The 48,846-nt window shown below is 42.6% G+C and carries 43 protein-coding genes and 4 pseudogenes; 5 read left to right on the top strand and 42 right to left on the bottom strand.

Going from position 1 to position 48,846, the window contains the following annotated elements:
* Positions 1-311 (top strand): annotated as a pseudogene (locus tag L5M18_RS16485) (IS4 family transposase); the annotation flags it as partial.
* A gap of 541 nt (positions 312-852) precedes the next feature.
* Here L5M18_RS16485 and L5M18_RS16480 read toward each other — a convergent pair.
* From L5M18_RS16480 to rfaH, 8 genes and pseudogenes are all read right to left on the bottom strand, one after another.
* Positions 853-2,130: a hypothetical protein gene (locus tag L5M18_RS16480; RefSeq protein WP_263197802.1), complete on the bottom strand. Its 1,278-nt coding sequence runs from the start codon at positions 2,128-2,130 to the stop codon at positions 853-855.
* Complete coding sequence (locus L5M18_RS16475) at positions 2,123-3,514, bottom strand: hypothetical protein (protein ID WP_263197800.1); 1,392 nt, start codon at positions 3,512-3,514, stop codon at positions 2,123-2,125. The genes L5M18_RS16480 and L5M18_RS16475 overlap by 8 nt, the downstream gene beginning before the upstream one ends.
* A 240-nt stretch (positions 3,515-3,754) precedes the next feature.
* Entirely contained in the window at positions 3,755-4,066 is a 312-nt protein-coding gene (locus L5M18_RS16470) for a hypothetical protein (protein WP_263197797.1), read from the bottom strand.
* 98 nt (positions 4,067-4,164) lie between these two features.
* Positions 4,165-4,536, bottom strand: a complete 372-nt coding sequence (locus L5M18_RS16465) for a hypothetical protein (protein ID WP_263197796.1) — start codon at positions 4,534-4,536, stop codon at positions 4,165-4,167.
* 107 nt (positions 4,537-4,643) lie between these two features.
* A pseudogene (locus L5M18_RS16460) lies at positions 4,644-5,047 on the bottom strand (ISAs1 family transposase); the annotation flags it as partial.
* 362 nt (positions 5,048-5,409) lie between these two features.
* Entirely contained in the window at positions 5,410-6,399 is a 990-nt protein-coding gene (locus L5M18_RS16455; RefSeq protein ID WP_263197795.1) for a Wzz/FepE/Etk N-terminal domain-containing protein, read from the bottom strand.
* 149 nt (positions 6,400-6,548) lie between these two features.
* The gene (locus tag L5M18_RS16450) at positions 6,549-9,035 is read right to left on the bottom strand and encodes an SLBB domain-containing protein (RefSeq protein WP_263197793.1); all 2,487 of its coding nucleotides are present in this window, start codon (positions 9,033-9,035) and stop codon (positions 6,549-6,551) included.
* A 1,077-nt stretch (positions 9,036-10,112) separates the two neighbouring features.
* Positions 10,113-10,619, bottom strand: coding sequence for a transcription/translation regulatory transformer protein RfaH (rfaH, locus tag L5M18_RS16445; protein WP_105251953.1), 507 nt, complete (start codon positions 10,617-10,619; stop codon positions 10,113-10,115).
* Positions 10,620-11,091: 472 nt separating this feature from the next.
* Here rfaH and L5M18_RS16440 point away from each other — a divergent pair, with 472 nt between their 5' ends.
* On the top strand, positions 11,092-12,597 hold the full coding sequence (locus tag L5M18_RS16440; protein WP_028761163.1) for a peptide MFS transporter: 1,506 nt from the start codon (positions 11,092-11,094) through the stop codon (positions 12,595-12,597).
* A 118-nt stretch (positions 12,598-12,715) separates the two neighbouring features.
* Here the strand turns inward: L5M18_RS16440 and L5M18_RS16435 are convergent, their stop codons facing one another.
* Together L5M18_RS16435 and L5M18_RS16430 are read right to left on the bottom strand one after the other, a co-directional pair.
* Positions 12,716-13,819: a response regulator gene (locus L5M18_RS16435; protein ID WP_263191051.1), complete on the bottom strand. Its 1,104-nt coding sequence runs from the start codon at positions 13,817-13,819 to the stop codon at positions 12,716-12,718.
* 121 nt (positions 13,820-13,940) lie between these two features.
* Positions 13,941-14,726, bottom strand: a complete 786-nt coding sequence (locus L5M18_RS16430) for a VacJ family lipoprotein (protein WP_263197791.1) — start codon at positions 14,724-14,726, stop codon at positions 13,941-13,943.
* 219 nt (positions 14,727-14,945) lie between these two features.
* Between L5M18_RS16430 and L5M18_RS16425 the strand changes: the two genes are divergently transcribed.
* The gene (locus tag L5M18_RS16425; protein WP_263197789.1) at positions 14,946-16,853 is read left to right on the top strand and encodes a hypothetical protein; all 1,908 of its coding nucleotides are present in this window, start codon (positions 14,946-14,948) and stop codon (positions 16,851-16,853) included.
* A 61-nt stretch (positions 16,854-16,914) separates the two neighbouring features.
* Positions 16,915-17,223 carry an EscU/YscU/HrcU family type III secretion system export apparatus switch protein gene (locus L5M18_RS16420; protein WP_263197788.1) on the top strand — a complete coding sequence of 103 codons (309 nt, stop codon included), beginning with the start codon at positions 16,915-16,917 and terminating at the stop codon, positions 17,221-17,223.
* A 53-nt stretch (positions 17,224-17,276) separates the two neighbouring features.
* Here the strand turns inward: L5M18_RS16420 and L5M18_RS16415 are convergent, their stop codons facing one another.
* The 22 genes and pseudogenes from L5M18_RS16415 to L5M18_RS23510 all read right to left on the bottom strand — a co-directional run.
* The gene (locus L5M18_RS16415) at positions 17,277-17,675 is read right to left on the bottom strand and encodes a DUF2802 domain-containing protein (RefSeq protein ID WP_173243810.1); all 399 of its coding nucleotides are present in this window, start codon (positions 17,673-17,675) and stop codon (positions 17,277-17,279) included.
* A gap of 230 nt (positions 17,676-17,905) precedes the next feature.
* On the bottom strand, positions 17,906-18,400 hold the full coding sequence (locus L5M18_RS16410) for a chemotaxis protein CheW (protein ID WP_006082380.1): 495 nt from the start codon (positions 18,398-18,400) through the stop codon (positions 17,906-17,908).
* Between the two features lie 7 nt (positions 18,401-18,407).
* Entirely contained in the window at positions 18,408-19,403 is a 996-nt protein-coding gene (locus L5M18_RS16405; protein WP_263197787.1) for a chemotaxis protein CheW, read from the bottom strand.
* Positions 19,387-20,178, bottom strand: a complete 792-nt coding sequence (locus tag L5M18_RS16400; RefSeq protein WP_028761170.1) for a ParA family protein — start codon at positions 20,176-20,178, stop codon at positions 19,387-19,389. The genes L5M18_RS16405 and L5M18_RS16400 overlap by 17 nt, the downstream gene beginning before the upstream one ends.
* Before the next feature lie 70 nt (positions 20,179-20,248).
* A complete protein-coding gene (locus L5M18_RS16395; protein WP_105253086.1) occupies positions 20,249-20,770 on the bottom strand; it encodes a membrane anchored protein in chemotaxis locus in 522 nt (173 codons plus the stop codon).
* A 13-nt stretch (positions 20,771-20,783) separates the two neighbouring features.
* Positions 20,784-21,911 (bottom strand): chemotaxis response regulator protein-glutamate methylesterase, encoded by a 1,128-nt coding sequence (locus L5M18_RS16390; RefSeq protein ID WP_263197785.1) that lies wholly within the window; start codon positions 21,909-21,911, stop codon positions 20,784-20,786.
* Between the two features lie 20 nt (positions 21,912-21,931).
* The gene (locus L5M18_RS16385) at positions 21,932-24,181 is read right to left on the bottom strand and encodes a chemotaxis protein CheA (protein WP_131523093.1); all 2,250 of its coding nucleotides are present in this window, start codon (positions 24,179-24,181) and stop codon (positions 21,932-21,934) included.
* A gap of 15 nt (positions 24,182-24,196) precedes the next feature.
* Positions 24,197-24,934, bottom strand: coding sequence for a protein phosphatase CheZ (locus L5M18_RS16380; RefSeq protein ID WP_263178815.1), 738 nt, complete (start codon positions 24,932-24,934; stop codon positions 24,197-24,199).
* Positions 24,935-24,947: 13 nt separating this feature from the next.
* Positions 24,948-25,331 (bottom strand): chemotaxis response regulator CheY, encoded by a 384-nt coding sequence (gene cheY / locus L5M18_RS16375; RefSeq protein WP_007649667.1) that lies wholly within the window; start codon positions 25,329-25,331, stop codon positions 24,948-24,950.
* A 47-nt stretch (positions 25,332-25,378) separates the two neighbouring features.
* Entirely contained in the window at positions 25,379-26,092 is a 714-nt protein-coding gene (locus L5M18_RS16370) for an RNA polymerase sigma factor FliA (protein ID WP_028761175.1), read from the bottom strand.
* Positions 26,085-26,966, bottom strand: a complete 882-nt coding sequence (locus tag L5M18_RS16365; protein WP_006082389.1) for a MinD/ParA family protein — start codon at positions 26,964-26,966, stop codon at positions 26,085-26,087. The genes L5M18_RS16370 and L5M18_RS16365 overlap by 8 nt, the downstream gene beginning before the upstream one ends.
* 4 nt (positions 26,967-26,970) lie before the next feature.
* Complete coding sequence (flhF, locus tag L5M18_RS16360; RefSeq protein WP_263178814.1) at positions 26,971-28,353, bottom strand: flagellar biosynthesis protein FlhF; 1,383 nt, start codon at positions 28,351-28,353, stop codon at positions 26,971-26,973.
* Positions 28,354-28,364: 11 nt separating this feature from the next.
* On the bottom strand, positions 28,365-30,464 hold the full coding sequence (flhA, locus tag L5M18_RS16355) for a flagellar biosynthesis protein FlhA (RefSeq protein WP_028761177.1): 2,100 nt from the start codon (positions 30,462-30,464) through the stop codon (positions 28,365-28,367).
* Between the two features lie 182 nt (positions 30,465-30,646).
* A complete protein-coding gene (gene flhB / locus L5M18_RS16350) occupies positions 30,647-31,777 on the bottom strand; it encodes a flagellar biosynthesis protein FlhB (protein ID WP_131523091.1) in 1,131 nt (376 codons plus the stop codon).
* Positions 31,778-31,795: 18 nt separating this feature from the next.
* The gene (fliR, locus tag L5M18_RS16345) at positions 31,796-32,593 is read right to left on the bottom strand and encodes a flagellar biosynthetic protein FliR (RefSeq protein ID WP_173497648.1); all 798 of its coding nucleotides are present in this window, start codon (positions 32,591-32,593) and stop codon (positions 31,796-31,798) included.
* A gap of 4 nt (positions 32,594-32,597) precedes the next feature.
* Positions 32,598-32,867 (bottom strand): flagellar biosynthesis protein FliQ, encoded by a 270-nt coding sequence (fliQ, locus tag L5M18_RS16340; RefSeq protein WP_263197782.1) that lies wholly within the window; start codon positions 32,865-32,867, stop codon positions 32,598-32,600.
* An 18-nt stretch (positions 32,868-32,885) separates the two neighbouring features.
* On the bottom strand, positions 32,886-33,632 hold the full coding sequence (gene fliP / locus L5M18_RS16335) for a flagellar type III secretion system pore protein FliP (RefSeq protein WP_263178808.1): 747 nt from the start codon (positions 33,630-33,632) through the stop codon (positions 32,886-32,888).
* Positions 33,629-34,057: a flagellar biosynthetic protein FliO gene (gene fliO, locus L5M18_RS16330; RefSeq protein ID WP_263178806.1), complete on the bottom strand. Its 429-nt coding sequence runs from the start codon at positions 34,055-34,057 to the stop codon at positions 33,629-33,631. The genes fliP and fliO overlap by 4 nt, the downstream gene beginning before the upstream one ends.
* Positions 34,058-34,087: 30 nt before the next feature.
* Positions 34,088-34,468, bottom strand: a complete 381-nt coding sequence (gene fliN / locus L5M18_RS16325) for a flagellar motor switch protein FliN (RefSeq protein ID WP_028761182.1) — start codon at positions 34,466-34,468, stop codon at positions 34,088-34,090.
* Between the two features lie 11 nt (positions 34,469-34,479).
* Positions 34,480-35,508: a flagellar motor switch protein FliM gene (fliM, locus tag L5M18_RS16320; protein ID WP_105251943.1), complete on the bottom strand. Its 1,029-nt coding sequence runs from the start codon at positions 35,506-35,508 to the stop codon at positions 34,480-34,482.
* A 39-nt stretch (positions 35,509-35,547) separates the two neighbouring features.
* A complete protein-coding gene (gene fliL / locus L5M18_RS16315) occupies positions 35,548-36,075 on the bottom strand; it encodes a flagellar basal body-associated protein FliL (protein WP_263168842.1) in 528 nt (175 codons plus the stop codon).
* A gap of 84 nt (positions 36,076-36,159) precedes the next feature.
* Positions 36,160-36,645: pseudogene (locus L5M18_RS23510) on the bottom strand (flagellar hook-length control protein FliK); the annotation flags it as partial.
* Positions 36,646-37,180: 535 nt separating this feature from the next.
* Here L5M18_RS23510 and L5M18_RS16305 point away from each other — a divergent pair.
* Positions 37,181-38,071 carry a hypothetical protein gene (locus L5M18_RS16305; RefSeq protein ID WP_263197781.1) on the top strand — a complete coding sequence of 297 codons (891 nt, stop codon included), beginning with the start codon at positions 37,181-37,183 and terminating at the stop codon, positions 38,069-38,071.
* 194 nt (positions 38,072-38,265) lie between these two features.
* Here L5M18_RS16305 and fliJ read toward each other — a convergent pair whose 3' ends face one another.
* From fliJ to L5M18_RS16255, 10 genes and pseudogenes are all read right to left on the bottom strand, one after another.
* The gene (gene fliJ / locus L5M18_RS16300; protein WP_028761186.1) at positions 38,266-38,712 is read right to left on the bottom strand and encodes a flagellar export protein FliJ; all 447 of its coding nucleotides are present in this window, start codon (positions 38,710-38,712) and stop codon (positions 38,266-38,268) included.
* Between the two features lie 29 nt (positions 38,713-38,741).
* Complete coding sequence (fliI, locus tag L5M18_RS16295; protein WP_028761187.1) at positions 38,742-40,079, bottom strand: flagellar protein export ATPase FliI; 1,338 nt, start codon at positions 40,077-40,079, stop codon at positions 38,742-38,744.
* Entirely contained in the window at positions 40,048-41,043 is a 996-nt protein-coding gene (gene fliH, locus L5M18_RS16290) for a flagellar assembly protein FliH (RefSeq protein WP_263197778.1), read from the bottom strand. The genes fliI and fliH overlap by 32 nt, the downstream gene beginning before the upstream one ends.
* Positions 41,030-42,082, bottom strand: coding sequence for a flagellar motor switch protein FliG (gene fliG, locus L5M18_RS16285; protein ID WP_028761189.1), 1,053 nt, complete (start codon positions 42,080-42,082; stop codon positions 41,030-41,032). The genes fliH and fliG overlap by 14 nt, the downstream gene beginning before the upstream one ends.
* Positions 42,075-43,763, bottom strand: coding sequence for a flagellar basal-body MS-ring/collar protein FliF (gene fliF, locus L5M18_RS16280; RefSeq protein ID WP_028761190.1), 1,689 nt, complete (start codon positions 43,761-43,763; stop codon positions 42,075-42,077). The genes fliG and fliF overlap by 8 nt, the downstream gene beginning before the upstream one ends.
* 45 nt (positions 43,764-43,808) lie before the next feature.
* Entirely contained in the window at positions 43,809-44,144 is a 336-nt protein-coding gene (fliE, locus tag L5M18_RS16275) for a flagellar hook-basal body complex protein FliE (RefSeq protein WP_028761191.1), read from the bottom strand.
* 231 nt (positions 44,145-44,375) lie between these two features.
* On the bottom strand, positions 44,376-45,719 hold the full coding sequence (locus L5M18_RS16270) for a sigma-54-dependent transcriptional regulator (protein ID WP_263197776.1): 1,344 nt from the start codon (positions 45,717-45,719) through the stop codon (positions 44,376-44,378).
* Positions 45,712-46,794, bottom strand: coding sequence for a sensor histidine kinase (locus L5M18_RS16265; RefSeq protein WP_113939465.1), 1,083 nt, complete (start codon positions 46,792-46,794; stop codon positions 45,712-45,714). The genes L5M18_RS16270 and L5M18_RS16265 overlap by 8 nt, the downstream gene beginning before the upstream one ends.
* Before the next feature lie 109 nt (positions 46,795-46,903).
* Positions 46,904-48,337: a sigma-54 dependent transcriptional regulator gene (locus L5M18_RS16260; protein ID WP_317629900.1), complete on the bottom strand. Its 1,434-nt coding sequence runs from the start codon at positions 48,335-48,337 to the stop codon at positions 46,904-46,906.
* A 274-nt stretch (positions 48,338-48,611) separates the two neighbouring features.
* Positions 48,612-48,846: pseudogene (locus tag L5M18_RS16255) on the bottom strand (IS4 family transposase); the annotation flags it as partial.

The raw sequence follows: 48,846 nt of genomic DNA, 5'->3' as shown, positions 1-48,846 counted from the left end.
GCCCGGCATACGGCTTTGGCTTACGCCAAAGTCGTACCAACAGTCCAGAGCGATTCGACATCATCCTACTGATAGCGTTGATGGTTCAATGCCTGTTGTGGCTAGTTGGTTTACACGCACAGCAACAGGGCTGGGATAAGCATTTTCAGGCCAATACCATTGGGCATCGAACGGTACTCTCAACGATTCGCTTGGGATTGGAGGTACTCAGGCGGCCTGATTATCAAATCACGGAGAAAGAATTGCTGGCGGCCTGGGTATTATTCGCCAATCAGTTGCTCAAATATGGCTATGCTATGGCTGATTTATGAGGGGATCCCTCAGACCTAAGTTTGTACTATTGAAGTGATTTTTCGCCCACTTATCCACATTAAAAATTGACATTGCCACACCCGAAATCAGATTGAATTACTAGATCAGATCATCAATCTTTATTAAAGTTCAACTTGATTCAGATTTGTGTAGAAGAGTCAGACGTAGGGGTTTTATACAACACTCAAATCGATCTACAAGTCGACTCCATTTTTATTTTCAGATTGCATTTTTTAACTTCATTATTTTATAGAACCAATTCACAAATAAGATAAAATCAGTGTGCTTTCATCCCTTTTAAAATGCAGGCTCTCATGAGCTTTCCTCTACAATACAAGCACTTATAAATAACTTTAACAACTTAGCTATTTGTTCTACAATTAAGTATTTTTTTGTCCACTCAATTATGTGCATCTGTTTACTGCAGGAATAAAACTTATAGAAGTATATTTAGTATGCCTATTTTTGCAAAGTCGTGGTCAATGTGTAAGTTAGGAGACCACTTCTACAGACGAAATTGGATTAATTGGAACATTCAACTTATCTTAACCTTTCGCCATATATAATATCAATCATTTTATCTACAGTATATTGTGGAGTTGCATCGAAAAACAAATTCTGAACGAAATCAAAAACCAATCTTTCTTTAGAGTATTTAATAAGGAAATTAGTTACTAGAATCGAATTACTTTCGAAATCATCCTCAATACATATAACCATTGCTAGTGGGTATTTTTTCAATAATTTACTTACTACACAATTTTTAGTAAAAGCAATGTGGATTAAAGGTTTACCTAATGACATATATTCAAATATCTTACTTGATATTTGCTTACCTTCGATCTCCCCTAAATTTACCAGTACATCACAATACGAATATGAACATATTATTTCATCACGCTGAACCTGACCATGAAAAAAAGAATATTTATGTTTAGCACTATATTTATTGGCTTCTTCAGATGCATTACCAAATGAATAGATATCGATTATAATAGGAACATTTACGTTAACCTTCTCTAACAATCTGAGCATATACGTTGGTTCACGAACATTCTTGAATAAACCGCCTGCATAAATAAGATGAATTTTATCATTAACTTTTATTGACTTATCTTGAAAATCAGACCTATCTAATAAAGGATGTTCTACATATGAAATTTTTTTAAGAAGTTCTGTTGGGAAATTGCATTGAAAATAGTCTTTCAAAGGGTGCATTGCGAATACGGCATTAGAAAGCTCAAGCATTTTTAACTCAAGTGATTTATTTGCTTCAAGTTTAAGTTTCCTATTCCAATTGAATCGATGCAAACTAGCACTATTAGCAAAATTATCAAAAAGATATGGTATTACCTGGACAGTTTGATCAATATGATCACTAAATTTTGATGCAGCAACTATAGATTCAAATGGAAAGCAAAGAGGAATAATTACATCAATTTTTTTCTTATCAGCTATTTTTTTTAGTTCAAAGTAATAAGAATTGACCAAATCCTTATCAATCGTTACATTGGAACACAATATTGTTAACAACCTCATGAATTTCATAAAAATCAATTTAAGTCTAATGATTAAACTTAGCGAGGACTGTTGTGCTGAGATTTTGAATCTCTTTCTATTGTAAGCAGTTGTAACTCTGACTAAATTGTAACCATTGTAAGTTTCATCATCTGGAAGGTCGCATCTATCTTTAATTGAAATTACAGTCACATCATTATAAATCTTAAATATATCGATTATTTTTTCCGCACACACACCTACAGCAGATGGATAAGGTCGATAACATCCCACTACAAAAACTAAATTTTTTCTATCCAAAAGAAATTATTCCTGATCTGTATTTCCTATAAACAATAAAAATAGAAAATAATGAAAGAAGCCCAAACAAATAAAAAGATAACAAAATAGGTAGTAACTCCGTGAGCAAATAGAAAGAAAGGACTAGGAAAATATCCAAGTTCATAAATTTCATTTTCAGACCCAACTCGCTCCTAAAATAAAAAGTCGAAGACGTCACGCGATAGAACATCGCAACAGCTATAGATAAAACAACAAAATAGACAGTGTCAAACACTCGACTACTAACCTCAAACAAAATAACTGTAATAATAACTGTAAAAATGTTGGCTTTAATCATTGCACGTTCTCGTCTCATACATTTATAAAAAGTATTCAAGACAATTTGCATTTTCCCTTCCAATGCACAAATGATAAAGAGTAAATTTAAAAAAGGAAGAACTTTAGTATACTCAATCATGTACTCTGAAACAAAATAGTATGTTGGATAAAAAAATAATAATGCAGAAAACAAAAGTGCACCAGTAAGCTGGTCCATACCATCAAATAAAATCTTGTATCTACTGAATTCTATACGTTTTATAGTTGGGTATAAAACAAGGCCAATAGAACCAATTGCTATTAAAAATAAATTTGTAATCGAAATGCCAAATGAATATACAGAAAAGTCTTCAATCGAAAAATTACTTTCAACATAAATTCGTCCTATTACAAGAATTATCATACCTGCCATATTTGCGATCATCAACTTAATTCCATCATTAATATTGCTTAGATACTCTCTAACTCCGGAATAAAAACTATCGACTGCGCCAAAAAAATAAACTTTAAAGTTAAATAACAAGAACAAAAGAAGGAGAAACCGACTAACTATATCGAGTACCATTAGGGATTGAAAAGAAAAATTTCCAAATAAAAATAATAATGGTAAGAATAGAATAAAAACTAGCTTATCGATAACGACATACTTACTATACGTAGCAATTTGATTAGTAACTTGAAGGACTATGTATATATACGAAGTAAGACCAATTAAAACAATATTTACCAAGGAGTAATAAAGAGCACTTTTCTTAGAATCATCAAAACCTAAAAAATCAATAAAAAAGTACAAAACTAGGGTTATTATTAGCATTACACCCACATAAATCAGTAATGAACTTCTGAGTCGCTTTAATGGGAGATCAGCCGCTGAAAAATTGCCATAATTTAAATAAATTCCATCTATATAACCTAAAGACAATATTCCAATTAATCCAACATAGAGCACATAAATTTGCCAATAGCCAAACTCTGTCACTCCAAGGTAGAAAGGGATTATCGTTGCTCTAATTAAACCAAGAGCAATACTAAGAAATTGAGAAATAACTGATACTCTCAAATTTCTAAAAAAAATATTCTTCAAATGTTCACCTTAAAAACAGCAAATAATACCGACAACAAATAGAAGAAATCATTTGTGAAAAAAGGTTTATTTAAACCAAAGAAATAATCAGTTAAAGCTAAATTCAGCATACCTGCTTCAGGATAGTCGCTGTCTCTTGATCAGATCTCTTACGCTCTCACAATCAGCCTACATGTTCTTCGCCATTCGGTAACCCACAACATGGGATTGTAGAGTATTCCAGCCTTCCCAAATCGCCCCTCAACTTACAATGCTCGTTTGTTTAGTATCGGTAAATCCACCCAATTTTGCTATCGACTGATAGGCCCATTTCAAACTCGGCGCACCGGTGTTTTTATGGCCTCTGGGTTTATAGATCCGCATCAATAGTCTCCACTCATCTTCTTCGAGTACCGCATCGCAGCATTGCTCTTCAATGCACTGAGCGGCTTCAATTAACCTTTTCTTACGTAAGTAATACGGGATAGTCATTGACTCTCTTAGTTGCAGTAACCTCACGCCGATAAATGCGAGCAGCGATACAGCTCTTTCTAAAATTTTTGGCTCTTTCATGCGTTGACCTTCCGCACCTGCTCCCATTTTCCACGCTTTATGAAAATCCTCAATTCACCATCCAGCCGTATAAATATCAATTATATGCAGTGCTGTAGTTAACAATAACCAGCGTAAAGGTTAACTTTCAGTTTTAGACGATGTTTCTTAGCGTATACGATATTGATGGGTTGAGCTTCTGCTTTAGTGTTTAATGTCACTTGTTCAACTTTAACGCTCAATTGCGCTTTTCTTGCTGCTAGATTAATCGGTTTCCCTTTATGGTCTTTTGTCCCTTTCTGTCCAATATCAATGGTGTATGTGCCTAGTTCAGGTTGCGACTCAAGGTGTTCAAATAAAGTGGCTTCTGACTCCATGATTTTTCTGGCATGCTTTGCTCGAATAACAAAATGTTCATGGAGTTTTCGTTTATCTTGGATATAACTCAGGATGCCATCCTCCCTGTCACAAACGGCAATAACCCTGGACATGGTGTCTCTTAAGTATTGGTGGCTAAAGTAAGCCGCAGCAGCCCACTTTCCACTATCTCATAAGTCTTCAGGTACACCTTAAATTGAGCGAGACACACACCATTTTAAGTAGCGATTGCGTTTACTATATGTATGGCTGATTGGCCACGAGATTTATTGTATGAACCTCGAACCGCCTTATCATCAATAGTTATCACTTCACTCTTAGTTAACTCGTGACAATCGTTCATCCAATCAATAAATGCTCTTTGCATTTCTTTGGGATTAATCTTGCCCATTACTCTGGCGATGACATCAGGTGAAGGGACACCATCGGTAAAATCACCATATGATTTTAGGAAATCTAAACGGCTATTGCCGAAGTAGCTTGTACCTTCACAAGAGTCTTGACCGGAAAAACACCACAAATAGTCAGTAAAATACTATCTGATAATTTATGATTTACTTTGCCTTTTTGGCAAAAGTCTTTGATAACTGAAAAGTGCATAAATGGATTTGTTAGTTTTGAAATTATCTTACTCCTAGAAAAGCGTAGAGGTATTAAACAACACTAAAACAATCTACAAGTCGATCCCATTTTTATTCTCAGATTGGACTTTTAAACTTCATTATTTTAAAGAACCAATTCACAAATAAGATATAATCAATCTGCTTTCAGCCCTTTAAAAATGCAGGATTTCATTTGGCTTTCTTGGCTTTTGAGTGCCAAAATTGAAGAATTACACTTTTGCATCTCAGACCTTCAAACCAAGATGAGACACATTTTTACCATTTTGAGACAGTCGATTTGTCGCTATCCCTTATAGAGCCTAGGTTTTATGTTTTTTCTTAAAACAGTCCCAATAGGCCCTCAAAAAAAGGGAAAAGTAGGCTCTAGGCTCTAGGCTCTAGGCTCTGCTCTTTTCTCATGAAGTGCCTAATTAAAACAAACATCACACCTAACATACCGCCAAGCATTGTGCCTAATACGCAAATTAATGCGCGTTTAGGTTTTGCCTTTTCTTCAGGGACTAGTGCTGGATCTATGGTTTTAAATACGTATTCGTCTCTTACTTCAGCGAACATAATGGTTTTAGCTTGTTCTTCAATTAGCTTGTAAAGAATCGTTTTAATATCGGCGACATTGGTTAGAGCAATCTGCTTATTTAAAAACTCGCTGCTGCGGTTTGCTTCCGCAACATCTCGCTCTTTCATGACTTTATTGATATCTTCGATTAACCAAGTAACCCATTGTTTTGCTACGCTTGGAGATACATGCTCAACCGCTAGAGTAACCATACCGGTTTCTTTAGCCGTATTAATAACTAATATTTTACTGAAAACTTTATACGCTTCCTGCATTGAAGGTTCTGGTTTAAGTGGAGGGTCAACTTCGCGTACCCAATGATTTGATTTATCATCATAAAGATCCGCATCGTATACGATTATATCTAAATCTCGATCCCACTTTTTTGCTGCCATTATATCAGCAAGAATATTATGCTTTTGAATGAAATCACTAGTAAATTGACGGGATTTTAATACTTCAATTGCCAGCTGAGTTTTGTCTGTCCCCCCTTTACTGCCTAAATTCACTCCAGCTAAGCTGGCTAAACCGCCAAATTGAGAGGCTAATGCACTTAACCCACCACCTTGCTCTTCTGCTGCCGGGGCCAGTAATGCCTCAGACTTATAGATATTGGGTTGCATTATCGCAAACACCACAGAACCAATGGCAAATACAGCCGTAATGGCAATGATTAACCATTTACCTTGCCAGATGACGGTGAACAACTCGCGGAGGTCAATTTCGTCATCTTGCACTTGAGGAAACCTTGCGTCGGATTGGTATGTGTTTGGATTTTGAGTAATTTGTGTGTTCATTTTTTTAGGTTCTAGGTCCTAGATCCTAGATGCTAGGCCCTAGGAAAGCTTAAAGATATTCAAAGAAGGTTCGAGAAAATAAAAGGTGCTAGGGCCAAGTGCGAGCTTGTGTCCTAGCAGTTGCGGAGCAACGCCCTCGAACTTTGCTTCTACAGTCCTGAGATTACAGACACTGCAACAGCAGTATTGTAGATAATGCCAGTGACTTGACTCCAAAGCGTTAAGTTGTCTTTATATTCAGTATCTAATGGTACAACTATGGTATCGCCTGGTTCCATGGCACTACCACCACTAAACCACATCGAAGATTCGGGCATTTGAACTGAGCCATCAGCCCTTAAAATATATGAGCGTGATTCATCGGCACGTTTACGTGCGCCACCAGATAATGCTAAATATTGGTCGAATGTTAAACCTTGTTTATATCTATGTGTGCTTGGGTGCTGTACTTGGCCCATGACTGACACGGTTTGATTAGTCGCAGGAATATACAACGCATCCTCATCTTCAAGCATTAGGTTAGCACTATCTATACCCAGTTGGATTGCATTGATATCAACAACTAATCGACCGACAGTTTTAACATTTTCAAGCTGATTTAACATCAGCTGCGCATCGTTATAGCCAATAGTTGGTGTATCTTTTGTCAACGCTTTAGCAGCAATTTCACGGCGTAATTCATCAGCAAGTTTTGATAACTCAAGCTGCTCTTTATCTTTTACTGACTTTCGTAAAAATACAGCACTGCGAGGAGCTGCATCGCTCGTCAAACCACCTGCGCGAGATATTACATCTTTCAAGCTTTCGCTACGCTGAATACTGTAAGTACCGGGAAACTTAACTTCACCCTTGATAGTCACCCAGCGAGTCTCCTGCCAATCAGGAAGCGTGCGAACGGTTAAGATGTCACGGCTTTGAAGTATAACGTTTGCAGTTGGTACATTTTGCATGACCTGATCTAAGCTCAGCTGCATATGTTCGACCGATACACCGTTTTGCTCAGAAACATTTTGACGAGTCAATTCAGCCGAAAGTGTATAGGCACCTTCTTCTAAACCACCAGCCGCAATGAGTAATTCTTTAACATCGCCATTAATAGTAATGGGGTATTGCCCAGGGAAACGCACATTTCCATTGATGCTGACTAACTTAGCAGCATCGCCGAAACGACTCTGCTCTCTCAGTTTTTTAACTATAGGTTTTAATAACTCTTCACGGTCTGCGTAATCAAAAACAATGATTGAATCACGCGGATTTAGCTTAGGATTATAATGTGATTTAGGTTCTGCAATCGCTCGTCCAAGCGCAATACGCTCCACTTGAATATCACCGCGTTGATTTATTTCACGGACAAGTAAGGAATAATCCAAATCAGCGGATATGGTTAAATCCCCCCAAACTGAAGGGAGTAAATCGGCAACAGTTAAACCTTTAGTCCATTGATATTTACCAGGACGAACAACAGCGCCTGCCAGAGTAATCGCATTATCAATACGGCTAGAGGCAGATCTTACATTTAAGAGGTCGCCATTTTTGACTAAAGTGTTTAGTCCTAAATTTTCTGTTAAATCAACACCCACTACAGTTTTAACTGATTCATTACTATAACGTTCAACTGTACTTGCTTTTGGATATGCGCCCGGATTTAGACCACTGGCCATGCGAATAACATCAGCCATGGTTTCATTATTTTTAAGCTCATATATAGCAGGACGACGAACTTCACCAATCACGCTAACTGAACCACCTGATGATGGAATAAAAACCACATCACCTGATTGTAAGCGAATATCACCTGATGCATCACCACGCAGAAGTAAATCATAGAGATCTAGGCGACCTACTGTTTTACCTGCTCGTTTAATTTGTATGTCACGCAAGCTACCAATTTGATTCACACCACCGGAAATAAATAATGCTTGAGTGATCGTCGATAAACTAGAAACAGTGTAGGAGCCTGGTTGAAAAGCATCACCAGCAACAAAGATACGAATTGACCGTAATTCGCCCATTGTGATATTTGACTCAATGCCAATCATACTTTGGCTAATTTTTTGCTGTAACAATTCGCGTACTTCTGAAAAACTCAAACCAACAAGCGATATTGGCCCTAAACCCGGAAATTGAATTGCTCCATCACGACCAACGGTTAGCGTGTACTGGTTATTCTCTTTACCAAACAACTGAACATTTAAGCTATCACCGGGACCAATCATGTACTCAGCAGGCACTGGCACATCGCTAACTGGTGCAAAAGTGCTTGGCGACCCCGCAAAGAGATCGTAACCAAAACGCTTTAATTGATTTTCTTTTTTGTCTTCAATAGCTTCAACCTTTGCCTCTGACTTCGTCGCCTGGTTTAGCTGGTCACTTTCAGATTGGTCAACTACATCATTATTGGCAGCACGTGGAGTCACCACAGTTGGATTTTCAACTACTGTTTGAGCAGCTGAACCACCAGTGATCATCGAAGGGTCAACGCCATATTGACGTGCTAGCCTTTCTTGTTCTGACTTAGGTAAAGCTTTGAACTGCTCGATCATCTGTGGAGATGGCGTAATGGCATTAGCCTGCGCGCCCATCAAAATCGCGGCACTTATGCCTAGTATGATGAATTTTTTGACTTGTCGTAGCACCAGATATCTCCGTTTATAAAAATGAGTCAAAGCTTATTATTGGATTTTTAGAGGTAAAACCTGAGTTTCACATTCAAACACTCGGCAATCAAACGCCATTTAGAGTGTACAAAAAACTAACGATTCTTTGGGGTAAATGTTGGATTATTTACATCATCAAGCAGCTACGGTTAATCGTATCATGGCTGAATAAAGGTAAAATTGGACATATTAATGGCTATTGAGGCTCCCTCCATTACTCATTTAATGAAGAAACTGTTTTTCGATAAATATCCCTATTTTTATACCTGCCAGTTCGGTATCCGTACCTCTCGTTCGAGAGATTAACCTGCGGTTTCTCACCTTTAAGACACGCTACCGATCCGCGTGGCGGCCTGAGGCCTTCGGCGTCCGCTTAACGAATGAAACTTTTCATTCGCTAAATATATCCCTATATACCTGCCAGTTCGGTATCCGTACCTCTCGTTCGAGGGATCAACCAGCGGCTTCTCACCTTTCAGACACGCTACCGCCCATAGATTGCGGCTTCTATATTGCCCTTCGCGACGCGAAAACTCATATTTTTCATGTAATAAAACCTCATCATTCTTTATAAAAAGAATTACAAGGCTCCAATCCATTTGAATTTCTAGCGAGTGATATCACCACTCTTGTGGGAAAAACACGCCAAATTATTAATTAGAACAAGACTATCACAGCCTAAACCCAATAGTCACCTAAACGTTAATGCAGGCCTTAAGCAGCTAAGTTTGCGCATCAACTAAAGATTCATTTTTAACAACATACCAATGACGTTAAGAAGAATAAACGACAATCTTAAAGTCTGGTTACATAAGTTTACTTCAAACCCGAAAGCTTGACTGGTTAATTAACAAGCAATTGCAAGTCTATGTTTCAAATTTTAGAGATAAATTAAAATCTTAATGATTTGAATTTTGTAAAAATCCATAAAAACCTTATTATTTAATAACTTAACAAAACGTTATCCATCTCTGGCAAAAAGCCTTAATAATAAGAATAGTCAATTTCCTACAAATATTTCATCTTAATTCTTACAATGAAACTTGTGTCAATTAGTTAACTACAAACTCTTTCAACCGTTTGCTCAGGTACAGTAACCGTCTTTATCTGCCCCATAATGTTAAAAAGAACATGGCAACGTTTATTTGGGCATTTTTCTTGAAAAATGCCTTCGAGATCAACAAAGGGCCCATCTGTAAAACGAATTTTTTCCCCCGTTTTTAGCTCTAATTCTTCGGCTAATACTGTTTGGGAAGGCGTTAGTTCTTTCATGCGAATGGCATGGATAATTCTGTCGTCAATGGGCGTCATTTTCTCTTGACAATTAACGATTCGATTCACACCACGAGTAGAATGGACCTGCCTGACACTTGTCTGGCTTGGGTCAAAATTGATGAATAAATAATTTGGAAATAGTGGTACACGACAAACTTGTTTGCGCCCGCGCTGAGATTTCTCTTCAGAGACCATAGGCAAATACGTCTCTAAATTTTGAAGTGCTAAGTTTTGTTGTGCTCTCGCTTCACTACGAGGTTTACAATACAAAAGGTACCATGCCTTCATAAGCTAATCTCACTACCCTATAAATAAGTGATGTCCATTCACGGGTCGCAATCATAGCAAAGATGCTCAAGTCGGTGGAAGTAATTTTTCGACTATTCCAGTCTCTCGCTCGGTATGCATACAATGACGCTCACATTAACTAATTCATAATTAAAATCACAACACTATACTGCTGATAATGTCACCACTTAGCTTACCAAAATTGACTTTGGTTGCTTTTAAGGGGTATATAAGGTGGGATTTTAGCGAAAAGACTCATTTTACTGCTAAACACATTACTTTTATTATAAGAACGTAACAATAACCCATACGTAACTAGCGGTTATTCAACAATTAATGAATGCTATAGTGGGAATTAATGGTTGATTAAACCTGCAGGCGATATTGGGACGAGCAACAACCATTTTTCTGTGGTGACATCATCCTGTTTCAGGGGCCCACAGGCAATCACGAGCTTAAGGTGGAAGACTTCATGAGCGTAGCAAAACCACAAGGAACGATGCTTGGGCATCCCAAGGGATTGTTCCTGCTGTTTACAACAGAACTTTGGGAACGATTTAGTTATTATGCAATGCGTGCCATTTTGGTACTGTATTTAGTTGATCAGGTGGGTAAACAAGGCGGTGGCGGCTTAGGATTTAGCCAAGCTGACGCTTTATCCTTGTATGGTACTTTTACTGCGTTAGTGTATTTAACGCCGCTGATTGGTGGTTGGTTAGCTGATAATTTTCTGGGACAGCGCAAAGCCATTTATTTTGGTGGCGCGTTAATGGCGGCAGGCCAATTTATGCTAGCTGCGCCACATGCTTGGTTTCCTGGTATTGAAACGACCATTTTTTATATCGGTTTAGGTACCCTCATTCTGGGTAATGGTTTGTTTAAGCCGAACATTTCCACTATGGTGGGCGATCTCTACGAGGAAGGTGATCACCGTCGCGATGGTGCATTTACTATTTTCTATATGGGAATCAATTTAGGTGCGGCATTATCCGGCTTTATTGTTGCTTGGGCTTATACTAGCTTTGGCCACACTGAAATGGTTAATGGCCAAGAGGTTTTTGTTAATAACTGGCAGGCAGGTTTCTTCTGTGCTGGTATTGGTATGCTGCTATCGCTGGTGATTCAATTTTTATTTGCTCAAAAACTGTTAGGTAACATTGGTACCGTGCCAGCGGCCAAGCTGGAACGTGAACGCCAGGCTAAGCTAGGCAATACCCGTAAAGAACCACTTACTAAAATTGAGCGTGATCGTCTCAAGGTGATTATGGTGCTGGGTTTGTTCACGATTATTTTCTGGGCGGGCTTTGAACAAGCGGGCGGGTTAATGAACTTATTTACCAATGAGTTTACTGACCGTTACATAGGTACTTGGGAAGTGCCCACGACTTATTTCCAATCGCTAAACGCTATTTTTATCGTGTTATTTGCCCCTGTAATTGCTTCTATCTGGATCCGTTTAGGTAAAAATGAACCTAACTCGCCAGTGAAATTTGCCTTAGGTTTGTTCTTATTGGCGATTGGCTTCTTGTTCATGATTGGCGCTGTGGTTGAGATGGGTAGCGATCCTACAGCTAAATCAAGCATGTGGTGGTTAGTGGGTGCTTATTTCTTCCATACTATGGGTGAATTATGTTTGTCACCTATTGGCTTGTCTATGGTGACTAAGCTTGCTCCACTGCGTATTGCCTCTTTGATGATGGGCGCTTGGTTCCTGTTTATTGCGATGGCGAACAAGGTTGCAGGGGTCGTAGGCTCTTTGATTGGTCACGGTGGTGGCAAAGAGGAACAACTTGCTAATGCTATGTCAATTTTTGCTGGTATCGCGATTACAGCGGCTCTGTCTGGCGTGATCCTGTATTTTATGGCTGACAAATTAGTCGATTGGATGCATGGCGCAGAAACCAAGCATCACACTGAAGCCGAAGCCTTAGAAAGTGAAATTGCAGTGACGGCTGAACATGAAGCGATAAAACGTTAATAATCCTGTTCGACTGTTTTTGATTGTTAAAACAAAACGCCTTACTCGCAAGAGTAAGGCGTTTTTGTTAAGTCATCTATTCAGTTACATACTCAATTTCGCCAAAGCGTCAAAAAAACTAAAGGCTTAACTGTAGAAAACCACCAGCAGGTAGCGTTGCATCATAGACTAAGCCCTTAAACTTGTTATCAAGTAAAGCTTGTTTATGCTCAGGCTCACTTGTCGCAATACACAACTGTTCTTGCGGTAAAATACTGCGGAACTGAATGCTCGGTTTACCCCAGTCTAACACGCCAAGCTGAAGACTCTCAGGCAGTGCTAACGGGCTTAATCCCTCATCATTACGCAGATAACAACGCAGCCCCTTACCCGCCTGTGCAATAGCTGCACGGTACTTAGTTAGCTCAATGGCAACATAAATCATATCGGCTTTAATATCGAGACCAGATTTCACTAAACGCTCGTTCAAATAGCTCATCATATTGAATGGTTCAATAATGCTTTGACTCTGGCCATTCCTAAAATCTTTAAGCTTCTGATTAACAAAACTTCTAAGCAAAACGCAGGCAAACGCGGCTCGATTATCCTCTGGATACAAATGGGCCATGTACATAATCAGGTGATCACTACCAACCATAGTTGAATCAATGAAATAACTGCTTATATCGCTATTTTTATAAAGGCTATAGTCAACCTTGGCTGCCGGATAACTAATATTTGAAGCGGGAAAGAGTTGTTGCTGAACTTGTTTTGCCGCAGCAACACTTTGCTCAAGCAATGCTAGATTATCACTTAATTCTTGGTGGGATAGCGCGTCAAAATCTGCGGCTTGAGTATCATCAATGTAGAAACTATGAAGGCTTTGTTTAATGGCTTGTTCAATAATAAATAAATCAGATACTGGCTTAACGAGATAATCACTTGCGCCAATGCGTAAGGCTTCTACAACGTCAGCCATGACATTATTACCCGAGATCACGATAGAAGGCACTAAAGGCGCTAACCTTGTCATTTCCTTAAGCATATCGAGCCCACCGAGCTTAGGCATACTCAAGTCTGCAAGAACAATATCGAAGCGCTGCGATTTAAAAACTGACAATCCTTGTTCACCATCACAGGCTTGTGTGACTTGCGCACCTCTACTATCGAGAAAGCTTGCAACAATCTGCCTAAACACGGGGTCATCTTCAACTAAAAGAACCGCAACACCATTTAACGCCATAAAGGTTCCCGAATAAAGTTCATCGCATAGCCATTACTCAAGTGAATATGCCAATAACAAAATTTAACAAGGCTAGCATTTGATGACTAAAGACAAATGCTGTCAAGTACGGCCAATAGGGTTACTCAAGCTCCTGCATATACTGATCGAGAAACTCATCATCATCTTGCTTTTGAGGGACATTACCATCATAGACTTTATAGTCCATGTGCTGTAAATATGCATCTTTGACAAAGGCATAAGGATCGAGTGAATTATCAACAAGTCGCTCTTGATCGATTGCTGATGCTCTAGAATGAAGGTTTTTAAGTCCCCATTTAACAATGGATTGCCACATTGTTAACTCAGACAATGGAAAGTATAGACCATCAACCCAATCAGACGCGAGTTCTCGCACAACATAAGGACCCGCAAATGGCGCCATGAAGTAAGGTCCATTAGGCACCCCATAATAACCCAGCACTTCATTAAACTCATCTTGCTTGCGGCTCATACCCATCATGTCAGCGACATCAATGACACCTAATAAGCCGACAGTAGAATTGATTGTAAAGCGTCCACCAGCATTAGCCGCCCAGCCCCACTTGCCCTGCAGCACATTGTTTACTAAGCTGCTAGGTTCCTCTAAATTCTGCACAAAGTTATTGATACCTGTTTTAGCAGGCGTAGGAATATAATCGTTATAACCATGGGCTACAGGACGATATAAATATCTATCTAGGTAGAGATAGTTGAAGTCCCACATAGCTCGGTTAAAGCCTTCGAACGGATCGCGGGGATCATCATAGGTAATTTGTACCTTAGCAGGTGTTTCCTGCTGAATGGTATCTGGTAGGGATACTTCAGCCGATTGCACTTTAGGCAACAGCATTAACCCCAAAGATAATCCCATCCATTTTAACTTCATATCGCTCTCTTAATATAAATGTACAGTTTAGACATCAAATTTTCGCTAAAGTGACAATACAAAAATGACGATATAAAGATAATTCGTCTTAGTGGCATACTATCCAGTATGACAGTTCCTTTGTCACAAGGCGCATAAGCATACTTGGCAAAAAAAATTGGTCAATTGTTAATTTTACTAAACGAATGTATCGCAGGATAAACTATATAAGGTCATTAAATGGAGTCGATTCCACTTGTCAGCAGTCAAAATTCGCAGTTACACACTGCGATGGCCCACACTGATGCCCTCAATGCTACTCCACGCCCCATTCCGGCTCAGGTGCAAACATCACCTGAGGGAGATAGTATTATTCTAAACGGTACAGAATATAATTTAAAGCTAGTTAATGCTCAACAGCGGCAAATATTGTTGACTGCTAATAGCTTTTTAGTCACGCCCAATGCGCAGAACAGCTCAACTCCAACTACGATAGTGCAAAACTCCACTAGCCAACTACTTGCCTTAGCTACACCCCTCGTACTGAAAATCCCTGAGGCAGTGATCAATCTGGCACAACAAAATGGCATCTCTCAGACGCAGCTTTCAACGCTCGCGGCTCGCACACAGGGCTATCCATTACCCAACGTCACTATAGTTAACAAGGAGCTTCAATTTGCTAATGGTACCGTTGTAGCACAAGATCCTGGACCCCAGCTGAATCAAGGTGAATTCATCGCGAAAATAGCCTTTCAACAAGGGCGCCCTATTTTATTACTCACCCCAATACAGAGCAAACTCGAAATCATAATTGGGACGCCAGTAAATGAAACTCAGGTTCCCACAAATAAACCATCTTCTGATCTTGTGATCGCGAAAATTGAACCAGCCCAGATCATTGCGTCCTTTCTAAAAAAACTCGAAAATATCAACTTTCTACCTGAGCCCACAAAACAAATTGTCACGGCCAAAGTCGATATAATGCAGCTTCAAAGTAAAGTAGATGTTCCATCAGCGCCTACTGCGACTGGCTCACAGAATATCTCTAACGCGCAAGTCATAACGCCAACAACTAAAGACTTAGGTCAGATCAGCACCCAAAACTCAGCCCTTGAAAATCGGCTTGTAGGTCAATCACCAGCATCACAAATGGGTGAAAACGTAAATAGCAAAAACGGGTTACCTCAAAGCTCAAAAACGTCACAAGAAATCCTAAGTGTGAGTCCTACAGACATAAACAAACTTAAGAATATTTTAGGATCCAGTAACCAAAAGAGTGAACAACAAGGCAATGATGCTAAGACTGACACTTCGATAAAAGTGGCCGATGTCTTACAAAAAGCGTTCAATAAAGCGGGGGCACTTCCTATTGAGTTATCCCGTTCTAATAGCAGCTCGAATTTAGCATCTGAGTTATTGAAACACCTACCGCATTTAGGGCTACCACCACTGAGCCAATTAAATGATATCGATGAACTCAAAGCCAATATTCTCGGTCTAGCGAGTCTAAATCTTGCTACGCCTCAATCAAATCAAGCCTCTATGCTCATGAATGGGAGTGCAATTACCTCACTTTTTCAGCTGCTACTTGGCTTTAAAGCCAATAACAATTCGAATTCCATGAGCAAAAAGCTTGCCGACTACCTTGAACAGTTACAAGCTAAAGTGGGCTTCTCCACTAAACTTCTTGGGCAACTGAGCAAAGCAGGAGGCCTTGATAGCATGGGACTATTAGCCTCTAACCTGCATTTATACCAACAGGCAAGTAATGAGAGCGCTGGCAATTTGGTGTGGTTCTTCGCCCTGCCCTATGGCATTAACCAACGACAGGAGCAACTAGAAGGGAAATTTGAGCAAGAAGCCGATCCTGATGACCCAGATAAAAAAACAGGATGGCGTTTACAACTGAAGTTTAATCTAGCACAAGGACCTCTGCTGATTTCAGCCCAAAACCACAATCAACAATTAGATATCCAGTTTAAAGGCAATAGTCAGATACTACTTAATAAGGTTAATAACTTTTTAACGCCCTTAAGCCAAAAACTATCACAACTGGGTTTTACGCCTGGTGAATTATCAACTCAAATAGCGCAAGTACCAGCAACCTTATTACCTGGTGATCATTTCCTCGTAAAGACAAAAGCTTAATGAGTGACAATGTTCCAACACTAATATTGAGTTCATTATACAAAACATTGGGAATAACGATATGAGCGAAGAGAGTGAACCTAAACAAGCTGTCGCACTGAGCTACGATGGCCGTAACGCTCCTAAAATAGTTGCGACTGGTGAAGGGCTTATCGCAGAAGAAATTATTGCCTTAGCTAAGGCTAACGGCGTTTATATCCATCAAGATCCCCATCTGAGCCATTTTTTGAAATTGCTAGAGTTAGGAGAGGAAATTCCCAAGGAGCTTTACCTGCTTATCGCCGAACTGATTGCATTTGTGTATATGCTCGACGGTAAATTTCCTGAGCAATGGAATAATATGCATAAAAAAATTGTCGAGAAGGCATAAAATAAAAAAGCTAATTCAGAAAAATTAGCTTTTAGTGTTCAATTGGCTACCGATTACTTACGATGCAGACGGATCAACAGCTCGGCTTCAGCTTTAGGTAATTCGCATTCCTTAATCAACTCGTCAACGCCAGCACCAAGCGCGACCATCTTCATGGCTCGAGTATAAAGTTTTGCCTGTGGATCCTGTTGAGTCGTCTCTTCAATCCGTTCAGACTGTTGCAATATGCGTTTCTCTAATTCAATAACACGACGGCCTACACCGATTGTGCCACTGCGTAATTCTTGCAATTCGCGTTTAAAAGACTCTCGCTGCCGATCGCCCTCTTTAACTAACACAGTCAATGCATCAACTTTGCTTCTTAATTTACTCAATTGCTTTTGTAAAAAGAGTACTAACCCTAAGCATGCGATGACATAAACTAACGCTGCGATCAAAAATTCATCGCCCATCAAAAATCCTTATACTCACTCAAAGCCATAGATTAGGAGCTGGCTTACAAGTGAGTTATCTATTACAAAGTGCTCACTTAACGTCACCAATATAATTGGCCATTGTTCAAGCTATAATAAAAAGACTTCGTCTATCCATAAATCGTAAATACTCAACATCATCGATTTATTCGCAAATAAACAAAATGGCTGAATGAATTCTAATCATTCAGCCTTATCACACTCATTGATTAGATCTGAGTCAACTCAGCCCATTCTTCATCGGACAATAATTTGTCGAGATCAACTAGGATAAGTAATTCATTGTCGCGATTGCTCACGCCTTGAATAAACTTAGCACTCTCTTCCGTTCCAACATTAGGCGCATTGTCAATTTCAGAGCGGCGCAAATAAACTACTTCTGCAACACTATCAACTAAAATACCAATGACCTGCTTTTCAGCTTCGATGATAACGATTCGGGTTGAATCATCAACTTCAGCAGACTGTAATCCAAAACGTGAGCGAGTATCAATTACAGTGACAACATTACCACGCAAGTTAATGATGCCTAGAACATAATAGGGGGCACCGGGTACAGGAGCTATTTCAGTATAACGCAGCACTTCCTGCACTTGCATTACGTTGATACCGTAAGTTTCATGGTCCAACTTAAAGGTAACCCATTGTAATACTGCATCATCTTTACTTGCAGCGACTGCTGCTACATTTCTTGTATCTTTCATGTTTACCTCAACCAATTGAGTCCTGACAACCTAAACCCGCATTAAGCATTTCAACTAAGGCTTGTACGTGCAAAATGCCACACATCTGTTCTTTCACTACACCCGCTAACCAAGGGCGTTTACCCGCTTGACTACGCCAGTTGACTTGCGATTTATTAATTTTTACCGCATTGACCAAGGACTCACAAGTCAATCCCCAGTTACTGCCTTCTAATAATACAAGATATTGATAATTTACCGATTGCGCCAGTTTATCTGTGTATTTTTCTGGCATAACCCACGCACAAGTATCAACAATGTTCAATTGTTCCTCCCTATGCGTCTGTACACCAAGAAACCATGCGGGTCGACCAAAGATGTGGTTTATCCGCTCAACTTTTACTATTCCACCTAAACTCACCAAAGGCACAGCCAATGTCAGCCCTGCTACTTTAAAGAATAGTACCTGAAACTCATCATCGAGCACTTCTTGCAAATCTTTTGTCACACTAGGAGGCGTAATGCCGACTTGTGTTTCTGGCACAACCACTGGCTCAACGATTTCATCAACAACGGTTTCATTAACAACAGGCTGAGCTTGTGGTACTTCCACCACAACAGGTTGAACATCAATAGGTGGCGCTATCTCTACTGAAGGTGGTATCGGTTCTAACCTTGCAGTCTTTAGTACTGGCGCTAGTAATTTCTCTAACGCTTGCTTATTCACTTGAGCTACAACCTGGCTTACCGGAGCAACAAACTCATTTTGTCTTGGCGCCGCTTTTGGCTGCAACTGCGCAGTAGGCGTTATGGCCTTCTCTACATTCTGCGGTGCGGCAGTGCGACCATTTTCAGCCAAAATTGCCGCATCGAGCAATGCTGCCTCCGTTTGATTAACGGCAACATTTTGATTTGAGTTTGCTTTTACAATGCTATGAGGGGAAACAATCTGGTTTGGACTGTCGTCTTCCTGCAGCAATAATGCGAAAAAATCAAAAACAGTTTCATCAACCGATTTTGACATGGCCAAACTCCCCAACTAATAAGAAATCTAATAATCTTTCATAGGCTTTAACGCCGCGGCAACCACTCGCATAATGCGATGCTGGTAAATGTGCCAAACTGGCATCTCTAAACTTAGTGTCTACTGGAATAACGTCTTTCCACAAAGTATCACTGTATTCGGCACCAAGAACTTGCAAAGCCGCAGGTGATGCTTTGGTGCGTTTATCGTACATGGTTGGCACAACAGTGTAACTGTAGCGCGTCTTCTTAGATCGCCCCATTAACTCCATTGTTTTAATCATCCGCTCTAGCCCTTTAATGGCAAGAAACTCCGTCTGCACAGGAATAATGATATGCTGACTTGCCGCAAGCGCATTGACCATTAATACCCCGAGTACGGGTGGGCAATCAACGATAGCAACATCATAATCATCAGCAACCAGTGCTAATAAATTACGTAGTACTAATCCCATTCCTTCTTGATGACCTAAGGCTCTGTCTAAGGTAGCCAATGCCATAGTTGCAGGCAATAAATCCAAACCATCGACTAAGGTTGGCACAACATGGGATAAAACGAGTTCCTTAGAAAGGTTTTTATGGGCAAGAAAAACATCAAACAACGAGCCTGGAACCTCTTCAGAATCAATACCTAAGTAATAACCTAACGAAGCATGTGGATCGGTATCTATCATAAGAACACGCTTGCCACGCTTAGCTAATGTTCCCGCTAAACTCGCTACCGTCGTGGTTTTACCTACGCCACCTTTTTGATTCGCTATGGTCCAGACTTTCAAGAAGTGACCCCTACCTATACTGGTTAATATGCTAATGAACTAGAAAATTGTGAGTTCACAAATTCTAAAATTACTGCTCTTTTCTGGTCGTGACTCGAATGCCGCCATTGGGCAAACTAATCACTTTGACACCATCGGCATTCTCAGATATCACCACGGGCAGCATCTCTGCATTTTGGGGGGCAATTGTCTGAGAAACAGCTTTAACCTCTTTTTCTGGCGCTTGAAGCTGTTTAGGAATAGAGGATTCCAGATTAGTTTTTTCCTTCGCCGTATCTATTTCAGTATCTGGTTTGCCCAGCAAAGGCGGAATGCTATTTTGTACCGGCTCAGGACCAATCGCTACAGCCTTCTGCTCACCAGGAGCCGCTAATTGCAACATTGCTTTAGTCTGATCGGGATGAGACGCTAACCAAGTTGCAATGGCCTCAGCCTGTTCGTCAGGTACCATTAACAGCACCTGAGTCGATTCCAAACGTTTTACATCCGCCTGCAGCAAACTATTCTTACGCTTGTAATCAAGGCTTAAGGCACCAAGAACCAAAATGGCTATGCCCATCAACAAGATGATGAGCACACTATTTGTGCTCATCGGATATTGGTTTTTAGACACGAACAGACTCTTTTAAAATACATTCGGCCATGTTGTCTAAGGCTATCGACTGGGTGGCAATCCCAGCACTCGCAACGGCTTGTGGCATACCATAAACCACACAACTGGCTTCATCTTGCGCCCAAATGGTAGCGCCTACAGCTTTCAACATACGTGCGCCTTCTCTGCCATCCGCCCCCATGCCAGTTAATACAACAGCAAGCACATCACCACTAAAGGCTTTAGAAGCAGAAGCAAAGGTGATATCCACACAGGGCTTATAATTCATATCAGCACTGCCTGCGATAACTTTTAATCGGCCACTTGCTCCAGTACGTTCAACCATCATTTGCATACCACCCGGCGCTAAATATGCACAACCAGGTTTAAGAAGATCGCCATTAGCGGCCTCTTTTACATCAATCTTACATAAACCATTTAAACGACTCGCAAATGCAGGGGTAAAGGCAGCAGGCATATGCTGGATTAATAAAATAGGATGCGGATAGTTTGCCGGAAACTGCGTGAGTATTTTTTGCAGCGCAACCGGACCACCAGTAGATGTACCGATCAGCAATAATTTATACTGTTTACCACTTGCACGAATCGTCGTTGCCGTTGAGGTTCTAACAGGAGCTGCGACAGGCGTATGAGCCGATATACTCGTTGTACCTAAAACGCTACCTGTTGGACGCACGCTAGGTGTTGGCGCGACCACAGGACGTGCAATCGGACGAAACATTCTGCGTCGTCCCAATGCCTTAACTCTTTGTTGCAACAATAAAATGGCATCATCTTTGTTGGTCGCAATATCTTCAAAACGTTTAGGCAGAAAATCTAATGCACCAGCATCTAAAGCGTCTAACGTTGCTTTAGCGCCATCATGGGTTAAAGAAGAAAACATCAAGATCGGAGTCGGACACTTAGCCATGATTTCACGAACAGCAGTAATACCATCCATGACAGGCATCTCAATATCCATAGTAATAACTTGGGGATTAAGCTCAGCAGCCAACTTCACCGCTTCGGCCCCATTTGAGGCCGTCGCGATAACTTCCAGTTCAGGATCTTGATTGACTATTTCACTAACACGTCGTCTGAAAAAACTTGAGTCATCAACGACTAATACTTTAATGGCCATTCCATTCCTTAGCTTGGAAACTAATTCTTACTTTTCGCATAATGCTTTAGCAATCCAGGAACATCTAAGATCAGTGCAATACCACCATCCGATGTAATTGTCGCACCAGCCATCCCAGGTGTGCCATGTAACATAGCGCCAAGAGGTTTAATAACGACTTCTTCTTGTCCTATTAAGGCATCCACTACAAAACCAATTTGCATCATGCCTAATTGCACGATAACCACATGACCATGCTTTTTATCGCCATGTTTAAAGGTGGTTTTGTTTCTATGTAGCCAGTGTTCCAAATAGAACAAAGGTACGGCCTTATTACGCACTATGACAGTCAGTTGCCCATCAACAATATTGGTTTTTGTGAGATCGAGATGGAAAATCTCATTCACGCTAGATAGAGGTAATGCAAACACTTGTTTAGCGACATCGACCATTAAGGTTGGCATAATCGCCAGTGTTAGCGGTACTTTAATCTCAAGTATCGTTCCCTTACCTTTCATGGAATCAATATGTACAGTGCCATTCAGCTGGGTGATACGAGTTTTTACCACGTCCATCCCAACACCACGGCCTGAAATATCTGAAATCTCAACTTTAGTTGAAAAACCTGGTGCAAAAATCAAATTATAGGCTTCGCTGTCTGTCATCCGCGAAGCAGAATCTTCATCGAGCACACCACGGTTTATGGCAATTTTTTTGAGTTTTTCAGGATCCATGCCTGCGCCATCGTCTTCGATTTTCAGCAGTATATGGTCGCCTTCCTGACTTGCAGATAAGGTAATCGTTCCCGTTCTTGGCTTACCACTAGCTTCACGCTCGTTTGGCATCTCGATACCATGGTCCACAGAGTTACGCACTAAGTGGACGAGTGGATCGGCAAGCGCTTCAACGAGGTTTTTATCTAAGTCAGTTTCTTCACCGACCATGATCAAATCAATTTCTTTGTTTAGTGTACGAGCAAGATCACGTACCACCCGAGGGAAACGACCAAACACTTTCTTGATCGGTTGCATACGGGTTTTCATCACAGCGCCTTGCAAATCGGCAGTAACGAGATCTAAGTTCGCGAGAGCTTTCGACATCTCCTCATCATCACGGCTGATGCCTAAGCTCACCAATCGATTACGCACTAACACTAACTCACCCACCATATTCATGATCTGGTCGAGTCGTGCAGTATCTACACGTACCGTTGTTTCACCCTGAGGCACATTCGCAGAGCTAGCCTTAGCAGGTGCTTTATCGACAACCGCAATTTCCACCTTAGGTTTTGCAGCAACGACTGGGGCAGGAGCTGGTACTGCGGCTTTTACTGGCGCAGGAGCATGTGGTGCAGCAGTAGGTGCTACAGTCGAAACAGGGGGCGTAGGCGCTTTTACTTCAGCTTTCGCAGGTGCTCCGCCTTTCCCATGGAGTTCATCGAGTAATCGCTCAAACTCATCATCGGTAATTTCATCAGCATCTACAATCGGTTGAGGCGCAGGTGTTGCCACAACCTTAGGCTTAACAGGCACTTCAGCCTCAGCTTTAAATTTACCTGAGCCATGAAGTTCATCCAGTAACGCCTCGAACTCATCATCAGTGATGTCATCACCTGATGTTGAAGGTGTTTTAATTGGTGCAGCAGGCTTGACAGCAACAGGCTCAGATACAAATGTGGTAGCAGCGACCGCAGGTCCCTTTCCTGAACCATGAAGCGCATCCAATAAAGCTTCAAATTCAGCATCATTGATATCATCGATACTTGAAGACGTATTTTCAATGGAAGATGAGTTATCACTTATGTCAGCAGGGATTTCTTGAAGGGTAGGAGTATCAATAATGACCTCAACAACAGGTTCTGGCTCTACAACCTTGGCAGAAGCGACTTCAGATGGCAAAGGCGCACCTGAACTGAGCATTTTAAGTCTCGCTAACAAACCTGAATCGGCGGGGTCTTGTTGCTCGCCCTGCTGGGTTTGCGCAAACATGGTATTAATTGCATCAACAGCCTGCAAAATAATATCCATCAACTCTGCGTTAACGCTACGCTTGCCTGTCCGCAATAAATCGAAGGTATTCTCAGCCTCATGACAAACATCAACCATGGGAGTTAAGCTAAGAAAGCCAGCGCCACCTTTAACGGTATGAAACCCTCGGAAAATGGCGTTTAGCAAGTTTGTGTCATCAGGATTATTTTCAAGCGCAACGAGTTGCTCTTGCAGAAGCTCTAAAATTTCACCGGCTTCGATTAAAAAGTCCTGGAGTATCTCTTCATCTACATCAAAGGCCATCAAATTGACTCCCAGTTAGAAACCCAGACTCGATAGAAGATCATCCACTTCGTCTTGACCCGTTACTACATCTTGACGAAGCTCGGCATTCATTATCGGCCCTTCCGCTTCAATATTATTTTTCTGAGCAATCTGACTTTCAATCATAGGCTGCTCACCAAATACCGTCAGCATAGAAACCAGATTACTTTCAACTTCCATTACTAAATCAATAACACGGCGTATCATTTGCCCTGTTAAGTCTTGAAAATCTTGCGCCATCAATATTTGATTCAGCAATTCACGTAATCGAATCGAGTCGTTTGAACTACGGGACATAAGATCTTGGACATCGTGACAAAGGCCCTTAAATTCACTCAGTGCTATCTCGCGTCGCATTAATTTGTCCCAAGATGGCATGACTTTTTGAATATTAACCGTTACGGCATTGGCCAAAGGTAAACATTCTTCAACCGCATCCATGGTTTTATTTGCCGCTTGTTCAGTCATGTCAATAACGTAATTTAAACGTTGCTTGGCATCGGGAATTTCTGTATTGGCTAATTCAGAAAGACGATTATCAACTTGAAAATCCATCAGCGCACTATGAAGTTGCCGAGTTAATTTACCTACTTCTTCGAATAATTCTCGTTGCAGTGGAGCAGCAAGCTCCCGAAATAAATCATCTGCCTGACTTTGCTCACTTGCACTTAATAATTCAACTAAATGCTGAGCTTGCTCGAGCGTGATGAGCCCTGATGTTTGTGACTTCATAGCTCATCCTTGCTCAAGCGAGTCGTTCGAATATTTTATCTAACTTCTCTTTCAGCGTTGCAGCGGTAAAAGGCTTAACCACATAACCATTCACTCCCGCTTGAGCGGCAGCAATAATCTGTTCACGTTTTGCTTCAGCAGTTACCATTAATACGGGTAAATGCTTTAGCGAATCATCAGCGCGAATTGCTTTTAACAGATCGATTCCTTGCATACCAGGCATATTCCAATCTGTAACAACAAAATCAAAATCCCCCTTTTGCAACATCGGCAGGGCTGTTGAGCCATCGTCTGCTTCTTGGGTGTTATTAAACCCCAAGTCTCGCAACAAGTTCTTGATGATACGCCTCATTGTCGAAAAATCGTCAACAATGAGAATCTTCATATTCTTGTCCAAGGTTTCCTCCGGTGAGCTGACATTCTGTGCTCGATTAATAATTATACTTATGTCCAGTGCTTGAGTTTAGCTTTCAATCGCAACATTGCCTGACTTAATATCTGGCTAACCCGCGATTCACTGACTTCAAGAATGGCGCCAATCTCTTTTAAATTCAATGCTTCATCGTAGTACAGGGATAACACTAATGCATCTCTTTCAGGCAATAATTTAATTGCCTCAACCAGAGCAGAATGAAATTGGTTCTCAGCTAATGCTTCAAATGAATCATCATCGGACCGATCACTCACTGTAAGTATATCCTGAGATACGCCTAAATCTTCTATCCCTATGATTTTTCCGACAGAAACATCGTTAAGAATATGATGGTACTCATCGAGCGTCATATCAAGTTTTTCTGCAATTTCTGTGTCGCGTGCATCACGGCCCAGTTCTTGCTCTAACTCATCAATAGCGTGTGCAACCTTACGATTATTTCGATGAACGGAACGAGGGACCCAGTCGCCACGACGAATTTCATCTAACATGGCTCCACGTATGCGTATGCCGGCGAAGGTTTCAAATTTCGCACCCTTGCCACCATCAAACTTGGATGATGCTTCTAGTAACCCCATCATCCCAGCTTGGAGTAAATCATCTAACTGCACAGATGCAGGTAGTCTGGCGAGTAAATGATGCGCAATTCTTTTAACCAACGGAGCATACTGTTCAACGATCGACGATTTATTGTCTAAACAAGTATACGCAGCGGCTTTATTCACTCGTTTTTTCCTCTTGAAAATCTGGTCGTTGTACTAAACGCTCAACGAAAAACTCCAAATGCCCACCAGGTTGCTGCGGCACAGGCCAACTCAAAATTTTATTTGCCAATCCTTGATACGCAATTGCCGCTGGTGATTTAGGATAAGCTTCAACCACCAATTTTTGTTTACGAACAGATTTACGTAAGTTTTCGTCAAATGGAATCGTAGCGACTAATTCAAGTGCAACATCTAAAAATCTGTCGGTCACTTTACTGAGTTTAGCAAATAATTCCATACCTTCGCGTAAACTACGCACCATATTGGCAACTATTTTAAAACGGAACACGCCATGCTCACGGCTGAGAATTTTAATCAGGGCGTAGGCATCGGTAATCGAAGTGGGTTCATCACAAACAACGACTAGCACATCCTGCGAAGCACGTGAGAAACTGAGCACCATATCTGAGATCCCAGCAGCAGTATCTACGACTAGAATATCAAACTGAGTCCGCATCTCACTAAATGCACGGATTAATCCAGCATGTTGCGCAGGGCTTAATTCCACCATCCCCTGTGTTCCTGAGGTGGCAGGTACTATGCCTATCCCCTTAGGACCACGCACGATAATATCGTCAAGCTCTGCATCACCAGAGAGAACATGAGAGAGGTTACGCTCGGCACGAATACCCAGCATGACGTCGACGTTTGCTAAGCCAAGGTCAGCGTCAAGTACCAAGACACGCTTGCCTTTTTCGGCTAATGCCACAGCAGTATTAATAGAAACGCTGGTTTTACCCACGCCTCCTTTACCACCAGTGACCGCGATTACTTTCACTTTTTCGTTATAGGGTTGATTCATCATACGTAAACCACTTGCTTGATCCAGGGTCATAAATCTACTCAAATGCACAGGCCATATTATCTGACCACGCTGTGTCTTGTAATGATTGTTGTTCTGTACTATCTAACGCTGCGAGTGCCTGCTGGGCTAAATCTAGGGTATCCGCAACTTTCATATCTTCAGGAACTCTTTGTCCATCAGTAATATAACTTAATGGTAATCCGTTTTGGATCAACACACTTAATGCCCCTGCTAACGACACAGATTCATCGAGTTTTGTGAGAACGACACCAGATAGGGGAATGCGTTTAAAATGATTGACTGCATCTTGCAGCACACGGCGCTGCCCTGTCGCAGACAGTACCAGATAACTGCGGATAGGTATCCTGCTATTTGCAGTTAAATTATCAAGTTGCTGGTAAAGGCGCATATCTCGCTGTCCCATGCCAGCCGTATCTATCAATACTAGCTTGCGATTCCTAAACTGATAGAGAATTTGCTCTAATTCATTTAGATCATGAGCTTGCTTTACTGGGCAGCCCATTATTTTGCCATAAGTTGCTAATTGCTCATAGGCTCCAATGCGATAATGATCTGTGGTAATTAAAGCAACATGTTCAGCACCATGATGTGCCGCAAAACGGGCAGCAAGTTTAGCTAATGACGTTGTTTTACCAACCCCAGTAGGACCAACTAATGCAACCACTCCGCCCTGCTTAACAATGTCATCGCCCTGATTATCAAGCATATTCGCAAGACTTTGTGGTAATGCTCTGACTAATTCAGCCGGCGTATAATGCTGGCTCAGCGCGGCTAATTTATTCGCAACCACAGGGGAGAATTCAGCCTCAAGCAATTTGGCTTCGAGCATAGCACCAACGGGATCGATGCGTTTTTTATGTTCCGTCATCAAGGAGGATACTTGATGTGTAAGTAAATTACGCAGTGATGCTAATTCATCACGCATAGCCTCAATATCAGCACTTTGTTTCTGTGATGTTTGTGGTTTTTTATCAAACGAGGAAGGTGCTTCACGACGTTCTGGTTTCACAGCAGTAGGGGCTTGTAAGCCCTTAGCCCATGCTGGTAACTCGGCATCAACTTGCTGATGTGACATTTGTTGATTCAAACGGCTTTGCTGCTTCTCAAGTAAGGCTTGTAATGAGTCTGCAGGTGCGGCTGGCTTAGCGCGAGTTTCTACACGAACTGGCTGCTTAGCACCCAGGGACACGAGATCGTCGCTCACGTCCATAAAGGTCGGTGCTGGCGCAGTGGCTGCAGTTTTCGCTTTAGGTTCGTCATAGTCAACGGCAGCGACAATTTCGATGCCACCGTTCACTTTTTTATTTGACATAATGACGGCATCTGAGCCGAGTGTTTCTTTCACTTGGGCCAGTGCGGCGCGCATGTCTTTGGCAAAAAATCGTTTAATCTTCACTTATGCGTCCTCTACTGGCCGACTGCAGATACGATACGTATTTGCTTCTCATCAGGTATTTCTTGATATGAAATGACTCTGAGATTAGGAATAGTATGTTTAACAAAGCGTGACAGCGTCGCGCGTAACATACCTGACGTCAACAATATGGCGGGTTGTCCGACCATTTCTTGCTTCTGAGCCGCATCGGCAAGGGACTGCTGCATGCGTTCTGCAAGACCGGGTTCAATATTAGGACCATCACCACCGGTTGCTTGCATTGACTGATGCAACATCTGTTCCAACTCTGGCGCCAAAGTAATGACGGGGATTTCGAGCTCTGGGCCAGAGATTTCCTGAACTATCATACGTTTCAAAGCGATACGTACAGCGGCAGTCAAGACTTCAGTGTCATTGCTCTTAGTGCCATATTCTAACAAAGTTTGCACTATAGTACGCAAGTCTCTAACTGAAACCCCTTCATTTAATAGGTTCTGCATCACTTTTACGACATGTCCTAGTGGCATGATATCTGGAATAAAGCCATCAACCAGCTTAGGTGAGTGTTTCGCAAGCATATCCATCAGTTGTTGCACTTCTTCGTAGCCTAACAACTTAGCGGCATTATTTGTGAGTAATTGACTAATATGAGTTGCAACAACAGTGGCGGCATCGACGACGGTATAACCTAATGTTTGTGCGTGCTCACGTAACTCAGGAGCGATCCATACCGCTTCTAGGCCAAAAGCGGGATCGCGCGTTTCGATACCATCGAGTTTGCCATAGACTTGACCAGGGTTGATCGCCAATTCGCAATCATGACGAATATCTGCCTCTCCGACGACGACGCCCATTAATGAAATGCGATACGCATTAGGCGATAAATCTAAGTTATCGCGAATATGCACCGCGGGCACTAAGAAGCCTAGTTCCTGAGACAACTTTTTACGCACGCCTTTAATGCGGCTTAGTAACTCGCCACCTTGGCCCTTGTCAACCAGAGGGATCAAACGATATCCAACCTCAAGACCAATAGTATCAACATGATGTACATCGTCCCAACCTAGCTCTTTAGGCTCTTTATCTTGTCTTTCTATTGGACCCGATTTCACTTGTTCTAGCGCTTTAAGACGTTTGTTTTCATTTCGTTTATAAACAAAATAAGCTGCACCAGCAGTCATAAAGGCAAAGCTTAAAAACGCCATGTGCGGCATACCAGGAACAATACCCATTACAAACAGGACTCCGGCGGCGATACCCAATGACTTATGACTGTCAAACATCTGACTCATCATCATTTGGCCCATATCACCTGACTCGTTTTGACGAGTCACCATCAAGGCTGCGGCGATTGACAATAATAGACCAGGGATCTGCGCCACTAAACCATCACCGATAGTCAGTAAGGTATAAATTTCAACCGCTTCAGAGAAACTTAAGCCATGCTGCACAATCCCTATGATGAAACCACCTACGATGTTGATCACTAAGATCATGATACCGGCAATCGCATCCCCTTTAACGAATTTGGACGCACCGTCCATCGCACCATAGAAATCGGCTTCACGGGTCACTTCGGCACGGCGTATTCTCGCTTGGTCTTGATTTAAGGTTCCAGCATTTAAGTCAGCATCGATTGCCATTTGCTTACCAGGCATAGCATCCAAGGTAAAGCGGGCACTGACTTCTGCGATACGACCTGCACCTTTAGTCACCACCGCAAAGTTGATGATAATCAAAATGATAAATACCACTAGACCAACGGCATAGTTACCACCGATCACCACAGAACCGAAGGCTTCAATCACCTTACCCGCGGCATCACCGCCATTATGACCCTCAAGTAAAACCACACGAGTAGAGGCAACGTTGAGCGCAAGGCGTAATAACGTCGCCACCAGTAACACAGTTGGGAAGGCAGCAAAATCTAAGGGTCTATCGGTATAAATAGCCACCAGCAATACGATGAGAGCTAACGCAATGTTGAATGAAAAGAGTATGTCTAATAGAAATGGAGGGATAGGTAAAACAATCATGGCCAATGCAGCAAGCACAACCACCGGCGTGCCAATGCCTTTAAAAGTGCTGAGCCTAATTTGTTTTACTTGACCAAGAGTCGCTTTAACATCCATTCGCTATAACCTAAACTTTGACGTGTAATAGCATGAAGCAAAAAACGCGCCAACAAGATTAAAGCCATTAATGAAGGAAAGATATGTACTGTGACTGATTGATATACATAAAATTAGCCATAAAAAACAAATGAACTCGACATCATCAGCTTTGCCAATGACTACCATCTGAGACTAGTGGTTCAATATTTCAATTCATCTGGTATAGGTTGATTGAGTGGGACAGGAATAGGTTTACGGCCGCGTCCTTTTTGATATTGGCGCAGCTGGAATACATAAGCCAAAATCTGTGCGACAGCAGTAAACAAACCTTCAGGGATCTGCTGATCTAACTTAGTCGTATGGTAAATAGCCCTTGCAAGTGGTGGGGCCGAGACAATCGCAATATTGTGCGCGCGGGCAATCTCACGTATTTTAAAGGCCACATCATCAACACCTTTCGCTATCACAAAGGGAGCCGCAGAGCGCTGCACATCGTATTTAATCGCAACGGCAAAATGCTCAGGGTTAACGACAATCACATCGGCATTTGGCACTTCAGCCATCATACGCCTTTGTGCTAGTTCACGTTGCATCTGCCGTATATGCCCTTTCACCTCAGGTTTACCCTCAGTGTCTTTATATTCATCTTTTACTTCTTGTTTGGTCATCTTAAGTTGCTTGTTGTGATTCCAAATTTGGAACGGCACATCTATGACGACAATAAACAAAATCGAGGAACATAACAGGATAAACATCCAAACCAACAAATCTAATGCATGGTAAACATTACCAGGAAGATGGTCGCTAGACAGCAACATGATGTCATTGAAATAGAAGCTTAATAAAAAATAAGCAGAAAAGGCTACTACAGAAAATTTTGCAATGCCTTTGGTGAGTTCAACCAGAGCCTGTACGCCAAACATACGTTTAAAACCAGCAAGGGGACTCATTTTACTGGCTTTTGGCATCATAGCTTGGGTCGAAAAATTGATCCCACCAAGAGAGACGTTACCGATAAACGCAACCACCACAATCAATAGCATAATTTTAGCCATGGGCCAGGCTATTTCACTCGCAACAACACCCCACACGTTGAACATTTCATTAGTATCAAAAATTTGCGCCCTATCCATGGTAAATACAATTTCAAACACCCGAGTTAAGCTAATTGCCAAACTTGGGCCTAGCATATAAAACCCACATGCCGCCGAAATCAATACCGCTGCAGTTCCGAGTTCTTTCGAACGTGCAATCTGTCCTTTTTCCCGCGCCTGTTCTAGACGCCTCCCCGTGGGTTCCTCTGTACGTTCACCACTTGATTCTTCAGCCATGGGCCTCTCCTAATCCCATCATATCAGACCATCAGCGTTACATTGGAGCGCTAACATATCGCAAAGCAGCAATTGAGCCGTCGACCATACTTCATCGAAGTGTGCCATTACCGGTGTTAGGGTTAACCACAGAATAAACAGTCCACCAATCATAGTGATCGGAAAACCAATAGAGAAAATATTTAATTGCGGCGCGGCGCGGGTCATGACCCCGAAGGACAAGTTGACTAATAATAAGGCGATAATCGCAGATATCGACATAGTGAGTGCCGCACCAAACATATACGATCCCCAATCAGCCAGCGATCGATAACTTGTCAGTGTTAAGCCTTGATTAGAAATCGGCAAAGTTTCAAAGCTTGCCACTAGCATACGGATCATCAAAAGATGGCCGTCTACAGCTAAGAAAATCAATGTCGCCAATAAAAGAAAAAAGTTACTAATAACGGGTGTTTGTTGGCCAGAACCAGGGTCAACCATAGAGGCAAAGCCTAAACTGGTCTGCATACCAATGATCTGTCCAGTGAGCACAAAGACTTGCATCACCATTTGAGTCACAAACCCCATGGCAACACCGATAATAATTTGCTGCGCCGTGATGAATACTGCGCTTAACGAAAATAAATCCACATTTTGAGTTGGAGGAAGAACGGGTGCTATCGCAAAGGTAATTGCCATCGCCAATAATAAGCGAACTCGTGTTGGTGTCGTTGCCGCCCCAAATACCACCATGACCATCAACATGCTCGCGACGCGAAACAATGGCCAAATATAAGCAGCAATGGTTTGCATTAAGGTATCGAGCAGCAGCTCCATCGCGTTAGCCTATCGCTTGAGGAATGCGATTCACCATCTCGATGAAAAAGTCCATCAGGGTTTCAACTAACCAATGTCCCATAAACATTAGGCCAAAAAGTGTCACTAACAAACGCGGAAGGAAACTTAAGGTCTGCTCGTTAATAGAAGTCGCCGCTTGAAACACAGCAACAATTAACCCAATTCCCAGCCCAGGCAACACAATAGCAGACACCATCATGACGATAACAGCGAGAGCTTCACGAAAAATATCAATTAGCGCCTCAGGACTCATGTGTTTACTCTCCCTTGGCTATCCGAAACTATTCGCTAATGTCCCGAGGACTAAGCTCCAACCATCTACGAGCACAAACAACATGATCTTAAACGGCAGCGACACTATCATGGGGGATAACATCATCATACCCATAGCCATCAAGATACTCGCCACCACTAAATCGAGTACTAAAAAAGGCACAAATAGCATAAAGCCAATCTGAAATGCGGTTTTTAACTCACTGGTAATGAAAGCGGGCACTAACACACTCATAGGTGCTTCTTCTGGAGACTTAATATCCTTATAGCCAGAAATCTCAATAAAGGTCTTTAAATCCGTCGTTCTTACTTGTCCCAACATAAAGCCTCTCAGTGGCTCTTTCCCTTTATCAAACGCTTGCTGCAAGGTTAATTGCTCATCGATATAAGGCTTCACCCCTTCATCATAAATCCGGTCGAATACCGGTGCCATGATAAAAAAAGTCATGAACAAACTCATGCCAATTAAGACTTGATTAGATGGAGTCTGTTGTAATCCAATGGCTTGGCGTAATATCGACAGGACAATGATAATCCGCGTGAAAGAGGTCAACATGATGAGCATCGCAGGTAAAAAACTCAGCGATGTCATCAGCAGTAAAATCTGCATTGTGACCGAATATTCCGTTGAGCCGTCTGGCGCCGTTGTTACTGTTACAGCAGGTAAGACGCCATCTGCGGCCCATGCTGACGGCATCAATAGCAGCATAACTAACCCAACTAACGCGAGAATACGTATTGTCATTGTTTTAATTTCGCCTGACGTAATCGACTCGCAAACGAATCAGCTTCTAGATGGATAGGTTCAGCTAACTTATCAATCAAACTCACCTGCTGCGAGCTAACCCCAAGCAAATATTGCTGTTCGCCCACCTGAACCAAGACTAAACGCTCTTTTTGACCGAGGGAAGTCACAGCAATGGTCTTTAGTACGCTATTGGTCGTGGGGACTAAATTAAACCTTCTCAGTAAATAAGCTAACGCGAAAATTAATAATAAAACCAGAATCAAGCCACCTAACATACTTGCTAAGGTCGCAACTTGAGAAGGTTCTGCCATTTTTGTAGCAGCAGGTGCTATTGAAGCAATATTCTCTGCGCCTTCCCCACCGAGGCTATCGGCGCTCGCTTGAACCGCTACCACTAAACTCTGTATTACCGATGTGCTCATTTAAAGTTCCAACGACTTTTACATCTCGAATTATTTAAGCTTTTTAATTCGCTCAGTTTGACTGATCACATCCGTTAAGCGAATACCGAATTTATCGTTTACCACCACCACTTCACCGTGAGCGATAAGCGTGCCATTGACCATCACATCTAACGGTTCACCTGCGACTCTATCTAACTCAACCACAGAACCTTGGTTAAGTTGTAATAAGTTTCGGATACTAATATAGCTACGGCCCACTTCCATCGAAATGGTGACAGGAATATCTAAAATTGTATCTAACTTAGCCGCTTCAGCCTTAGAAATAGGTCTTGAATCATCAACCAGCTCATCGAGTTCAATTGCGTTGGCTTCTTCTAACGCTTGTTCTGCCATTGCTGCTGCCCAATCATCCGTATCGTCTGTGCTCATCTTACTTCACCTTATAATTCTGATATATCACGAGATTTACCCTTACGCGTCACCAATTGCAGCTCAGATTTAACTGTCTCAGGCCGAGGGATTTTCTCACATATTTTAAGCGCTAGGTTATCTCTAGAACGGCCCATTTTACAACGATATGTCGGTAAATCCTCGATTTTCATCATGATAAACTCGGGTAACTCAATCGGAATAATATCGCCCGCTTTAAAATTCATGACCTCTTTGAGCGTTAATTCATGTTCAACAATATTGGCATCGAACCCGACCTTCACATCCATGATTTCATCGTGTAATGCCTGTGACCAACGCATATCAGTATCTTGCTTGTCACTTTGCACACCCGCATCGAGTAACTCTCGGATAGGTTCAATCATGGAGTAAGGCATAGTGATATGAAAATCACCACCGCCTCCATCGACTTCAATATGGAATGAATTAATCACCACAACTTCGGTAGGACTAACAATGTTCGCCATGGCGGGATTGACTTCAGAGTCCAAATAATCAAACTCAACATCCATTACGGGCGCCCAAGCATCTTTATAATCTTCAAATATAATCTTAAGCAGTAACTGTACGATTCGTCTTTCTGTCGGCGTAAATTCTCGCCCTTCAATCTTGGCATGGAAACGCCCATCGCCACCAAAGAAGTTATCCACTAGGATAAATACCAGTCGCGCTTCCATGGTGATCAATGCAGTGCCTTTGAGTGGGCTAAAACGCACCATATTCAAGCTAGTAGGAACAAAAAGCGTATGTACGTACTCACCAAACTTGAGCATCTGTACACCGTTGATCGACACTTCGGCCGCTCGGCGCATCATATTAAACATGCTGATGCGCAAATGGCGCGCAAAACGCTCATTCACGATTTCCAGCGTCGGCATACGCCCACGAACTATTCGATCTTGGGAAGAGAAATCGTAGGAACGGGCATCTTCTCCAACAGCGTCAATTTCGTCATCATCGACGTCATCAACCCCGTGCAATAGCGCATCAATTTCGTCTTGGCTTAATAAATCACTCACTATATTGCCTTCGCCTCTTTTGGTGCTGAAGTTAAAGGATTATTGCATTACAAAACCGGTAAATAGTACTTTCTCGACAACCTTACGCCCAGTTACTGACTGTAGAGTATTTTGCACACTCAAAAGTGCTAACTGCCGTAACTCATCTTTCCCCGCTTGCGTGCTGAGCTTTTGTACATCTGCACCACTAAAGGTCGTTAAAAGCGCATCTTCAATCAGCGGAATATGTTTTTGTGTTAGCACATCATCATCGGTACCACGCACCATAAGCTGCACTTTAATCTCAACTAAACGAGCCCTATCAGGCCCAGGTAAGTTGAATAAGAAAGGACGCGGCATAGGCACGTATGATGCGGTAGCCACTGCTCCTGATGCTGGAACTTCAGCCTGAACTGCACCATCGGCAGCTACGGCGGGAACCTCTTCGGTACCGCTTCCTATAAAGAACCAGACGCCGCCACCGATTAACAGCGCGACTAAAACGCCTAGACCAGCAAAAATAAATAGTTTCTTCTTACTCTTAGGCCCTTCAGTACTTTCAAGTTCTAACGATTCTTCCTTAGCCATCACTATTCTCTTTAATTTAGGCGGAAACTCATTACAGTTTTATTTGAAACGTAATTATGTCAGTCATTGCTATAGGTTACCTGCTTAAGCGTAATAATCTATACCTGAAGTTACACTAATCGCTTGATTTAAACCTAAATGTAACTCTTCTGCCGAGATTTCATCCATATCAGCCGCATTTGAACTGCCGCCATCACCGAAACTACCTTCCCGACGCTCACCTTGATCGCCTTGAGAAACATGGCTGTCAGCCAACTGCATCCCTTGCTCTTGCAATAACTCACGTAATCTTGGCATAGCTTGTTCAACCAGATCGCGCGTTTGCGGCTGAGTAACATGAAACTGTACTTGGGTTTGGTCGCCATGCACTTGGATCTTTACCAACATATGCCCAAGTTCAGGTGGATCGAGCCGGATTTCCGCATGTTGGATGCCTTGACTCACCATAGTAATCAATTGCTGCTTCATCACAGGTGAAAATCGTTGGATCATCTCCTGCATTTGGTTTTGCTGTTCTACTCCTTGACGCAATGACAGCTGAACTTGCATGGTTTCTTGGCGATTTAATTGTGACATCGAGAGTGTCTGTATGGATGATGTCGACTTAAGTTCTGAGAAAGTATTACTATCATCCATAAAACTTTCGTCTCTGGGAATATCCATCGCAACCGTTAATTTAGCATCTTTCAGTAATAGGTTAGCAGCCAAATCGGAATTGGGACTCCCATCAAGATCACTTTCTGTTACAGATGTTGTACCTAATGGTTCAGATGAAATTGAAGAGCCTAAGGTATTCAGGTCGAAAGTATTTCCCGAGGTAGCGATATTACCCGTATTGGGACTATTCACTGTCGAGCTGCTAGTCGTTGCTTTTGCCGCAGTGTTGGTTGCCGACTTTATCGTTGCACTGTTCGCTAAGCCCGCTTGATTAATCACAGCATTAAGTGTGACCTCATTCTCAACTAAAGACTCATCTATACTCACCCCGACTTCAGTGGCAGAGACAAGCTCAGTGTCTTCTAAAGGTAATTCTGAAGCGTCATCGGTCAAATTTGGATCAATCACAGCATCACTATCCGCTGACGCTTCAAGTATATTTGGGTCTATGGGAAGAATATTTACGAGTGACTTATCAGTCAAAGAAGATGGTTTCACGTCATCTGCGAATGAAATTGCTGCCATATCTGGGCTAGTAGAAACTAACTTTTGTAATTCAGCAGAAAAACCAGCTTCATCTATATCTGATGCCAGTTCAATCTCAGCAAAAACAGTAGAAACAGTAGAAACAGTAGAAACAGTAGAAACAGTAGATGCCAATGCTAAATCAGCAGAAATAGTAGGTGCCAATGTTGAATTATCAGAAACAGTAGGTGCCAATGCTGAATCAGCAGAAATAGTAGGTGCCAATGTTGAATTATCAGAAACAGTAGGTGCCAATGCTGAATCAGCAGAAATAGTAGAGGCCAATGCTGAATCGGCAGAAACAGTAGAGGCCAATGCTAAATCAGCAGAAATAGTAGATGCCAATGTTGAATTATCAGAAACAGTAGATGCCAATGCTGAGCCGGTTAATAACGCTGATGAAGTATCAATATTTTCTTCACCAGTTATATCTTCTTCAGCATTTAAAAATGCTAGCGGCAAACTATCTCCATCAGATGCCGTTTTCTTCATATCATTTGCCATGCTAATTTGGGCAAAAATGAGATTTACGTCGGCGTCATCAGTTGATATATCGTCATCTTTTACTTTATCAGCAGAGGTAACCTGCACAGTATCATCAGTGTTAGCAATGGTTTTTTTAGACGCAGAAATAGAAAATGAGCTAGCGGTGACTGACGCAAGTGTAGATGAAAAGTCTTCATTATTAGACTCTTGGGAAGATGTCTTAGCGGAATTGGCCGCAGAGTTGCCTGTTTTACTTAACAGGATATTGGTCATTTGTTGCATAAGTGCTCCCAAACATCACCCAGCAAAAAAGAAAATGGCTAGGTAGAAACGTCAATTAAACACTGCGGTTGCAGGGTCATGGACTAAATCAAAGCAAATAAGATGCCAAAACATCAGGTTTTACGACAGCATATCGAAAAGAATTAACTCTGGGAGGTGTCAAATTGATGCTTATGCCATCAATACAAAAAACTAAAGAGCCTATCCGGCTCGCGAGCAGTAAAGATGCCTATCATTTCACTAACGTTGATGACGGCGATAAAATTGCTGGGAAGCAAATTCATCGGTCATTTTTTGCTCCCTTTTTTGTTCAACCACTTGACGCTTCTTCTCTTTACTGGCTAAGAGTAATTCTACTGCCTTACGTTTTTTTTGCTTTTCCAACCAATGTTGTTGTCGATATTCTTTTTGCTTTTCACCATCGGCTACGACGCGATTTTGCTGGATAATTGCGTCATCAATCTGACGAATAAAACGGTGAAACTGGTGATAGTGACTAGCACTAATGGCTTGACCTTGCTGGGATTGCATTTGCTTCATGTATTCTAAGCGATAGTTATTTAGAGCACTGAGTTGATTCAACCGTTTTTGACACTCTAACTGCGCAGATTTTAACAATAAAGCCGCTTGTTCTTCGGCATCATTGGCAAGCTTTAACACTAACAACAAGGGATCGGCGTTAGCCATACTAGACCTCAATTAATTCGATGACGCCATTATTTGCACTGTGCAGCAAGTTGCCCAAGCATGACTTGGCTATCGGCAAAGCTAAATGCATCACGCATGGTTTGTCGCAAAAAAGCATTCATTGCTGGCTGCAGTCGTATCGCATTATCAATGCGCGGATCGCTTCCTTGGGCATAGGCCCCAATAGAAATCAAATCTCTATTTTGCTGATACAAAGAATAGGTTTGTTTCACGCGGCGCATCGCTTCCAAATGTTCATTGGAGATCACCATAGGCGCGACTCGGCTAATAGAAGCTTCAATATCAATTGCAGGATAGTGCCCCGAATCCGCAAGCGAACGTGACAAGACAATGTGACCATCGAGGATCGCCCGCGAAGCATCGGCAATGGGATCCTGTTGATCGTCCCCTTCCGTCAACACAGTATAAAATGCCGTAATTGAACCTTGTCCAGGGCCACCGTTTCCGGCGCGCTCAACTAAACGTGGCAATTTTGCAAACACAGAAGGCGGATAACCTTTAGTCGCAGGCGGTTCACCCACAGCCAAAGCAATTTCCCGCTGCGCTTGGGCGTAGCGCGTTAAACTGTCCATAAGCAATAAAACGTTATAGCCTAAATCGCGGAAGTATTCGGCAATACGAGTCGAGGTTTCACAGGCGCGAAGACGCATCAGAGGCGATGTATCCGCAGGCGCAGCAACAACGACTGAACGCGCTCGACCTTTCTCACCAAGAATTTCCTCAATAAACTCTTTCACTTCCCGGCCACGCTCACCCACTAGCCCAACCACAATAATGTCGGCGGTAGTACCGCGAGTCATCATACCTAAGAGCACACTCTTACCTACACCTGAGCCCGCAAACAAGCCCATACGTTGGCCTTTGCCCACAGTCAGCATAGCGTTGATAGCGCGAACACCAACGTCCAGCGGTTCAGTAATGGCACGGCGAGATAGAGGATTAATGGCAGCGCTATGTCTTGGCGCTTGTTGGTCGGTTTGCAACGCGCCTAAACCATCTAAAGGCACGCCGTTACCATCGAGTACGCGTCCTAGCAGGGATAAACCAACATTGAGTCCAGTTTGTTCCCCCAAAGGCACAACCCGCGCACCGGGCAATACACCACGTAATTCTTCAATGGGCATTAAATATAATAGTTCGCCATCAAACCCGACCACCTCGGCGATTAACTCGCCCGCCATGGTTTCGATCGAACATAAACTGCCCACAGGCGCACGGCAACCGCTTGCTTCTAAGGTTAAGCCGACAACACGCACCAGTTGACCACTGGCCACTGCGCGAAATGGCGGCACCTTACCCTGATGATGATTAAGCCTATTCAGCAGTTGATGTTGGCGATTTTGCATCTGATTTTGCCTCTAATTGCTCACCTGTGTTTGAGGCAGATTGTATATCCTCAGCATGTTGAGAAACCGTATCGACAACCTGATCATCAAGCTCTGATCCCACAGCCTCAGAAGCCGCAACGTATTTTGCGGTATCTTCAACCTCTATCGCCTCTTGCAGTTGACGCTGCTTATCACTTAAGTGAGCATGTTGGTTCCGTAAGGACTCAAACACAGCATCGATACGCGATCCGAGGGTCAAATCGACTAAAGAACGATGACTACTGAGAATACAGTCACCAGGGCTTAAGGAAGGGTCAACTTCAAGTTCCCACTTACTGCGGGTCAATTGAGCGCTGGAATAAAGTTGTTCGACTAAAATAACATCGTCAGGATGCAAGCGGATTGTGACCGTTTGTTCTTTTATCGGCAGCGATTCTATACCTAAGCGCAATGCCGAAAGCACTTGTTCAGGATGAGTTTTTAATTCGTGGCCAATGACAGATTTCGCTAATGTCATACTCAGGTTTAGTAGCGAAAGTTCAATATCGCCATCGAGCAATTGCAATGGTTTTTCAAATTGGGCTAATAAGGTTTCAAAACGCGAGAGCAATATTTTTGCTTGGGCTAAACCGGTTTCTAATCCTTGCTCATGCCCTTGGGCGAGCCCTTCAGTATGGCCCTGCTCTAACCCTTCTAAACGCCCTTTTTCTAGCCCTTGCTCATACCCTTGCTGCTTACCCTCGCTAAAGCCTTCTTCTTCGGCTTGGGCGCGAATGTCTTCAATCTCAGCCATAGTCGGTGGAGAAACACTTTCCACTGTAGTCGACTTAGCGGCTTGATGATTCGAATGGCCGAACAGATTTGAGATAGAATCATCATCGGCTTCAGTCACATCTGGCAGTGCCCAGTGACTAAATTCGACATCTCCTTCGCTCAAGACCTTATTCAACAATTTATTGTCGCTCGGATTAGAGGAACTCATCGCCACCACCGCCGCCTAACATGATTTCGCCGCTGTCACTTAAGCGACGAGCAATAGACAGGATTTCTTTTTGGGCGACTTCCACTTCACTGATACGGATTGGGCCCATAGCTTCAAGATCATCACGCAATAATTCAGCGGCACGTTTTGACATGTTACCCAATATTTTTTCTTTCAGCTGATCATCTGTGCCTTTAAGCGCCTTCATCAGTACATCTTGCTGCACTTCACGCAACAGGGCTTGGATACCGCGGTCATCGACATCGATTAAGTTTTCAAATACAAACATCAAATCTTGGATTTGCTGCGCCATTTCTTCATCAGACTCGCGCATGGTTTCCATCAACTGGCTTTCGATACCCGTGTCTAAGTAGTTCATTATGTTGGCGGCCGCTTTTAAGCCCCCCATTTTCGCAGCTTGGGCGCCACCTTGACCGGCAAACTGTTTCTCCATGATGTCATTCAACTCTTGCAGTGCGGCAGGCTGCACTTCTTCAAGATTGGCAATACGCATCATCAAGTCTAAGCGGGTATTCTCAGGGAATTGACCAAAAATTTCCGCCGCTTGATCGGGTTCTAGATAAGACAGCACAATGGTTTGGATCTGCGGATGTTCGTTTTGAATAATGGTCGCCACTTGGCGCGCATCCATCCACTTCAACGAGTCCAAACCTTTAGCGCCACTGCCCATGATAATCTGTTCAATCAGATTACCCGCTTTATCTTCACCCAGCGCAGCGGTTAAGGCTTTACGGACGAACTCTTCGCTGTTGAAACCAATTGAAGAATACTTTTGAATGTCATCAAGAAACAGCTTATGTACCCCGATAACTTTTTCCTGACCAAACTCATCCATTGCCGCCATGGCCATACCCACTTTTTGCACTTGCTTCGGCTCTAAGTGTTTTAAAATGGATGCAGCATCAGCCTCACTCAAACTGAGGAGTAAAATAGCGGTCTTTTCAACGCCACTAATATCTTTGATATTAAAGGCAGGTGCGGCCGCAGGAGCCACTTCTTTCGTTTTATTCTCAGCCATTGTCTTGTAACCAGTTTTTCACGACTTGAGTAGAGAGCTCAGGCTCATTCGCCACGAGCGCACGGATAGCTTTAATCATATCATCATCTTTGTGAAGATTAGGGATATGAATTGAGCCATCGTCAGCATAACTGTATTCCGCCTCTTGAGTATTGAGCATCCCTAGCGTATCAGCCGCATATTGGTCCTCAATTTCTGCTAATTCATTACCTAATCTGCCATCCTCAGGCATATTCACACTGTCAGGATAGATCAAGCGTTTCAGCATAGGACGTACCACAGCTAGAATCAGCACCAAAATCACTAGCGCACCAATCCCAAGCTTAATCGCACGCCAAAACCAAGGTTGCTCCCAAAGTTCAGGTGCGGGTAAATCTTCAACCAATTGATCCATAAAGGGAACGGTTACCACTTCCAGCACATCACCCCGTTGTGAACTAAAACCAACCGCGCCTTCAAGCAAACGACGAATATTGGTCAGTTCTTGTTCGGTACGGGCAACACGGGCTACTTGACCATTTTCTCCAGCGGCACCAGGTTTAAAGTCCACCGCGACTGACACACTAATGCGGCGCACTGCGCCAACTTGCTGGCGAGTATGGCTAATGGTGGTATCTAATTCAAAGTTACGGGTCGCTTCGCGGTGCGAATTACCTGCTGCAGCCGTTGCTGACTCTGCCGCTTTTGTTGCATCTTCTGGAATATTAGACTCCATTGGCGGTTGATTGGATAACGCGCCTGGGATCCCACCAGAAGAGCCGCCAGTGGTGTTATTTTCAACTGTCATTTCACTGCGCAGTGCTGGTAAATCAGGGTTAAAACGCTTTGATGTTTGCTCAACCGCAGTAAAATCCATACTGACGTCGACTTGAGAGGTAAAATTATCAGGACCTAAAATTGGCACCAGAATCGATTCAATCTTAGTGCGATATTCAGCTTCTTTTTGCTGTACTAATTCAAGTTCACGGCGAGCCGTCGCAGACGCGCCATCTTGGCTGCCAGAATTCAATAAACGGCCGTTAGAGTCAGTTACCGTCACCCTTGATGGTTCTAAACCTTGTACTGCAGAAGCAACAATATCGACGATAGCATCGACTTCACCTTGGCCTAAGCCACCGCGACGGGTATTGATCACCACAGTTGCACTCGGTTTAGAGGCATTGCGGGCGAAGACGTTTTCTTTAGGTAACGCAAGAATGACTTTGGCACGGCTGACACTTTGTAGTTGCTCAATCGCACGGGCGAGGTTTTCTTCTTGGCTATGCTTAAGACGAGCCTGTTCCATGCGTTGGCTGACACCAAAACCACTGTCTTTATTCAAAAAATCTTGGTTGGCTGCAGGACTGTCGATACCTGCACGACTCAACATCATTTTGACTTCTTGATATTTATCTTCAGGAACTTTAATAACGTCCACGTCAATTTGATACTTAACTTTATTTTTATCAAGTACATCTAGCACTTGAACCATTTCCTGAGTTTCCATTTTACCCAATGGACGATACTCTGGCTCCTGCGCCCACAGCATGACAAATACCGCCAAGGCTAAACAAATCGCTAAGGCTAAAATCATAGTTACTTGGCGCATCATATCGACACCGCCAAGATTTCCCATCATTCCTGACTTATGTTCTTGCTGGACACCTTGGTCAGCTAAACCGGAATTGGATCCGACAATCATTTCTGTACTCACGATTCGTACCTGCTAATTGGGTTATTCACTGGCCTAGACAGGCATGCTCATTATTTCTTTGTAGGCTTCGACAAGCTTATTACGCACTTGCACTGTCGCCTCGAAAGCGACACTTGCTTTCTCACGGGCAATCACAGTGTCCGATAAAGAAACGGTAGTATCACCCATCTCTAAACGTGTCGCGAGGTTTGACGATGCAGACTGTAAGCCGCTGACATTGCCGACGGCTTGCGATAGCAACTGACCGAAGTCTGCACCACTGGTGTTATTCACTTGCTGCATGATATTTGGCTGAACGCCAAACGACGGCGTTATTTCGCCTTGGAGTTTCTGCATTTCCTGCAGGAATGAATTTGCGCCTATTTGCATGCTGAGCTCCCAGTCGTCGAATTCTTGACGATCAAAATACCGATAACGGGACAATGCAAAATAACGGCCAAGTTTTCAGATGGTCGTGATTGATAATAAATTGACGGGATAAGAAGATGTCAATATCTAAGGATTTTGGATGAAATGAGCCACTTTTACGGTTGTGTATTTTAATCAATACAGCCTCACACTCAATGTGGAGGCTGCGTGATGATAACTTGAATTTATAGGCTAATTTGGCAGTTGGATCCCCATATCACGCATCCTTGCCATCTTGTATCTTAGGGTTCGTGCGCTAATTCCTAGCTTTTCGGCGACTAACTTACGACTTCCTTGGCATTGATTAAGGGTCTCTAAAATAATCACATGTTCTTGAGCTTTGAGCTCTTCACCTAAACCGTCTGGCTCAGAAGAAAATGGGTCTAGATCTTCACCGCTTAAAATCACATCCTGCGCATCGATAATAATGTCATTGGCAGTGATCAATTGACCAGCTCTTAATATCAAAGCACGCTGGATCACATTGTCGAGTTCACGTACGTTCCCAGGCCAGCGATGACTCAATAAACGTCGACGCGCATTCTCATCCAACTCAGGCACATCGGCAACATTCAATGCCTTAGCATGTTTAGCCAGTAAATGACGCGCAAGAGGTAAAATATCTGCAGGACGTTGACTTAACGCAGGCCAAGCTAAAGGAAATACGTTAATTCGATAGTAGAGATCTTCCCTAAATCCCCCTGCGGCGACCACTGCCTTTAAATCACGATTGGATGTAGCAAGCACGCGCACATCCAATTTAATAGTTTTACGGCCACCTAAACGCTCAACTTCACGCTCTTGCAAAACCCGCAACAACTTAGCTTGTAAGCCTAAATCCATCTCAGAGATTTCATCGAGCAGCAAAGTGCCACCTTGAGCCAGCTCAAATTTCCCCGGACACGCTTGATAAGCCCCCGTAAATGCACCCTTTTCATAACCAAAAAGGGTAGCTTCGAGCATGTTCTCGGGAATCGCGGCACAGTTAATGGCCACAAAGGCTTGATTAGCACGGCTACTGTGTTGATGAATATAACGGGCCAAAACCTCTTTACCCGAACCGCTAGGACCTAAGATCATGACAGAGGCATCGGAGGCGGCAACCCGTTGAGCAAGTGCTAATAATGCTAAACTTTTCTCATCAGCGACGACGGGCTGATCCACATTTTGTTTTAATGGCAAATAGCGTGAGACTTGATTGAGTAACACTTCTGGTGCAAAAGGTTTGGCTAAATAATCAACAGCGCCTAATTTTATAGCGTTCACCGCGCTACCAATAGTCGCGTAGGCCGTCATCAACAGCACTGGCAACTTAGGATGATGCTGCTGCAGATAGTTCAATAAACCTAAACCACCAATACCTTGCATCTGCACATCGCTAATAACTAAATCAAACTGATGTTGTTTCAAGGCTAAAATAGCGTCTTCACCGGAGGCAACATCAACACACTCATACTGAGCCAGCATTAAGGTATCAAACAAGGCTTCACGTAATGAAGCATCATCCTCAACGAGCAATAACTTTGCTTCAGACATGGGTAATCTCCAAAGGTAATATCACCGCGGATTTAGCCCTTGGGAATACTAAAGACACAGTACAGCCTTTATTCGGTACACAACTGAGTTGCAGTTGCCCCCCATGATTGCGCACCACAGATTGCACAACGGCTAACCCAAGCCCAGTTCCCTGCGACTTAGTCGTAAAGAAAGGTTCAAATACCTTCTGCTGCATAGTGGCGTCTAAGCCTTTACCATTATCGATGACGTCCAATAATAACCGTTCGCCCTCTTCCTTCGCTTGGATACGAATTTCAGTTGCTCCGGCTTCTATGCTGTTCATGACTAAATTATTAATCGCCGAGCTTAATGCATTGGAATTAGCTAACATCGAGCTGCTTGACGCATCATCAAATAACAAGTCACAGCCTTGCTTTGCCGCTATTGGCTCACAATTTGCCAAAACATTGTCGATAACCTCAGCCAACGAGATTAGATCTCCAAGTTCATCCTGACGGCCTTTCGCCATCAATAGCATGTCGTTAACCTGCCGCTCGAGTTCATTGAGTCTATCAACAAGTTTTTGTTGGAATTTAGCTTTAGCGGCATCGGATAACTTCGGACTCGCAAGGTTTGAAGCGTATAACAAAGCGGCTGATAAAGGCGTGCGCACCTGATGAGCCAAAGTTGCTACCATCTTGCCCAGTGCAGATAAACGTTGTAAATGGGAGATATTTTTCTGTAATAACCGAGTTTCAGTCAGATCAGTTAGCACAATTAATTGACCAGGCTCTGGCGTCAATGGCGTAATCGCTAATTTAACGCGGCGGCCATTACGCAGCGACACTTCGTGGCCATCATCGTCCTGCGGCGCAAAGGCACTGTGGATCACATCAATCCAGCGAACACCACACAAGGAGCGCTCAAGTAATTCAACTGCAACCGGATTTGCATCCGTGACTATACCGTCGCCATTGATAATCACCACGCCGGATGGCATAGCCTGTAAAATATGCTCCATTCGATTGGACATATTCGCGGCCTCACGCAGTTGGTTCCATTGTTTGCTAGTGTGCTTGAATGACTCAATTTGCGCTAGTGGGTTGGCTGACATAGTCACTCCGTCAAAAAATTGCTTATGACGGGGTGACTGCAGTATCTATGCCAAATTGGAAATTGAACTTTAGAGGTTAAAACAACTTATATAACAATAAAATAGAAAACTAATCTTTTGTCATTCCGTACTTACGCATTTTTTCTACAAGCGTTGTACGGCGTATTCCAAGCATTTCAGCAGCGCGAGCTACGACATTATCTTGTAGCTCTAGCGCCTGACGTATCATGTCTATTTCTAGTTCTGCTAACAAATCCTTAAGGTTCACACCTTCAGGCGGCAGCTCACTAGGGAAACGCGTTTCAGGGATTTCAACTGGCTCTTCATCGCTAAAGATAGAAGCTAAAGCATCACGTTCCTGTTGCTCTTCACTCATCTCTACACAATATTCGGGCACATCGATATGGCGATATTTGACAGGTAAATCGTTAACATCAACCAGTCCACCCGGATATAAAATGGTGAGGCGTTCGACTAAATTAGACAGCTCGCGCACGTTGCCCGACCAAGCATGTTCTTTCAGCGACTCTATCGCACGCTGCGTAAAACGCACCTTACCACGGCCTTCGTTATAGACTCGGCTAACTAACTCTTGTAATAGCAAAGGCACATCGTCCTTGCGATCACACAACGCGGGCATTTCAATCGGGAATACGTTTAGGCGGTAATAAAGATCCTCACGGAACTCATTAACGCTGATCATGGTTTCTAAATCTCTATGTGTCGCAGCAACTACGCGTACATCAGCATTAATAGTCTTAGTACCACCAACGCGCTCAAATACCCGCTCTTGCAGCACACGGAGTAATTTAACTTGCATTTGTAGTGGCATGTCTCCTATTTCATCGAGAAATAGTGTACCACCTTCAGCTAATTCAAAACGGCCTTTACGAGAACAGATTGCCCCCGTAAATGACCCCTTTTCATGACCAAATAGCTCACTCTCTAATAACTCAGGCGGTATAGCACCACAGTTAACAGGGATAAATGGACCGTCACGGCGCTCAGACAAATAATGGATATTACGGGCGACCACTTCTTTACCTGTACCTGATTGACCCAGAACAAGCACGGTTGCCTCAGATGTTGCTACTTGATTTATCAAGTGCCTCACATTCGCAATACCATCACTGCGTCCCACTAAGCTTCGGAATAACTTTGTTTGATTCGCACTAGTAGGGACTTGAGGCCGTTTAACTTGACCGAATACTTGGCAAAAGTGTAATAATTCAGTGAGCTGAGGATACGTTAAAGGTTCTTCTATATGTCCAAGAATATTAGACACTTGCAGATCGTCAACATTGCCAAGCAACAGCATAGGTTGCCATGGATGTTGACCTGCGATGTTTTTAAGCCCATCAGCATCCATAACATCAGTTAGGATAACTAAAGCTCGAAAACGGGTATCTTGGAGGCTAGCACTTAATTTTTCGGTTTCAATTTGTACAAATTGCTCACCTAAAAAATCCAAAATGCAACACAGGCGATTTAATCGCTCTGATGGAGGGCCGATAAGTAAAATTCGTTGATCTGTTTGCATCATTCAGTAGGCCGTAAAGCTCTAATATGTATTAATTCGCATTAATTATTTATGATTAGTTGCTGTAAAAGCTTAACAAATTCAATGTAACAATCTGTGCCACCATCACTACTTGTGATGAATATTGTATTATCAGCAGACGAGAAGCAAGCCTCAGATGAGGTTTATGCCAAACTGAATTGATTTTAGTTCATTTACATCATGATTCTAGTCTAAAACGTCAATACTTTGACTTTTAGCCAAAAAAAAGACGCAACAAGTGCGTAATGCCGTTCACTTAAGAGTGAACGGCATTTTTCTTTGGTCTAACCGGAAACTTGTTTTTGCTCATTTTAAGAACTCGTGGATATGCCCTTTCCCGTTTACCATCCAGCTTAAATTGCCGTGCATTTCGTTCTATATCCAATACGTCTCTCGGGACATTCCCCGGTGTTTGTGATGGCAGTTGTGTCAACTTGAAGATGATATAACTCGCCGCATCCCGAAAACTCAGTTGATTGGGGTGGACCGAT

It is taken from the genome of Shewanella sp. SM20, assembly GCF_025654545.1.
Lineage (GTDB): Bacteria > Pseudomonadota > Gammaproteobacteria > Enterobacterales > Shewanellaceae > Shewanella > Shewanella oncorhynchi.
Note: the sequence above shows the minus strand (reverse complement) of the source record. Positions and strands in the feature narration are given on the sequence as shown.

Bases quoted from the DNA above. Each gene is read 5' to 3' on its own strand.
- fliE (WP_028761191.1), bottom strand. From the start codon at position 44,144: ATGCAAATAGGCGCAAATTCATTCCTGCAGGAAATGCAGAAACTCCAA.
- L5M18_RS16440 (WP_028761163.1), top strand. From the start codon at position 11,092: ATGAGCGTAGCAAAACCACAAGGAACGATGCTTGGGCATCCCAAGGGA.
- L5M18_RS16425 (WP_263197789.1), top strand. From the start codon at position 14,946: ATGGAGTCGATTCCACTTGTCAGCAGTCAAAATTCGCAGTTACACACT.
- L5M18_RS16390 (WP_263197785.1), bottom strand. From the start codon at position 21,911: ATGGCCATTAAAGTATTAGTCGTTGATGACTCAAGTTTTTTCAGACGA.
- L5M18_RS16365 (WP_006082389.1), bottom strand. From the start codon at position 26,966: ATGACCCTGGATCAAGCAAGTGGTTTACGTATGATGAATCAACCCTAT.
- L5M18_RS16305 (WP_263197781.1), top strand. From the start codon at position 37,181: ATGGGAAGAATATTTACGAGTGACTTATCAGTCAAAGAAGATGGTTTC.
- L5M18_RS16270 (WP_263197776.1), bottom strand. From the start codon at position 45,719: ATGTCTGAAGCAAAGTTATTGCTCGTTGAGGATGATGCTTCATTACGT.
- L5M18_RS16410 (WP_006082380.1), bottom strand. From the start codon at position 18,400: ATGAAAGATACAAGAAATGTAGCAGCAGTCGCTGCAAGTAAAGATGAT.
- L5M18_RS16260 (WP_317629900.1), bottom strand. From the start codon at position 48,337: ATGATGCAAACAGATCAACGAATTTTACTTATCGGCCCTCCATCAGAG.
- fliG (WP_028761189.1), bottom strand. From the start codon at position 42,082: ATGGCTGAGAATAAAACGAAAGAAGTGGCTCCTGCGGCCGCACCTGCC.
- L5M18_RS16380 (WP_263178815.1), bottom strand. From the start codon at position 24,934: ATGAAGTCACAAACATCAGGGCTCATCACGCTCGAGCAAGCTCAGCAT.
- L5M18_RS16430 (WP_263197791.1), bottom strand. From the start codon at position 14,726: ATGAAGTTAAAATGGATGGGATTATCTTTGGGGTTAATGCTGTTGCCT.
- L5M18_RS16435 (WP_263191051.1), bottom strand. From the start codon at position 13,819: ATGGCGTTAAATGGTGTTGCGGTTCTTTTAGTTGAAGATGACCCCGTG.
- fliP (WP_263178808.1), bottom strand. From the start codon at position 33,632: ATGACAATACGTATTCTCGCGTTAGTTGGGTTAGTTATGCTGCTATTG.
- L5M18_RS16455 (WP_263197795.1), bottom strand. From the start codon at position 6,399: ATGAACACACAAATTACTCAAAATCCAAACACATACCAATCCGACGCA.
- fliL (WP_263168842.1), bottom strand. From the start codon at position 36,075: ATGGCTAAGGAAGAATCGTTAGAACTTGAAAGTACTGAAGGGCCTAAG.
- L5M18_RS16420 (WP_263197788.1), top strand. From the start codon at position 16,915: ATGAGCGAAGAGAGTGAACCTAAACAAGCTGTCGCACTGAGCTACGAT.
- L5M18_RS16395 (WP_105253086.1), bottom strand. From the start codon at position 20,770: ATGAGCACAAATAGTGTGCTCATCATCTTGTTGATGGGCATAGCCATT.
- flhB (WP_131523091.1), bottom strand. From the start codon at position 31,777: ATGGCTGAAGAATCAAGTGGTGAACGTACAGAGGAACCCACGGGGAGG.
- rfaH (WP_105251953.1), bottom strand. From the start codon at position 10,619: ATGAAGGCATGGTACCTTTTGTATTGTAAACCTCGTAGTGAAGCGAGA.
- L5M18_RS16405 (WP_263197787.1), bottom strand. From the start codon at position 19,403: ATGTCAAAATCGGTTGATGAAACTGTTTTTGATTTTTTCGCATTATTG.
- flhA (WP_028761177.1), bottom strand. From the start codon at position 30,464: ATGGATGTTAAAGCGACTCTTGGTCAAGTAAAACAAATTAGGCTCAGC.
- fliN (WP_028761182.1), bottom strand. From the start codon at position 34,468: ATGAGCACAGACGATACGGATGATTGGGCAGCAGCAATGGCAGAACAA.
- L5M18_RS16415 (WP_173243810.1), bottom strand. From the start codon at position 17,675: ATGGGCGATGAATTTTTGATCGCAGCGTTAGTTTATGTCATCGCATGC.
- fliO (WP_263178806.1), bottom strand. From the start codon at position 34,057: ATGAGCACATCGGTAATACAGAGTTTAGTGGTAGCGGTTCAAGCGAGC.
- fliJ (WP_028761186.1), bottom strand. From the start codon at position 38,712: ATGGCTAACGCCGATCCCTTGTTGTTAGTGTTAAAGCTTGCCAATGAT.
- fliI (WP_028761187.1), bottom strand. From the start codon at position 40,079: ATGCAAAATCGCCAACATCAACTGCTGAATAGGCTTAATCATCATCAG.
- fliR (WP_173497648.1), bottom strand. From the start codon at position 32,593: ATGGAGCTGCTGCTCGATACCTTAATGCAAACCATTGCTGCTTATATT.
- L5M18_RS16265 (WP_113939465.1), bottom strand. From the start codon at position 46,794: ATGTCAGCCAACCCACTAGCGCAAATTGAGTCATTCAAGCACACTAGC.
- fliF (WP_028761190.1), bottom strand. From the start codon at position 43,763: ATGATTGTCGGATCCAATTCCGGTTTAGCTGACCAAGGTGTCCAGCAA.
- fliH (WP_263197778.1), bottom strand. From the start codon at position 41,043: ATGAGTTCCTCTAATCCGAGCGACAATAAATTGTTGAATAAGGTCTTG.
- L5M18_RS16385 (WP_131523093.1), bottom strand. From the start codon at position 24,181: ATGGCCTTTGATGTAGATGAAGAGATACTCCAGGACTTTTTAATCGAA.
- L5M18_RS16465 (WP_263197796.1), bottom strand. From the start codon at position 4,536: ATGTCCAGGGTTATTGCCGTTTGTGACAGGGAGGATGGCATCCTGAGT.
- L5M18_RS16470 (WP_263197797.1), bottom strand. From the start codon at position 4,066: ATGAAAGAGCCAAAAATTTTAGAAAGAGCTGTATCGCTGCTCGCATTT.
- fliQ (WP_263197782.1), bottom strand. From the start codon at position 32,867: ATGAGTCCTGAGGCGCTAATTGATATTTTTCGTGAAGCTCTCGCTGTT.